Raw genomic sequence first — 43,011 nt, 5'->3', positions numbered from 1 at the left:
ACCCCTCTTTTATGGCTTTTATGGATTTATGGAAACAGAGACCCTGGGAAAAGATTTGTCGGAGCATGCCTCTAACCCCCAAAACCCTGAACTTTGCTGAATTTACTGAGCTTTAGGCGGTTTGGCAAAAGTCATTGAGAGGGATATAGTAGACCAAGTTTCCCCCTGATCCTTGAGTCCACCGCAACGGTTGCCGGGAAGTGAAGGGGGAAAGCGCTCGGGGGGTATTCCTCAGGGCTTTGCGGGATACCGCCTTCCTGCTCAGAGATAGGCAGGATGCGATCGCTTCTTTCCTGAACCATGTTCAGGAGAGTTCAGCGTGAATGTATCAGTACCCCTGACTTCCAACCTCTACAGCTCCCAGAGCCATTGAGGCCTAAGCCTCAGCAAATGCCCTTCTCCAGCCCCCCGACAGCACCTGCAAATCCTCCTCATCCAAGTCCGCAGGAGTGCCGGAGCGGATGAGCTCGGCAAAATCTTCGTTGGGCACCATGAAGCAGAGGGCGTAGAGGCGGCCTGGGCCGGTATTGTGGATTTCATGTACACCGGTCGGCGGTACCAGAATGCTATCCCCGGTTTTGATGGGGGCCGCTTTTCCATCGCAAATGGCCAGGCCTTCCCCCTTGAGAACAAAAAACATTTCCACAGCCATTTGATGGCGATTTGGAGGGGTTTTGCCTCCCTCATCGAAGATCTCCACACAAAAGGTTAGAGAAATCTGAGCATGAGAAGGATCGAACACGATGGCCAGGCGATTGGTATCGTGGGGGCTGATGCGAAAAGCCTGATAATCGGCAGGGGTTTTAACAATTGGGATCACACAGCGGGAAAGCGTTTGCATCCGGATCCTCCGCTCAAGAGATGAGGGGTGAATAGTGGGCAAGTGCTAACAGGGGAGAGCCGCGAGCAAATCTGAGGAGGAGGCGACAAAGCCAAAGCACTGCTTGACGTTGTAGAGGGTAGCTAGCAAACAGTATTCAGGAGAGGTGGTGGCGGCGCAGTCTTCCAGCAAAATGCAGTCGTAGCCGAGGAAATTGGCATCTTGCAGCGTGGTCATGACGCACTGGTCGATGTTCACACCGGCAAAAAAGAGGGTGGTGCGCCCCAGGTTTCTGAGAATGCTATCGAGAGGGGTATCCCAAAAGCCGCTCATGCGGAACTTATCCACCCAGATATCCTCGGGCTTGACCTCCAGTTCCTCCACCACAGCAGCGCCCCAACTGCCCCGCGTGAGGACCAAAGACCCGTTCTTAGGCAAGGGATCCCCCAGCCCTACTCCCTCTCCGGTGGGGTTGTACACATGTCGCAAGCCGGCGCTGATGTTGAGCAAGTCAGGGCGATTGCCCCAGTTCACCCACACAATCGGCACTTGAGCTTGTCGCAGGCGGGGCAGCAGGGCTTTTAGAGGGCCGATGGGAGCCCGTGCAGGTGTAACATCGACGCCAATGCTGGCCAGCCAACCGTCGGGATGACAAAAGTCGTTTTGCATGTCGATCACCAACAACGCCGCCTTGGCCAGATCCAAGCGCAGGGTTTTGCTGGAGGTGGGTAGCAGGATGGGCCGGGGATCCAAGGGCGGACGGGTGAGGTCGGCCATTTCGGCATTCACGGCCCAGGCATTGGGAGGGATCCCAAGGGTCTTCAAGGGGCGATTGGGAGTGCTCATGGATTCTCCGCTCGCGTCGCGCAGCAGTGGGATCAGGTGGGGCGGATGACCCACAACTACGCTCGACCTTAATGCACAGCCAACCTCACTTTGGAATCGTAGGCTACACTTTCTCACCTTATTGACGCATGGGATCCCCCAGGGTCAGTTGATAGGGATTAAGATGGAGACCAGGAGAAGAAAAACCGAGGAGATTTCCGAAAAGCTGCCTAGGGATTCCCCTCTGCACGCTATGCTGTAGAGACCAAGGTTATGTAGAAATTATGAGCATCCTGCGGCAATATATCTTTCCTGCCCTCATCCTGCTGGTGTTTCTGTTTACCCTGGTGGTGGTGAGCATTCGCTCGTTTCTGCCGGAGGATATGGCCCAGCCTGCCCCTCTAGAAGAAGCGACGCCTGTGGCCCTTTCTGCAAATGCCTGAGGATGGCTGAACAAGGGATCCCTCTGCCTGTGGGTTATCGTTGGCGCATCGGTTCAGCCTGGGATCGGCCCTGGGTGCGACGAGGATTGCAGGCCACGTTGCAGGAATCTTTTCCAGAACAAAGCAACTGGGATCACCTAGAAGAGACGCTGGATCGCCTCTTCGACCCCCCCCGCACCCCCTGCTGGTGGATCTTGAAAGAAGAAACTGCAGAGCCGGTGGGCTGTGTTTGGGCCGGCATCTCCACAGATCAAGCCACCCATCGGCGGGTGGCCTACGTCTTTTTGCTCTGGGTGGATCCCGCCCATCGTCGGCAGGGCCTGGGCAGAGCTTTGATGCAACAGGTGGAACGCTGGGGATCCCAGCAGCAGCTGGCGGCCATCACCCTGCAGGTTTATCGCCATAACCAGGCTGCCCTCAATTTCTACAAGCGGGCCCATTTCTCCGTGCAAGGCTACTGGCTGTACAAACCCCTCGGCGCTGCTGGCGTGGCAGAACCAAAAGGTTATGAAGTTTTGTAAATAAGCTGGGATCCGCTCTCAGTTGCTCCTTTGATGAAAGCGTGATGAAAACGATGGCATCGACCGGAGGGAAAGCCCATGTCCAGACCTGTCAAACTCAGTGAAGCTGAGGTCCAAGCCAAGCTGGAAAATCTGCCGGGCTGGTCTTTGCAGGATGGGAAGCTGCATCGTCAATTTCAGTTTCGCTCCTTTGTCGAAGCCTTTGGCTGGATGAGCAGTGTGGCCTTGGTGGCCGAGAGCATGGGGCACCATCCCGAATGGACCAATGTCTACAACCGCGTGCGGGTGCATCTTACCACCCACGATGCCGGGGGCATTACAGAACTGGACTTTACCCTGGCGCAACGCATGAACGAGCTGGCCAGCTAGACGCTTCAGTACCCAACTTTGGGGATCCCTCAAAGCCGGCTTGGCAGAGGATCCCCATTGGTTTGTTGCTGCCTCTAAGGTTGTGTCGGGAGTTGCGCTGGTCTGATAGACTAAGCCTAAGGTTAAGAAATGATAATTTTATGAACGTGCTGGTTGTGGGGGCAACGGGAACGCTGGGCCGTCAGGTGGTGCGGCGGGCCATCGAAGAGGGGCATCAGGTTACCTGTCTGGTGCGGAACCCAGCCAAGGCTGCTTTCTTGAGCGAGTGGGGGGCTCACCTCAAGGTGGGGAACCTACTGCAGCCCAGCACGCTCCGAGCGGCGATGGAAGGCATCGAGGCGGTGATCGACTGTGCCACGGTGCGAGTAACCGACACCCTCAGCGCCCGCCAGGTGGATTGGGATGGCAAAGTTGCTCTGATCAATGCGGCACGGGCTGCCCAAGTGGGGCATTTTATCTTTTTCTCCATCATGGGTGCTCAGCACGAGTACCCTAATGTGCCCCTGATGAATTTCAAGCACCACATCGAGAAATACTTGATCGGATCCCAGATGCCCTACACCATCTTTCGTCCGGCGGGCTTTATGCAGGGATTGATCGGCCAGTACGCCATCCCGATTTTGGAAGAGCAAATTGTTTGGGTAGCCAGCGAGAGCATCCCCACGGCCTACCTCGACACCCTAGATGCAGCTCGATTTGCCGTGCGAGCCCTCAGCGTCGAAGCCGCCAAGCAGCAGGTCTTTCCCTTGGTGGGACCCAAGGCCTGGACTTCCCAAGAGGTCATCGCTCTCTGTGAGCAGCTTTCCGGCAAAAAGGCCAAGGTTCGAACCATACCACTGGGGGTCTTGCGGGGAGCGCGCAGGGTGGCCCAGTTTTTTCAGTGGAGCTGGAACATTGCCGACCGGCTGGCGTTTGTGGAGGTAATTGCCGCCAAAGAGCCGATGTATGCCGACATGACGCCTGTGTGCGAAGCCTTGGGCATTGAACTGGCTTCCCTGACCTCCCTTGAAGACTACCTGGCTGAGTATTTCCAAAAGATGTTGAAACGGATTCGCGAGCTGAAGGTTAAACAACCCAAGGTCAAGAGGCCCTTCTAGGAAACTGCAACCAAACCAGTAGCTGGGACAGGGTAAACTGGATAGCGGCCCAGCATCCCCCAGGGTTCGCCCTGGTTCTTTTCTCAGCCCCGGCTTTCTCTCTATGAGCGAGACGGTTGCCCCCTCCCCTGAAGCGACTGACCTCCATCCCGAACCGGCCATTGCCATCTCCGGCCTGACCAAAACCTATCGCACCGGCTTTTGGCTAAACAAGGTGGTCAGCCCCCTGAAGGATTTTTCTCTAACGGTAGCCCGCGGCGAAACTTTTGGGCTGTTGGGGCCGAATGGGGCCGGCAAAACCACCACGATCAAATGCCTGCTAGGGATTGTGGAGCCCACCAGCGGCAGGGGCACGCTCCTGGGCAAGCCTCTGGGGGATCGCTCCATTAAGCAGCGGGTGGGATATCTGCCGGAGAACCCCTATTTTTACGATTACCTGACGGCATGGGAGTTTCTCTATTTTGCCGGCAAGGTCTTTCGCCTGTCCGATAGCCTCCTCAAGGAGCGGATCCCGCAACTGCTGGAGCTGGTGGGGCTTTCTATCGATACGGCCCGCAAAAAGCAACTGCGCACCTACTCCAAGGGCATGCTGCAGCGCACCGGCATGGCCCAAGCCCTGATCAACGACCCGGAGCTGGTGTTCCTAGACGAGCCGATGTCGGGGCTGGATCCCATGGGCCGCTACCAGATGCGCGAGATCATCTTGTCCCTCAAGCAACAGGGCAAAACGGTGTTCTTCAACAGCCACATCTTGGGAGATGTGGAGGTGATCTGCAACCGCGTCGGCCTCATGGTCGGCGGCAAATTGGTGCAGCAGGGGACGTTGGACGAGCTGCTGGGCCAAAGCAAAAGCTACCACGTGCAAGGGCACGGCGGCGCCATCGACCAGTTCCGCGACCGCCTCGAGCACTTCTCCATCCAGGGATCCCACTGGTCGGGGGAATGGGGCGGATCCCTGCCGGAGCTGCTAACGCTTCTAAGCCAGGCGGGGGCGGTGGTGACCGATTTGCATCTGCAGCGGCAATCTTTGGAAGAATTCTTCGTCGACCAGGTGCGGGCTATTGAAGGGGATCGGCCCGTCTCTGCCTAAGTGGACTCCACCCTAGGTGTCCTGGAACGTCATTTCCGCAGCCTGGATCCCGACTCGGCGATGACGGCGCGGTAGTACTCCTCCAACTGCTGCGTGGCTGCCGACCAACTCCAGCGCTCAGCCTCTTGGCGGGCCTGCTGCCGGAAGAGCTGCCGCTGCCCGGCGCTGTCCAACAGCTGCCGCGTGGCCCGAACAAAGTCGCTGTCGGAGTCCGGCTCGAAGAGAAAGCCGTTGCGGCCGCTGTCCACCACATCGGTAATGCCGCCGCAGCGGGGGGCGATCACCGGACAGCCGGCAGCCATGGCCTCCAACAAGACCAGCCCCAGCGTCTCGGTACGGGAGGGGAACACGAACAGATCCGCGGAAGCAAAGGCCGCTGCCAGGTCTTGCCCCTGCAAGTAGCCCGTAAACACCACATCGTAGCCGGCAAAATGTTGCTCCAGGGATCCCCGCTCCGGCCCGTCGCCCACAATGGCCAGCCGCGCTTGCGGGATCTGCTCCAGCAACACCCGGATCCGCCCCACCTCTTTTTCTGCTGAGAGCCGCCCCACGTAGAGCAACAGGGGTCGCTCCGGCTGCCCTGCCGTGAGGCGGGCCCGCATCTCTGGGCTAGCAGCCTGCGGGTGAAACAGCTCCGTATCCACCCCCCGCTGCCACAGGTGTACCCGCTCGATGCCGTGGGCGCTCAACTCCTGCATCATGGCCGTCGAGGTGCAGAGGTTGAGCCGCGCCAAATTGTGTCCCAGCTTGAGGAGGCTCCACAACACCCCCTCTAGGAAACCCAGCCCGTAGTGCTTGAGGTACTTTGGCAAATGGGTGTGGTAGGAGGCCACCAGCGGGATCCCCATCGTCTGGCTGTAGTAGAGGCCCCCCAACCCCAAAACTGCCGGGTTGACCACGTGGATCACATCCGGTCGAAAACGGTTGAGCAGCTTGCCGATGGCCGGGCCAGGGGCAGCCAGCTTCAACTCCGGGTACAAAGGCAAGGGGAAGCCCGGGATCCCGTAGACCCGTGCCCGCGCAAACCGCCTGGGGGCTCCCTGAGGCGCGACGATAAGCACCGAGTTGCCGCGAGCCGTTAGATGGCGCACTGTGTGGCAAAGCCGCGTGACGATGCCATCCACCTTGGGCAGAAACGTCTCCGTAAACAGGGCTATGCGCATTGGGATCCCAAGCCTAATGAAAAGACTCTAAAGATTCTCTGAGGATGAGTGTTGCACAAAACGGCAACGAGATAACGGCTTGGGACAGCAGCGGCACAACTTTATTCCAGCAGCTTGTCTTGCAGCGGAACAGAATGAGTTGGCTCTTGGTTCTGGCCGAGGGTATCAGCCGCCGTTTTGCTAATCAACAACAGCGTGGCCGCCAGGGCCAGTCCGATAACATCTCGCCACATAATCCGCTCCCACACTCCTCACTCCTCATGCCCCCTACTGTAGCGGCGGTTTTTGCGGCTGGGCAGTGATGGGCGACGGATTTTTAGGTGACAGGAATCACTTCCAAAATTGCGGTTTTGCCCCCTAGTCGCGAAAGGCCAGTTGCAAGCTGGTGATCAGCAAGACCAAAGAGAACACCGCCATCACCCCTCCCCAAAACCAGTAGGGCAAAAACAGGTTTTGGGCAATCTGGCTGGAATCCGAGAGGACCAGCCGCCCGTTAATCACCGCAGACTCCACAAACAGGTAGTCGAGTTGGTGGTAGGTGCTCACACAGGCTTGCACCCCCAAAAACTGCAAGGCAAAGCCCCGCAGCCAAGGAGAAGCCCAGCGAGCTACTGCCAGGATGCCCAAACCCATGGCCGGGAGGAACAACAGGCCAAAGGGAGAGCGCACCCAGAGCAGCGTCGAGAGCAACAACAGGGATCCCAAAAACACCAGCCCCAGCCGAGCTGTGCCGCGGCGGCGGGAGGTGAGGATGAACAGGGCCCCGGCTAGCGGCGGCCCCATCGGCCCGGCAGCGGCTACCAAGGCCCGCCCCACCCGCCCCAAAAATAGCTGGCCACTGTGGATGGCCAGCCCCGAGCCGTCGGGATAGATCTCGAGACGATGAAACTCTCCCCCCAACAGCAGCGCCATCAGGCCATGGCCCATCTCGTGAAACCAGGTGGCTAACAGGGTAAAGGGGTAGAGGAGGTAATTGCCCCAGGGAAACTGCCAGAGCAAGACCGTCAGCCCGGCAGCAGCCACCAGCCAAACCACGCTGTGCCGGCCAGGCCTTGCGGAAGGGGAAGGAGGCAGCTCAAACTGAGTCATACCAGCAGGTGGGTGGGGAAAAGGCCCAAGATGACCTGCTGGTCTAGACGATTGCCAGCAGAAGAAAGTTCCACCTCAGGCAAAAATAGCCAGGCCAACTCCCCTCTCCCTCCGAGAGAGAGGTTGGGGTGAGGGGCAGCAAGGAGACAGGGGAGCCGTCTCACAGGTAGGTTGAAGAAGCCCCCCAGGGATCCCTGCTTATGGCCACCTTCCTGCGCGACTGGAGCTACCGCTTTCCCTGGCTTTACCGCAGCATCAGCCGCGCGGCGGCCCTGGCGGTGGGGGGCCGCGAGCGATTGCGGCGATTGCCCCTACAAGGGATCCAGATTCATCCCCAGGAGCGGGTGTTGGATCTCTGCTGTGGCCCCGCTGAGGTAACCCCGATCTTGGCCGAGCTGAGCCAAAACGTCGTTGGGCTGGATGCTTCCCCCAAGGCCCTGGCGGCAGCCCGCCAGCGCCTCCCCCACGTCGAATTTGTGGAAGCCTTTGCCCAGGATCTGCCCTTCCCCACCGACAGCTTTGATTGGGTACACACCAGCCTGGCCCTGCACGAGCTGCCCCTCCCCGATCTGGAACAGGTGCTGCGCGAAGGGTGGCGGGTGCTCAAACCGGGGGGAGGGCTTTTAATTCTCGATTTGCACGCGCCCCGGCAGCCCCTACTTTGGCCTGGACTGGTTTTGTTTCTAGCCCTGTTTGAGACCGAGACTGCTTGGCACTTCCTCAAGCTGGACTTGCCCCAGTACCTGCAGCAGCAGGGCTGGCAAGCCGTCCGGCAGACCCTGCACGCTGGAGGAGCCCTGCAGGTCGTCCAGGCGCAAAAGCCTGTTGCTTGAGTTATAGGGCAGTTAACCCTGGTGCCAGAAGGGGGTGCCGAGAACTGGCGTGCTGGGCTGAGCTGCTTCTTGAGGCGTCATCGCGCCGGCCAAGTAGGCCCGGCGGCCTGAGCGCACCGCTTCCGCAAAGGCCTCGGCCATCGCCACCGGATCCCGGGCCAGGGCCACCGCTGTATTCAACAGCACCCCATCGAAGCCCCACTCCATCACCTGGCAGGCGTGGGAGGGCAGGCCCAGTCCAGCATCCACAATTAGCGGCGCCTCGATCCGCTCCCGCAGCAGGCGCAAGTTGTAGGGGTTGAGGGGGCCTTTGCCAGTGCCGATGGGGGCGGCCCAGGGCATGACCACCTCACAGCCGGCATCCAAGAGCCGCTGGCACAGCACCAGGTCGTCGGTGCTGTAGGGCAAGACCTTAAACCCCCGCCGAACCAGCTCGGCGGCGGCAGCGGGCAGTTGCACCGGATCCGGTTGCAAGGTGTAGTCATCGCCAATCAGCTCTAGCTTGATCCAGTCGGTGCCGAACACCTCCCGCGCCATCTCCGCCGTCGTGACTACCTCCTGCACGCTGTGGCAGCCGGCGGTGTTGGGCAGAACCGGGATCCCTAGCTTCTGCAGCAAGGCCCAGAACCCCTGGGAAGCTTCCGGCCCCAGCGCCCCCTGGCGCCGCAGGGAAACGGTCAACAAACAGGGCTGGGCCCGCGCCACCGCCTGCTCCAAAATAGCCGGCGAAGGATAGCGGGCTGTCCCCAGCAGCAGGCGGCTGGGCAGCGCTTGGCCGTAGAGCACCAAGGGATCCTCATCGGCCCGAGTTGAAGGGGAGACAGGAAGAAGAGTGGACATCGCTGAGGGGCAACAATGCGGGATTTGAGGGGAGGCAATCGGGCACTAGCCGCCGGCAACCGGCACGACGATCTCCACCCGGTCGCCTTCTTGCAAACGGGTTTGCTCGTAGCGGTCGCGTGGCACAAACTCCAAGTTAACCGCCACCGCAAAAGGGCCGCTGGCCCCCACCTGGGCTATCGCCTCGGCCAACGTGGTGCCCTCCGGCAGATCGTAAGGCTTTTGGTTGATCAAGACACGCATGGCGATAGGGATTCACCGGCAAGAGGGGCAGCCTGCACCTGAAAGGGGATCCCAAGCTGCTGCGCCAAGCGGCAACTGCCGTGGTGGAGGTACTCCAAAACGGCATCGTGAATGGCGGGGGAGATGAGGAAACCATGGCGGTAGAGGCCGTTGATCTGCAACAGCCGCGGGGAGCGCTCCACCACTGCGGGGAGATGATCTGCCAAGGTGGGGCGACATTGGCTGCCTAACTCCAGGATACGCGCTTCGGCAAAGGCAGGATGCACGGCGTAGGCGGCGCTGAGCAGCTCCAGAGCCGAGCGGACACTCACCGGCGAGCGATCTTCAGATTCGATTTCGGTAGCTCCCACCACAAACAAGTGCCCCGGCTTGGGAGCGATGTAGATCGGGTAGCGGGGGTGCAACAGCCGGGTCGGGCGCCGCAAAGATACTTCCGGGGCATACAGACGTACCACTTCGCCCCTAACTCCCCGCAGCGGTGCCTGTCCGCCCCATTCTTTTCGGGATCCCAGGCCGCGGCAGTCCAAAACCCACCCGCCGGTTTGCTCCTGCCAAGCTCGCGCCTGCTCCAGATCCCAGGGGCGGCCCCACTCCACCTCCACCCCGTGCTGGCGCAATTTGGCCAGCAAAGCAGCCAGCAGTTGGCGGTTGTCCAGTTGGCCCTCCTGGGGAAGATACAGGCCCTGCCCAAATCGCCCGGCCAGCGAGGGCTCCAGCTCGGCCAGCGCCTGGGCATCTAGTTGCTGAGGCTTGGGGAGATGGGGAAGGCGTTCCCCTACAGCAGCCAGTAGGGCCGAGAAACGCTTGGCTTCCCCGGCATCTTGGCGGTGCCAAAGGATCACAGTGCCCTCCTGCTGAAAGAAAACCGGCTCTGGCAGGCTGGCCAGAAGGGCGGGCCAGCGGGAGAGGGCATAGTACCCCTGCGCTACTACGCTGGCCTCGGCGACGGCAGACTCCGCCAGAGGAGCCAGCATAGCAGCAGCCAGATGGGCCGCGCTGCTCTCAGGGGCAGTGGGAGAAGCTGCCTCCACAATGCGCACAGAATGCCCGACCTCGACCAGGGTCGCAGCCAACAGGCGCCCCATTAGACCGGCTCCAAGGATGAGGACGGGATCCGGCTGCACTCTCCAAGAAGCGAGCGGGGGGGCGGCCAGAGAAGATGGGTTTGACAGGCTCATGGGGCGTTGGCGTGTCTAGCGCTACCCGCAGCACTATGGTGGCATATTCTATTGGGTCGAGAATGCTGAATGGCTCCTCATTAAAACCATCCCCTCTCCCCAGAGAGGAGAGGGGCGGTTGGCTTCATCCACCGGTTGAGAGTAGCCCAGCCTACAAGCCCTGCAGCACCGTATCTTGGCGCACCGACAGGTTCTGGATGCGGGTATCTTGGGCAGCCGGAGTGTCGGCTTGGGTAAACACGCCGATCTGCCGCAAGTAGCGGGCCAGGGCATCCTGCTCGCTGCCGGGGGTATCGAAGCTGTTGCCGGAGCTGGGAGCCAAGTTCACCCGGTTGGGGTTAGACAGGCGCGGAAAGGGATAGTCATCCCCGCCGTCGGCCAAAAAGCCCAACGTCACCAGGCGGAAGGTACGGCGGGGATCCCCTTGCAACTGGCCGTTGCGCACCACCACATCCCGGCCGGTGGGCGTGTCCACCCGCAAGGAGACCACGCGGGATCCCGGTGGCCGCGAGGGATCAAAGCTGAAGGCAAAGCCGCCGATCTGCGGGAAACGGCCCGGCGTGGCCCCCGGCTGGCTTTGCGCCACCCCATGTTCCATCAGTTGCTTCAGCTCCTCAGCGGTAACCGTCACCAGCGACAGGCCGTTGTTAAAGGCAAGGGAAGTTTCGATATCCAGTTGCGAAACTTGGCCCGCCTGCTTGCCGGCATCGGGGTTGGCCAGCGGAGGGATCCGCCGCACCGGCTCGCCGCCGCCACCGCCGGTGGTAGCCCCAATGGGAGCGCGAATGCCGCCGCCGTTTTTGAGGGAGATGACCGTGGTGGGGTCAACCGTTCTGGCATAGGCCAAATTGGCATCCGCCGTGAGGTTGCCCAGGTTGGTTTCCTCGGTGCGCACCTCGGCCCGCAGGCCGTTGAGGAATTGGGTGGTAGAGCCAAAGGTGCGGCCATCCTTGGTGCGGATGATGTTGCCGATCTCGTTGGCGATCCGCACCACGTCGGGGTTGGGGGTGCCGCGCACGGCTGCTACCCCTTGGTCGTCGGTGGCATAGGCGCCGCTCACCGGATCGATGCGGGCAATCACCCCGTTGGCGTCGAAACCGACCACCAAGCGGCCCACGTAGCGGTAGTTGGCGCCGGTGTTCACCACTGCCACGGGTTGGCCGCTGGCCGAGGAGCGCAGGATGGGGTAGTCACCTGTGCGCACATCTTCAGGGCGCAGGCGGTCGGTGGGCTTGGCGATCACCCGGTGGGAGCCGCCGGCGATGATGATGTCCACATCCCGCAGTTGGCTGGCTAGGGTTACCTCGTTTTGGAGCTGCTGCAGGTGGGCCAGGAGGATGATCTTGTTAATGCCCTGGCCGGTGAGCTGGTTGACGAAGTTCTGGATGAGGGCGGCATTCACCTGGTCGGTGTCGTCCACTTTGCCTTCCACCCTCACCTCAGGGCCAGGGCTAGAGATGGCGGCCAGGCGCGTAGTGGTGGCACCCACCAGGCCGATCCGCTGCCCTCCCACCGTAATCACCGCCGTCTTGACGATCTTGCCGCGGATGGAGCTGGCCTCTTGGCCATCGGCAGCAAAGTCAGAGCTGGTCAATTCGCCAGTGCCGCTGAAGCTGAGGTTGGCGCTCAAGTAGGGAAAGCGGGCGCCCGCGTAGCCGCGGCTGGTGTCGGGTCGGATCAAGTCGCGAATTTGGCGTGTGCCTTGGTCAAATTCATGGTTGCCAAAGGCAGCCGCCTCGAAGCCGATGGCGTTGATGATTTCAATGTCGGCTTTGCCAGGAGTGCGGTCATACCGGCCCCGCAGCGAGGGATCCGTGCTGGCGTTGTAGAAGGGGCTGGGGATGTAGTTGTCGCCGCTGGAGAGCACCACCGTGTTGGGAAATGCGGGCCGCAGCGCGTTGACCACGGCGGAGAAGCGGGGGGCATCCTGAACGGCGGCAATGGAAGCTTCCAAGTCGCTGGCGTGCAAAATCTGCAGCGTAAAAGCGGGCGGCTGAGTGGAGAGGGTGACGTTGGGATCCGAGGCGATAAACCCTGCCCCGCCGCCGGACGGGGGAACTGAGCTGCTGCTGGTACCGCAGGCGCTGGCCAGGCTCAGCACCAGGCAGCACAGCCCAACCCACAGGGACTTGGCCAGAGGGTTCAGCCAAGCCGGAAGCCATCTCTTGGCAGGGGCAGACCCTCGAGCGCGACAAGCTGGTTTCATGACAATTCCTTCACTCCATCCACAAGACAAGACGCATCCGCGTTTACGTTACCAGGGCTGGGAGGGGGATTTCGCTATGGCCTGTTTAAGATTGGGTCAAGCCCAGGTTAAGTTTGCCGCGGATCCCAGCCAAATTGCTGCAAGTCCACCCGGCCCTCGGCGTCGAAGGGGATCCCTTCGGCTTGGAGTAGAACTTTTTGCAGCTCGTCGTAGCCGAGGCGAAAAGGGGAGTAGGAGATGCGCCCTTGGGCGTTGATCACCCGGTGCCAAGGGATGTCGGTGTTTTGGCCTTGCAGGCGAAACAAAGCATAGCCCACCTGGCGAGCATAGCCGGGGTAACCGGCAACCCGCGCCACCTGCCCATAGGTGGCCACTCGGCCCGGCGGGATCCGCCGCACCACTTCGTAAAAGCGCTGGTAGAGGCTAGTAGATGGAGCGCTAGTGGAGCCAGACTGGGTCACAGGGATCCTCGCTCAAACTTGGCAGACAATAAGATGTGGAACGGATTGGATCCCCGGGTCCATGAGCTATTTAATCGCGGTACTGCCGGATCGCATAGCCGCTGAGGCGGCCTACAGCGCCCTGGAACAAGCCGGCTTTTCCCTGGAGCGATTGCATCTGCTGGGGCGGGGCTACAAAACCGCCGACGAGTTTGGGCTGATCGATCCGGCCCGAGCCGCCCGCCGTCAGATGCGGCGCCTGGCCATTTGGTTGGTGCCCTTTGGCTTTTTGGCCGGGGTGGGGTTCAGCGTTTTGAGTGGTTTGGATACCTTTGCCTGGGCGGGACCTATAGGCAACCACCTGATCGGCGGCCTGTTGGGTGCGCTGGGCGGGGCCATGGGCAGCTTTTTTGTGGGGGGCGGGGTGGGCCTGACCAGTGGCTCCGGCGATGCCTTGGCCTACCGCAACCGCCTCGATGCGGGTAAGTACGTACTCATTGTGGAGGAAGAGAATGAAACCCGCCTCCGCGAGGCCACGCGGATTTTGCGCCAGTTTGAGCCGGAGAACCTGCAGGGGTACAGAGAGCGCCCCTAGACTGGGAGATCTGGGCAGCTATTGAGAGAACTCAGGGAGGTCCAAAAGCATGTCTTGGCTGTGGCAGCAAGTCCCATCGCCGCTTAGGCGGTGGCGGAAGGAAGGGATCCCCAGCTTTGCCGCTGCTGGGGGTGCACTGGCAGTTACGGGGTTTTTTTCGCCAGCTTTTGCCCACCACGCCCTGGGGGGGAGACTGCCGGCAACAGCCTGGGAGGGATTTCTCTCCGGGCTGGCTCACCCTGTCATTGGCTTGGATCACCTGGCCTTCGTCGTGGCCATCGGTCTTGTGGCGGCGGGGCAGCCCTGGCGCTACGGGATCCCGCTGGGCTTTGTGCTGGCCAGCCTGCTGGGCACCGGGATCCACCTGGCCGGCTGGGATCCCCTGGGGCTGACGGAGTTGGTCATCGCCAGCTCGGTGGTGCTCTTTGGCCTGCTGCTGGCCCAATCGCGGCAGATCCCAAGTTGGCTTTTGCTCCTGTGGGGATCCCTGGCGGGGCTATTCCATGGCTATGCCTATGCCGAGGCGATCATCGGCGCCGAACCCATGCCTTGGCTGGGCTATTTGCTGGGCTTGAGCTTGGTTCAGTACGGAGTGGCACTTTTTGCCCTCTGGGCGGCTGAAACCTGGGGGTCGCGGATCCCGGGCTTGCTGCGCTGGGCCGGCTGGGCCATCGCGGTGGTGGGGAGTGGCTTCCTGGCCTTGGCCGTGGTGGGATCCTAGACACCCTTGCACTGGGGATCCCCAATCCGGTACAAGGATAACGGTGAAGATTAGTAACAACAAGGGGAGATCCCATGGAGCGCACCTTTATCGCCATTAAGCCAGACGGCGTGCAGCGGGGGCTGGTGGGCAGCATCATCCAGCGCCTGGAAAGCCGAGGCTACCAGTTGGTGGGCCTGAAACTGGTGCAGGTGAGCCAAGAGCTGGCGGAAGCCCACTATGCCGAGCACAGGGAGCGCCCCTTCTTCCCCGGATTGGTGAAGTTCATCACCTCGGGGCCGGTGGTGGCCATGGTCTGGCAGGGCAAAGGGGTGATTGCCGCCGCCCGCAAGCTCATCGGCAAGACCAACCCTTTGGACGCCGAGCCGGGCACCATCCGCGGCGATTTCGGCATCGACATAGGCCGCAACCTCGTCCACGGCTCCGATGGCCCTGAGACCGCCCAACGGGAGATCGCCCTTTGGTTTCAGGAATCTGAGCTGGTAAATTGGACGCCCGCCACCCAAAGCTGGATTTATGAGTAGGGCGGCAGCAAAATGGTTCGTCGCGTCGATCCCTAGCTCTCTTCTCCCTTCGAACAGAAGCTAGAGATGAAAACTGTGCAGCGCTCCGGGGCTCCCCTCTCCCACAGGGGGAGGAGCTGGGGGTGAAGGTAGCGGCGCGGGGTGCTTGGGTGGTGTCTTATGTATTTTGTTTGAAACGGCTATAAATCTTTGGGCTTTCTGAGACAGGCATCGTACCTCTGCCCTACAACACAGCTCTGGAAAAGGCAGAGCCAAGCCGGCCCTAGCCAGAACGGGAATCGAGGCCGACGGGCTCAGAAGCGGCGGAGCTTTCGCTGGGATCCGGGAGATACAGCCGCTCTTCCGAAGCATCGTACTCAAAGAGCTCCGCGTAGCGGCCCCAGTCAACGGCTGTAGCAAACTGCCGTTCAGCTTCCTCGTGGGGAAAATGTTCGTCCCAGAGATCCAAGAAGAAGTCCGCCCGCATGGAGCGGCTGTTTTTTTCTTCCAGAGTCTGCAGGATGCTCTTGAAGACCGGCACCCGTGCCAAAAGCTGCTGTCGGAAGAGATCCTTGCTGCGCAAGATGGTGGTGTTGGCAAAGTCCTGGCCGATCTCGGTCAGTTGTACCACCCTGCCGGTTACCTCGGCAAAGCCCAACAGCACCGCCGCATCCAAAATCGGCAGCAGATCGTCCACTGCCAGTTGCAGCCGCTCGGCCAGCTCGGCAATCTCCACCCGTCCCTGGGGCCATTCCACAATCAGCTCCAGCAAACCGCTGATGCCGCCCACCCGCGCATGAGGCAGGGGCAGCGCGTAGGGAGAGGGTGCCCTGCTGCCCACCCGGCTGGGGACAGCCACCTCGCCGGTGACCGGGATCTCCGGATTGGTCATGATCTCGTAGATGTAGTCCACCAAGGACTTGAAGCGGGGATCCGTACGTTCGTGGGGCCGCGGCAGGTCGATTTTCACCTCTCCCCGGATCCGCCCCGGGTTGGATCCCAGGATCACCACCCGATCCGCCAAAAACACGGCCTCTTCGATGTTGTGGGTAACGATGAGAATGCTCTGGGAAGGGAAAGCCTGGGTGTTCCACAGCTCGTCGATCTCCCCCCGCAGGTTCTCCGCCGTCAGCACGTCCAGGGCGCTGAAGGGCTCATCCATAAACAGCACCTTGGGTTCCAAGACAAAGGCGCGGGCAAAGCCCACCCGCTGCTTCATGCCCCCCGAGAGTTCCTTGGGGTAGGCGTTCTCAAACCCATCCAGGCCCACCAGGTCGATGGCCTTGAGGGCCCTTTGCCGCCGGATCTGGCGCGGGATCCCTTGAGCCTGCAGCCCCAGCTCCACATTTTCTTGCACCGTCAGCCAGGGCAAGAGAGCAAAACTCTGAAACACCATGGCCACATCCGGGTTGGGGCCCCGCAGGGGTCGGCCATTGCTCAACACCCGCCCTTCGCTAGGCGGGATCAGGCCCGCCATGATGCGCAGCAGGGTGCTTTTGCCGCTGCCGCTGCGGCCCAACAAAGCCAAAACTTCCCCCGCCCGCACTTGCAAATCGATCTGGCTTAAAACTGTAAACTCGCCCTTGCCCTCCGGCAAAGGAAAGCGCTTGTAGACCTTCTCAACCTCGATCAGAACCGGAGAAGCCGCAGAGCTCATATCAGATGGCCTCAAAGATTAAAGGTGATATTTTTCTTCCGCCAATTGATACAACCGCCGCCAGAAAAGGCGATTGATGCCCACCACAAACAAGCTCATCATGCCAATGCCCAAAGTGATGCGGGGCCAATCTCCCACCGCCGTTGCTTCCGCAATATAGGTGCCCAATCCTGTAGCCTTAAGAGTGGTGGATCCCCAGGCCACGATCTCCGAGACAATGCTAGCGTTCCAAGCCCCGCCGCTGGCCGTGATCCCCCCGGTAACCCAGGCGGAAAAGATCCCCGGAATAATCAGCTTTTGCCAGCGCTGCCATCCCCGCAAGCCCACATCCACGGCCATTTCGCGCAAATCGGTGGGGATGCTCTGGGCGCCGGCAATGGAATTGAAAAGAATGTACCACTGCGCACCGAGCGACATGAGCAAAATGCTGCCCCACTCAATGCTGATCTGGGTGCGGATAAAAAACAAGGTGGCAAACGGAAAGAGGAAATTGGCCGGAAAAGCTGCCAGAAATTGCACCACCGGCTGCAGCAGCTTCGCCAGGCCTGGATTAAAGCCGATGGCCACCCCAATCGGCGTCCAGATCACGGTGGCGAAAACCAACAGCACGCTGACCCGCAGCAGGGTGAGGATCCCCAGCCCAAAGGTCAGCAGCACCTCCCCAAAGCCCACGGTGGTGGTTACAAAATAAACAATCCAAATCCCGATCCCGGCAATGGCAGCCCAAGAGAGCTGAGTCAACAGCCGCTCGCGGCGTCGCTCCGCCTCTGGATTGGGTGGATCCCCCCAGCGCAGGCGAGTTAAATGGGACAACAGCCGATCCGCCAATTCTCTGGAGGGAGCTAGCCAATTGCCAATCAGCCGTGGGATCCGCGCCGTGGTTAGCAGATCGTACAGCCACGACTCCGGGGCAGCCGCGCCGGCGCTCTGCTCCAGGCGAAACTTATCCGACCAGGCCACCAGAGGCCGCCAAAAGAGCTGATCCACCAGCAGAATCACCACCGCCATGGTCAAAAGCGCCCAACCCAACTTGGGCAGATCTTCCGCCTGGACGGCAGCTTCCACATAGGATCCCAACCCCGGCAGCGTATATTCCTGGTTGAGCACGCTGATGGCCTCGCTGGCGGCCACAAAGAACCACCCCCCGCCAAAACTCATCATGGCGTTCCAGATGAGGCCCACCATCGCCGCAGGCACTTCCAACTGGACGAAGCGCTGCCAGCCGGATAGGCGGTAGAGGGTGACCGCTTCCACCAGCTCCTGCGGCAGGGTGCGCAAGGATTGGTAAAAAGAAAAAGTCATGTTCCAGACCTGGCTGGTGAAGATGGCGAAGATAGAAGCTGCCTCCAGCCCCAGCAGGCTGCCGGGAAAAAGCGCGATAAAGCCGGTAACGGTGATGGAGAGAAACCCCAACACCGGCACCGATTGCAGGATGTCCAGCAAAGGGATCAAAATTCGCTCCGCCCAGCGGCTTTTGGCGGCGATATACCCGTAGATCAGGGTAAAAAGGGTGGAAAAGGCGAGGGCGATGAACATGCGCAAGGTGGAGCGGGCGGCGTAGTAGGGCAGGTTGCGCGGATCCAAGTCGATATGAGGTACCACCGCCGGCGGCTGAAACCGCTCAAAAGTCCCTGCCCCCACCTGCGCCACCAAGCCCAGGAGAACCAACGTACCCAAAATGATGGCCCCATCGGCAGCCCCAGCCGGCAGCCGACGGAGCACCTCCGGAGAAGGAAAAGTCCGCATGTCCCCTGAATGGGCCTGGCATCCGCCCCCAGTGTACACTGTTTGCGGTTAAGCTAGGAGCGCTTCGAACTGGAGGATCCGGCCCGCTACTCTTCCTCCGGTAACTCGGGAGGAGGTTCATTCCACCTGGGATCGTCAAGGATGGCTTTTTTGGTCTGTTTGAGCTGTTTCCACAGCTCTTTAATTTGGCGATAGGCCTCTTCCGGCGTGATCTTGCCCCCCGTTTCTAAGCTACAAATCAGCGACACCTTATTGCTAAATTCTTGGAGATTGGCATCGAAAATTAAGTTCTGCGGCTTTATCTCACCCCAGTAGGGATAGCGAGGGGAAATAAATTCATCTTTGTTGGGAGGGGGGTTTGACTCTGCCATGTCGCAACCACGGTGAAAGGTTTATTACAACGAGGTCAATATCAGAAGTGCAGTAGAGACAACTTCGTATCCAGGAATGGAGGCTACAGACGTTTTTTCTTGATCGGCTTAGCTGGCTTGGGTGCTTTGGCAGGATCCGAGGGCGAATAAGGTTGAGCTGAGCTTAGCTGTTGCCCGCGAGTGGAGGGGGGAGAGTGTTTCTTGAGTTTGGGGCGGGGAGTGGAACGCTTCGGGCGTGGCGGCGCCTTGAGCACAGGACCGATGGGAGTTCCTGCCTCCACGTAGAGCAGGGATCCGCGGCGGCGCACCTGCAGATCCCAGAAGATGCCCACTCCTTTGCCCGGCAAGGATCCGATCAGGCGCAGTTTAAAAGCCTGAGGCTTGGGAGCTGTTGCCGCAGGCGATGCGGCGCCCTTGGCCGTCTGGGCCCGCTGAGGGGAAGAGCCGGCGGAGTTCTTTTTGCCGGATTGACGGATTTTGACGATAATGAACCCTTTTTCCTGCGATTGGAAAACGACCTCGCCGCGAATGGAAAACCAGTCCGGCACCACCGTCGGACGGGATCCCTCTGGCAGAGTTTGCCCCATTTCTTCTGGGGCCCACACCCCCATCAACTGCACGTGCAGATCCTGGCTCTTGTCGCGGGTGCGGGGATAGACCACCCACAAATAGTTGCGTTCCGGCTTCAGGTACTTGCGCACCAGGCTCATCACCCGGCCTAGCAGTACCGCATTGAGATCTAAACCATCCGAGGTGCGCAAAATCCCGCGAGTGAAGTGGTTGGGCGAGGGAATGTAACGCCCCTCGATGAGGCCAATCGCCCGGTACTGCATCTTCTCCCCGGGCGGCGGGATGGGCTCCAGGCAAGGTCGCTCTCTCCCCATCGCTTTCTTCTGCTCTAGCGTAGCGGCGGCGGCGACAACAGGCTGGCCCCCACCAGCAGCTGACCCGACATCTTGAGCTGATCCCCTGGGCTCGCTGGTTGAGGTGGGCCTGGGGGGCCGTACAATTCGAAGGGGAGGTCTCAGATCTGAGGACATCGTAACGGTTCCGCTGCAGTCAATCCAGGATGTTTACCAGAATGCCCAGCGGTGGGCGACGACGCTGGGAGGCAGTGCAAGACATCTGCCGTTGCCAAAACAGGGCTTACCTCTGCCCTTGACCCAAGACCCGCTCAACACACCACCGAGCTTTACCAGCCTTCCTCTTTTCCTCCCGTCAGCTTAGCAGACCCGCCCAAGGCCTGCGCCCAACAAGTCGCGGTTCAGCGGTTGTCAACACTGTAGCTGAAGTCTAGCCGATAGTAGCAACTGCTCCGGCCCAGGTTGCAGAATGTTGAGCTACAGAGCCGCACCTTTTCCTCAGCTCGCGCCCGGCGGCCCGGGACTAACCCAGCCATGCCAAGATCCCTTCCCTATCTGGCCTCTACCCATGTCTGAGGGGTGAAACTGCCGTGGAGGCCGTAGGGAATGTGATGCCGCAAGGGGATCCGCGCCACCGGGCCGGCAGCCAGGTCTGAGGCATCCAGGATCACCACCTGCGAGCGCTGACTGGCGGCATCAAAGACCACTGTTACAATCCAGCCGGCTTCCTCTGCAGCGTCCTCAGGATCGGGGATGAATACCGGCTCTCCCACAAAGCCGCGGGGGGCAAAGCTGTACTGCTCGCTGCGGCCTGTTGTCGTGTCCAACTTGAGAATGGCCTGCAGGGGGGCGTTGGGGCCGGGAGCATGGGTAGCCCCAATGTAGATGTAGCGATGGGATCCCCCCATACGGGCCGGATGGATAGCCGGAAACTCCACCGAGCGATCCAGCAGTAGCTCCCGCTTAACCTTGCCCGCCTTGGGATCCAGCTCAAAGCGCCACAGCTTGCCGGCTGGCACCTGGGCAAAGTCAATTTGCAAGTAGTCAGCCCCTGGCTCCAGGGCAGGGTAGGCTTCGTAGAGAACGGCATCCACCACCACCTGATCCCCAACCTCGTAGCCGTTGACAAAGTGGAAAACAAACCCCGGCTCCGTTTGCAGTTGCAGCGGCTCGCCCTGTTGGGGAAATAGCCAAATGCGGGTGGGCTCTCCTTTTTTTAGGGTCAAGCAGGTGCCCGCCGGCTGCAGGCCCAGCATATAGGGCAAGGGGTTGAAGGCCACCGGATTCTGGAAAAAGATCCAGTAGCGGGGCGTCCAGACAAAGTCGTGCAGAAAGGCAAAACCCGGCAGGCGGTAGTCCCGCTTTTCCACCAGCCTTCCTTGGGCGTCGACGCGGTAAAACAGCAGCGTGGAGGAAGGTCCTGTCTGCACCCCAAAGGCCATGAGATCCCCCGTGGCTGGATCCCGGCGGGGATGCGCCGTAAACGGCTGGTTGGGGGCAAGGGCACCGGCAAAGGTCTCGCTCCCTTCGGTGGCCAAGGTGGCGGGGTTGAGCCGATAGGGAGCGCTGGCCTCCCAAAGCGCCAGGAGCTTGCCGCCTTGGTAGATAACGTTGGTGTTGGCGGGGTTTTTGAAGCGCAGATCGAGGAAATTGGCCCACCAGCCTCCCGGCTTCTGGGTGCCGAATACGCCGCGGTAGAGCACCCGTCCCGCCTTCTCCTCGGCCTCAAACTCGGGAGTGCGCACAAACCGGTTGCGGAAATGCACCCGCCCGTCAATAAAGGTGATGGCACACACCATGCCGTCGCCGTCGAAGGGATGGCCGTAGCGCTGGGATCCCGCCTCCAGCTTGCCAGGCCCGTTGCGAAAGAGGGTTCCCTGCAGCCTTTCGGGGATCCGCCCCTCGATTTCCGTCGCCCAATAGTCATACTCCTGGCGTAAAGAGCGATAGCCCAACTGCCAGTCGGTGGTGCTGTAGGAGCGGGAAGCGACGCTGACCATGGCCAGTCTGCAAGCGACGCCTTCTATTGTTGCTTAAACTTTCGTAAAGTAGCCAGCCTTTCTCGGCCCAGGTAGCGGCTGGGGCCGGGATCCCCAAGATGGAGCTGCCCCAATTGAACTATGGTAGGAAATGCCCTAGCAGCCCTTGACAGGATGAACAGCGCTCATGTTTGATGCCCTCTCCGAGAAGTTGGAACTGGCCTGGAGAAAACTGCGCGGCCAGGACAAGATCACCGAAACCAACATCCAAGAAGCCCTGCGGGAGGTGCGGCGCGCCCTGTTGGACGCCGACGTCAACCTCCAGGTGGTGAAGCAGTTTATCGAGGACGTGCGGCAGGCCGCTCTGGGAGCTGAGGTCATCCTGGGGGTGACGCCAGACCAGCAGTTTATCAAGATCGTCCACGACGAGCTGGTGAAGGTAATGGGGGAGGCGAATGTGCCCATTGCCCAGGCGGAACAGCCCCCCACCATTGTGCTCATGGTCGGCCTGCAGGGATCCGGCAAAACCACCACCTGTGCCAAGCTGGCTTTGTATTTGCGCAAGCAGGGCAAAAGGCCGCTCCTGGTGGCCGGCGACATCTATCGTCCGGCGGCCATCGACCAGCTCAAGACCCTGGGCCAGCAGATTCAGATCCCTGTCTTCGACCTGGGCAAGACGGATCCCGTCGAGATCGCCCGCCAGGGAGTGGCAGCCGCGCGGGAACAGGGCTACGACTACGTTATCTTGGATACCGCCGGTCGCTTGCAGATCGACCTGGAGATGATGGCGGAGCTGGAGCGGATCAAGGCGGCGGTGCAGCCCCACGAGATCCTGCTGGTGGTGGACGCCATGATCGGGCAGGAGGCCGCCAACCTCACCCAGGCCTTCCACGAGCGGCTGGGTCTTACCGGCACCATCCTCACCAAGCTGGATGGGGACACCCGCGGTGGAGCCGCCCTCTCCATTCGCCAGGTGTCCGGCCAGCCCATCAAGTTCGTCGGCGTCGGCGAAAAGGTGGAGGCCTTGGATCCCTTTTACCCGGATCGCATGGCCTCGCGCATTTTGGGCATGGGAGACATCCTCAGCCTGGTGGAAAAAGCCCAGGAGGAAATCGACCTGGGAGATGCCGCCCGGATGGCGGAAAAGATGATGACCGCCCAGTTCGATTTCACCGATTTCCTCAAACAAATGCGCCTGATCAAGCGCATGGGATCCCTGGCGGGGCTGCTGCGGCTGATGCCGGGGATGGGCAAAATCAGCGAGGAACAATTGCAAAAAGGACAAGACCAACTGGCCCGCGCCGAGGCCATGATCAACTCCATGACCCCCGAAGAGCGCCGCAACCCGGATCTCTTGGCCCGCAGCGTCAGCCGCAAGCGGCGGGTGGCCCTGGGCTCTGGCCACAAGCTGGAGGATGTCAGCCGGCTGGTGAGCGATTTTCAGCGCATGCGCGACATGATGCGCAGCATGAGCCTGGGCGGCCTTGCAGGGATGCCGGGTGGACGAGGCCCACTGCCGGTGGGCGGCCCCCAGTGGCGAGGACGTTCTGCAGCGCCGCCGCGACAGCAGCCCAGCCGCAAGCCGGGCAAAGGTGGGGGCAAAAAGGGAGGCGGTAGCCGCGGGTTTGGCAGCCATTGAGAGCGGCTCATGCCCTTCCATGTTGTTTTGGTAGCTCCGGAGATCCCGGCCAACACGGGGAACATCGCCCGCACCTGTGCAGCTACCCGCACGCCCCTCCACCTGGTGGATCCCTTGGGGTTTCGCCTCTCGGATCGCTACCTCAGGCGGGCGGGGCTGGACTACTGGGAGCACGTCCAACTGCATCGCTATCCCTCTTGGTCTGCTCTGGTGCAAGCCCACCCCGAGGCGCGGTTCTGGTGCTTTAGCGTGCGCGGCAAGGCCCTCTACACCGAGGTGGCCTATCAGCCAGGAGACTGGCTGGTGTTCGGCAGCGAAAGCCGTGGCCTGGATCCTATGTTCTTGGAAACCTATCCCAGTGTGCGCATCCCCCTGAGCGGGCCGGTGCGCAGCCTCAATCTCAGCAATGCGGTGGCGATCGCCCTCTTTGAAGCGTTGCGTCAACAGGGATTTTCCACCCAATGAGGCGAAAGCTGGCCGGACAAGGCGATGGGCGGCAAACTAACGGTGGTATCTACACAGGAGTGGCAGTGGAAGACAGGTCTGGAGCCGGTTTGGGCCAGCAACCTTTGCAGACCAGACAGAGAAGCCGGCAACTTGCCCAACGGCAGCGGGGCAGACCTGCTTGGCCCCCTTGGCCGCCCAGCCACCGGCCCCAGGGATCCCGGCTGGCGTGGCTTTTGGGGGAGCGGATCCCGACAGTCCGACAACTAAACTTTCGCATCGCGGCGGTGGGCCTGGTTCTGGCTGTCGCCCTGGTGGGGGTGGGGGCACGTTTGGTCTATTTACAACATCACCAGGGCCCGCTCTTACAAAAGCGGGCCGAGGCCCAGCAGCGGGCCCAGCTCCGGCCCTTCATCCCCCGCCGCTCGATTGTGGACCGCCACTCCTTAGCTCGGCAGCAGGCGGAGCTGTTGGCTGTAGATCGCCCTGCCTATACCCTTTGGGCCCATCCCCGCCTCTTCGGCAAGCGTACCCCCCAGGAGATTGCCACTGCTCTGGCCCCTCTGCTGCGGCGGCCAGTTGAGCAACTGACCCAGCAGTTGTCGGCCACTCACGCGGTACGGCTGGAGCGCTGGCTGTCGCCGGAAGTGGCGACTCAAATTCAGGCCTTGTATCTGGACGGCCTGGAGCTGGTGAGCGAGCGGCAGCGGGTCTATCCCCAGAAGGAAATGGCCGCCGAAGTGGTGGGCTATGTGGATCTGGATCACCGCGGCCAAGCGGGGCTGGAGTACTCTCAACAGGTCTTGCTGGAGCGGACGGTTCAGCACCTTACCCTTCCCCGCGACGGCTACGGCCAGTTGTTGGCGGCCGAAGTGCCGGAAGGACTGTTGCAATCCCACGAGACGGTGCTGCAACTCACCCTGGATATGCGGCTGCAAAGGGCTGCTCGCGCCGCCCTGAAAACGCAACTGGAACGGTTTCAAGCCCTACGGGGCACGGTGATCGTCCTGCAACCTCACACGGGAGAGATCCTGGCCCTGGTGAGCGAGCCCACCTACGATCCCAACCGCTACTTCGAGTATGACCCTGCCCTTTTTCGCAACTGGGCTGTTACGGATTTGTACGAGCCGGGATCCACCTTCAAGCCCATCAACATCGCCATTGGGCTCGATGCCGGCGCCTTCACGGCCAACGAACGGGTCTACGACGCGGGGCAGATCTGGATTGGTCGCTGGCCCATCCAAAACCACGACTACCGCCAGCGGGGTGCCCATGGCTGGCTGAGCGTTACCGAGGTTCTGCGCCTGTCTAGCAACGTAGGCATGGTGCACCTGATGCAAAAGCTGGATCCCCGCCAGTACTACCATGCCCTCCTGCGGCTGGGATTGAACGAGCGCAGCGGTGTCGATCTGCCCTTTGAGCCGCCCAGCCGCCTGAAGCCCCTGCGGCAATTTGTAACTGTACCGGTGGAGCGGGCCACCGTCGCCTTTGGCCAGGGATTGGCCCTCACGCCTTTGCAGTTAGCCACCTTGCACTGCATCATCGCCAACGGCGGGCTGAAAGTGCGGCCCCACGTGGTGCGCGGTCTGGTCGAAAAGGATACAGACACCTTGGTTTGGGGATCCCCGCAACCCCAGCCGGTGCGGGTGCTGTCGGAGCAGGCTACCCTGGCGGTGCGCATCCAAATGCGAGATGCGGTGGATTTTGGCACCGGGCAATCGGCCAAGATCGAGGGATATGAAATCGGCGGCAAGACGGGCACGGCCCAAAAGGCAGGGCCGCGGGGAGGCTATCTGCCTGGCAAGCGCATCACCAGTTTTGTGGCCTATTTCCCCGCCCTTCGCCCCCAGTACGTGATCTTGGCCGTGATCGACGAGCCGCGGGGAGAAGATGCCTTCGGATCGACAACGGCAGCTCCTGTGGTTCGCTCGGTTATCCAGGAGATCATCACCCTAGAGGGGATCCGTCCCAATTCCCCTTGACATGGCCTGATCTCTATCCAATGGCAATGGAACCGATCGAGAAGCCGATCCTTAACTCCTTGGGAGAGGAGTTGAGGATGAGGGCACTGGAGCAGAGCGCTTCAGGAGTGTCTTAATTGGGTCTGAAATAACCAGACGCTCAAGACTTGTCGCCCCCGGGATCCAGCTTAGCCTCTGCACTTTTCCAGCTCAGCTTGGAGTTGAGGTAGAAGTTCCAGAATACAACAATACCGATCGCAATTAAGTTGGCCAACAGATAGTGAATGCCCAAGCGCTCGCTCAGCAAAATCACCAGCGAAGAGTTAAGAAACAGGCCGATCAAACAGATCATATTAAACTTGGCCAGCCGCTTCAGGCGGTTCGAGAGGCCCGGCTGCAATCGGGTAACATGGCGAAACGTCCACAGATCGTTCCACAGGAAGTTATTGAGAATGGCCATTTCCGAAGCGATCAGCTTACTCGTGATGAGATCCCATCCTAAGTTGGCCGGGTCGTGTAACAAATAGAGCAAAACCATGTCCACCACCGTGCCTGACAGGCCGACTGTGCTGAAGCGCAAAAAGGCTCCCACCTGCCCTAGCGAGAAGCGCAGGTGAATGAGATGGTGGAGATACTGAAGACAGGTTTGCAGTTGAATTTTGCTCTCGCCGTTTTGGCGCTCCTGAAAGATGTAGCCGACTTCAGCAATGGTTGTCACCCGGCCCCGTGCCAGCACCTCGATCAGCAGCTTGTAACCCTTGGGGCTGAGCGGGATCCCGGCAATGGCCTGGCGTCTGACCAGAAATAACCCGCTGAGCGGATCCGACACCCGCCTAAAAACCCCTGGCAGCAAAACCAGCCCGATGGCTTGAGCTCCCCGAGAGACGAGGCGCCGGCCCAGGTTCCAGTGGCTCACCCCCCCCGACCCCACGTAGCGGCTGCCCACCACTAGGTCTGCTCCCTCTTGGATGGCAGGCCATAGTTTGAGAATGATCTCCGGCGGATGCTGCAGATCCCCGTCCATCACCCCCAGCACCTCGCCGCGGGCCGCTTGCCATCCGCGCAACACAGCCGTGGCCAGGCCCCGTTCCCGCTGGCGGCAGATAACTTTGAGTTGGGGAAGCTCCTCTTGCAGTTCCTGGGCCAACTTGGCGGTGTAATCCGGGCTGTTGTCGTCCACCACAATCAGCTCGTAGGCTCCCGGTAGAATCGTGTCGAGGTGGGCGCACAACTGCCGGATCAGGCTGCAAATGCTGGAGGCCTCGTTATAGGTGGGAACGACCAGCGAAAGTTGGACAGAGCTGGGTTGAGAGAGCGGCGGGATCTGAATAGGGACTGCCGAAGCTTGCAGATGGGTGGACGAAGCAGGAGCTACATGAGGCATTCAGCAGGCCATCCAAAAACGAGGGTAACGGATCCTAAGCGGAGAGCTTGAGTGCAGGTCAAACTTGGAGCTGTGTCGCTTCGCAACAGCGCCACGCGCCACCGGCGCAAATGATCCCTTATCGTACCGATGGATGAGCTCTGGGACTAGACTTTTCTCGACCTACTCAGCTCGCCGAGGCTAGGGAGATCCCGTTGAAGGAGTCATCAGCACGGGCATCTGGGCCTGGGCAGCGTCGGACTCAGGCGAGGGCAGGGCAGGGGCAGGACTGGGGTAGGGAATGCGCTCGTGGTTGGATTCCCGCCACACCTCCACAAAAGCGTCTGCCACCACCTCCAAATCCCGCAGCGTCAGACCGCTATCGACCAGTTGGCCATCTTGCCAACGGGCCTGGGCGATTTTGCGGACAACGGCCTTAGCCCGCTCAACCACCTCAGGGCCGAAGCCGTCGCTCAGGGTCATGCTGCGCAGGGCCGCCTCACAGGCATCGGCCAGCATCACCACCCCTGTCTCCTTGCTCTGGGGGATGGGGCCATCGTAGCGGAACGGCTCCTCGGGCACCGGTTGATCTCCGGCTTTCATCTGGGCTTGATGGTAAAAGTAAGCAATCAGGATCGTCCCCTGGTGCTCAGGGATAAAAGCTTGGACGGCGGTGGGCAGATTGTATTGCTTGGCCAGGCGCAGCCCATCGCTGACGTGCGCTTTGATGATCTGGGCGCTGCGGTAGGGATCGTCCAGTTGCGTATGGGGGTTGAGGCCGCCCATTTGGTTCTCGATGAAGTAGCGGGCCTGCAACATCTTGCCGATGTCGTGGTAGAGGGTGCCGGTGCGCACCAGCTCCACGTTGAGGTTTAACTTCTGGGCGGCCCGTTCCGCCAAAGTGGCCACAAACAGGGTGTGCTGAAAGGTGCCAGGGGCCTCTGCCGCCAGCCGCCGCAGCAAGGTGCGGTTGGGGTTGCTCAACTCGATGAGGCGAATGGGGGTGGCCAGGTCGAACAGGCGCTCCAGGTAGGGGCTGGCCCCCAGGGCCACAATGCTCCACCCCAGCGTGATCCCTCCCCCCAAGGCCATCGCCAATAGGTCGATGCCGCCCGTTGTGGTCAAGCTAGCAGCCGCATAGGTGAGCATCTGCACTGCCGCCGCCCCTCCTCCCAGCAGGGCCAGCTCTTCGCGGGAACGCGAGCGCCCGGCCAGGGCGCAGGCCACCACACTGCCGGAAAGTAAGGGCACAAAGGTGAGTAGGTTGGCAGCAGAGACCAAGGGCAAAAACAACGCCTGGCCCACCACTACCACCAGGCCCAGCCCAGCCCCGTAAAAACTGCCCAGCAACAGCCCCACCGCCGGCAAAGAGCTGAACTCCAGCTTGAACAAGGCCGCCAACAGGGGAGCAGTCAGGGAAACCATCAGGATCAACACCCGATCCCGGCGGCGCAATCCCGGCTGCAAGCGTTGCTGCAAAGGCACGAAGACAGCCAGGCCCAAGCCCATGACGCCAGCTACCCCCACCAGGCCCCAGATGTTGATCCGGCGCTGGGTAAAACCAAAGTGATCCAAAATCAAAAAGATCTCGGGGGTGATGACCTGATCCACTCGCACAATTACCTGGTTCTCGGCAACCGAGATCAGGACGGGCTCAACTTTTTCCAGCTCGGCGCGAATGCGCTGCTCGGTGCGCTGCGGATCCACCTCCAGATTGGGGATCAGCACCTGCTGCAGCCACTGATAGACCAGCCCCTGCAGCTCCCGCCGCTGGGCGGCACTGCCCGGAAAGGCCAGATCGTCCAGTTGGGCTTGGATCCCTTCGGCGCGCACCTCGCGGGGCAGGCCATCCACAATGCCTATCTTCTGCAGGCGCTCCAAGACCCGCCGGCTCAAGTTTTGCAAATGTTGCCAGTCGGCCTCCGTCAAGTTGAGAACCGTGGCCGGGACAGGGGGGGTGAGCTGTTCCAGAGACGGCAAAGCCCCTTGGTAGCGCTGCTGTGCCGCCTCCACCTGGGCAATTAGCTGGGTATAGGGATCCGTCGCCGCCGTCTGAGTGGCCGCTCCATCCAACCAGGCCCGCTGCCAAACCTGGACCAGCTCTTGCCTGGCCCGCTGGTCGGGGGGAAGCTGCTCCGGACGCCTTTGTGCCGGAAAAGGCGGAGCGGTCGAGGGGGTGCCGATGGCCGTTTCCCGCACTGCCGCCTGTAAGGCCTCCCATTCTTCGGGTGGCAGTTGGCGCAGATAGATCTGAGTAGGCAGGGAGAGCAACTGAACGGAAACGTAGGGCAGAGGGCCGGCCTCTTGCCGAATCGCCTCCACTGCGGCCAGGAGGGCCTCCAGATTTTGCCGCATGCTCTCGTTGGCGGCGCTGTTGATTTTGAGGGCCTGTACCACCCGCCGTCGCGCCTCGGCTTGCCGGGCCTGGGTGGCCTCCACGTCCTCGATCTCTGCCGCTGCAGGGGCGAGAAACGTTTGCGGGGAGCGGCTGCCAACGGTCAGTTGCGGCTCGTTGTAGTAGCGGATCCCGTGGACGGCAGTGAGGGAGAGAAGCGCTAGGGCGTAGCCGACAACCCGCTCGGAAAGGGGGGGCTGGGCTTTTCGAGAAGAGGCTGCCTGAGGTCGCCGGCTCCAGCGCTGCACTGGGGACGTGAGGGGGTTTCTCATAGAAGGATTTGCCTGGCAGCGTTCTTCTCTTTTCTATCCCCTTTTGCTCCCCTAGCCCAGGAGATAGCCTAGTCGCCAATCGTGATCTGCCCGATCATACCCGCTTCGGCATGGCCGGGAATGGTGCAAACCAGAGAGTAAACCCCAGATTTCAAAGGAATAAATTGCCACTCCACCGCCGCGCCTGGCTTCAGCTCCAGTTCTCGGATCTGGCCCTTGATTTCCACACCGGCCACTTCCAACTTGCGAGTCCAAACGGCATCGGCAAAATCTTTGGCACTGAAATAGTGCTTCAACTGGCTGGGGTTGCTCAAGTGCAAACGATAGAGGTTGCCGTTGCGAAAAAAGAGCTCTTTGGGCACAAAGACCAACTGGTTGTCGGCAGTACCTAACTCGACAGCTTTGTCCTGGGGCGTTTGCCGCGACAGATCTCGCGCCCATGCCGGATGCGGGATCCCGACGAACCCAATCCACAGACAGAGGCCCAAAATGAGGAAGTGACGCAGCCCACTCCACATGGCGACACCCTGAAAACTTAGCTTGGAAACCCAAGATAGCAGCTCAAGTGGGGGTCAGGGGAGCGGCACTTTCATAGAGCCGCACAGTCGGAGCTGCCTCGCCGGCTTCCCGCTGTTCCATCGCCACAGCGGCAACATAGCCCTCGGCAACCGGCAGAGGCAGGGTCAGCCAACAGGGATCCCCGGCCCCGATCCTGGCTCCAGCCAGCCCCACGCCCATGGCTTTCAGGAGAGCTTCTTTCTGCGTCCACAGCTCCAAGAAAACCCTCTCCCGCTCTGCTGGTGGACAGATCCATAGGCGGGCCTGGTCGGCGGCGGAAAAATAGCGCTGGGCAATGCGCTGCCAGCGGGGCACGGGCCGGATCCGCTCTAGGTCCACGCCAATTCGACGCTGCAACGTCAAGCCAACCAGGATCCACTCGTGGGAGTGGCTGAGGTTGAACTGCAGCGGTAGGGGTGGATCCGGCCAATAGGGCTTGCCGGCAGTGGTGTAGCCGAGGGGGATCGCGTGGGGAGGGAGGCCGCTGTAGCGGCCAAGCAGGGTTCGCAATAGCAAACGACCACCCAGAAAGCGACGCCGAGCCTCCAGCCGCTGTAAACGCTCCGCGCGCTGCCGTTCCTCCTGAGAAAGAAGATCAAGCTGAGAGAGCAACTCCGCCAGCGGCGGCAAGACTTGGAGCCACAAGTGCACCTCCGACTTCGCCAGCAACAGTTGCAGGGATCCCGCCGGGGAAGCTGCCATCTCGCCGAAGTTGGGTATGGACAGTCCTAGAGAATAAGGATGCGGTAACATGACCTTGAATTGGTGGGGTTGGCAACACCACCTAGACAGTACACCCCTCCCTGCAGGCGCTCGCGAGGCCCGGTTTGACCTGATGTCCTCTTTCCACTATCCACCCCGCCCAGACCGTGTCCGCGCCGCTCGTCAGCAGGCCATTCGCCAGGGGATCCTTTGGCTGTTGTTGGGATTCACGGCTGTGTTGGCGGGCTCCGCCGGCGCCTTCTTGGCTGTGATGTTGCCCCGTCCGGTGATCCCCACTTCCCTCACTCCCGGCGAACAAGAAGCCTTCCGTCCGGATGCTTTGCGGGCGGCAGCTCTGGATCGCTCGTTGCATATTCTCATTCTCGGCACCGACAACCCGGATCCCGCCCTGCCCTTGTCCAGAGAACGGGAGCGTCTCAACACCCGCACCGACACCATTCTCTTGGCCCGCTTCGATCCCCAAGCGCGGCGGATTACCATCCTATCCATCCCCCGCGATACCCGCGTGCGCTTGCCCAGCTTTGGTGTCACCAAGATCAATGCAGCCAACCTGGTGGGTGGACCAGCTCTAACGGCCCAGGTGGTCAGCACCTTGCTGGGCGGGATCCCGATTGACCGCTACGTTCGCCTCAATACCGATGCCCTGGAAGAGCTGATCGATGCGGTGGGCGGTGTGGAAGTCTACGTGCCGGAGCCGATGCACTACGTAGATCACACGCAGCGGCTATTCATCAACCTGGAGCCCGGCTGGCAACGCCTCAACGGCGAACAAGCCCACCACTTTGCCCGCTTTCGCCGCGATCACCTGGGGTTGGGGGATATTGGTCGGGTGCAACGGCAACAGGAACTGCTGCGGGCCCTGAGTCGAGAACTGCTCTCCCCCGCCGTTTGGCCTCGGATCCCGAAGGTTTTGCAGGTCGTCCGCACCCACCTGGATACCAACCTCACCTGGGAAGAGGTTCTGAGCTTGGCCAAGTTTGTCCTCACCTCTGGGGGCGATCGCATCGACCTGGTGCTGTTGCCGGGCCGCTTCAGTCAGCCAGGAGAATTTTCCACCAGCTATTGGCTGCCGGATCCAGCCGCGATCCGACGGGTGGCTGTCTCCCACTTTGGCCTAGAGGCAGAGGTAGCCCGCATTCCGCCGCAACGCCTGCGCATAGCCGTGCAAAATGCTACCGGCAAGCCGGGAATGGCCCGCCGCATGGTGCAAGAACTGGTTAGACAGGGTTATACCCAGGTTTTTGCCGTCGAAGACAGCCCCCAGGTGTTGCCGCAAACAGAGATCCTCGCCCAAAGCGGGGATCGCGAGGGAGCCAAGCAGGTGCGGGCCGCCCTTGGGCTAGGAGAGCTGCGGGTGGAATCCACCGGCGTGCTCAACTCCGACATCACCATTCGCATCGGCCAAGATTGGGCCCAGCAGCTTACCCTCGATATTGACCAGGCGCAGAGTCCGGCCAGAGGGGCTCAGCTCTAGGGCCGGTTCGGTGGCGAGTGCGGATTTCTGGAAACAGTTCGGCTTGTCGGGGCCTCTGTTGCCTCTGTAGATTGGCACTAGCTTGTTTGCGTGCTGAGCCATCTATGACTGTGCTGGAACAGGGATCCATCACCATCCACACCGAGAACATCTTCCCCATCATCAAGCAGTCTCTCTATTCGGATCGGGAGATCTTTTTGCGAGAGCTGATCTCCAACGCCGCCGATGCCATTGCCAAGCTGAAGATGGCCAAACTGGCTGGCGAAGTGGCGGATCCCCCGGAGCCAGAAATCACGATTGCGCTCAACAAAGAGGCCAAGACCCTCTCGGTCAGCGACACTGGCATCGGCATGACTGCCGAAGAGGTGAAAAAATACATCAACCAAGTGGCCTTTTCCAGCGCTGAGGAGTTCCTTCAAAAGTACAAAGGCAAAGACGCAGAACAGGCGATCATCGGCCACTTTGGCCTGGGGTTCTATTCCTCTTTTATGGTGGCGCAGCGGGTGGAGATCGACACCCTTTCCTATCAGCCGGGCAGCACCCCTGTGAAATGGTCTTGCGACGGCAGCCCAACTTTTACCCTTTCCGATTCCCAGCGCTCCGCCATCGGCACCACGGTTACCCTTTACCTCAGCCCGGATAGCGAGGAGTACCTGGAGCCGGGCCGCATCCGCGAATTGGTGCGCAAATACTGCGACTTCATTCCCGTCCCCATTAAACTCAACGGAGAAGTCATTAACCGGCAAAAGCCCCTCTGGAAGATTCCTCCCTCTGAGCTCAAGGATGAGGATTACCTAGAGTTTTACCGCTACCTCTATCCCTTCCAAGAGGATCCCCACTTCTGGGTACACATCAACACAGATTACCCCTTCATCGTGCAAGGGATCCTCTACTTCCCCAAGCTGCGGCCTGATATCGATCCCACTAAGGGTCAGGTCAAGCTGTATTGCAACCAAGTTTTTGTCCAGGATAACTGCGAAGAAGTCATTCCCAAATTCCTCCTGCCTCTGCGCGGCGCCATCGACAGCCCAGACATTCCCCTCAACGTCTCCCGCAGTTTTTTACAAAATGACCGTACCGTCAGGCGCATTGGGGATCACGTGGCCAAAAAGGTGGCGGATCGCCTCAACGAGCTCTACAAAGAAGACTACGAAAAATATGTCAAGGTCTGGCCGGATATCAGCCTCTTCATGAAATTTGGGGCGATGAACAACGACAAGTTCTTCGCCCAGATTAAAGACATTCTCATCTTCCGATTGGCCGGATCCCCTGCCGATAAACCTGAGTACGTGACCCTCAAAGAGTACCTGGAGCGCACGCGGGAGAAACAGAATAAGCGGGTTTACTACGCCACCGACGAGGCAGCCCAGAGCGCCTATATCGACCTGCACCGCTCCCAAGGACTAGAAGTCATTATGCTGGATAGCTGGATCGACAGCCACTTCAGCAGCTTCCTGGAGCGGGAGTATCGGGAAGAAGGGATCCAATTTAAGCGGGTGGATTCCGAGCTGGACGAGACGCTGATCCAAAAAGACAAAGCTGCCGAGCTCGTCGACCCGGTAACACAAAAAACCCGCAGCGAAAAGCTGGTGGATCTCTTTCGTCAGGCTTTGGGCAAAGAGAAGCTGCAGATCAAAGCCGAGGCCCTCAAGTCGGAGTCGGTTCCGGCTATGATCCTGCTGCCGGAGGCGCTGCGGCGCCTGCAGGAGCTTAATGCCATCCTGCAACAGAAGCCAATGGAGTTTTTGGAAGAGCACACGCTGGTGCTCAACACCGCCCACCCCTTGATCCAAAACCTGCAGGCTCTGGCCGAGGAGGGGCGGGATCCGGAGCTGGTCAACCTCATCTGCAACCACATCTACGATCTGGCGCTGATTACCCAGAAAAGCTTTGACCCGGCAGCCGCACGGGCCTTTGTGCAGCGTTCCAACGAGGTGCTCACCCGTTTAACCCGCCGTCAGTAGGCGGCACCCTCCAGAGTTACCCCCGGCTGCAGGGCTTCCGCTCCACCGGGCAGAGAGGGGCGGGAGGCCGCCCCATTGCTGGCAGCCCTGTCGCTCCCTTGCAAGAGGGGAGCTACTTGGCGCATCAGGGTGGCCATCTCCAGAGCGCTCATGGCGTATTCCCAGCCTTTGTTGTTCTTGATCCCAGCCCGCTCCAGCGCCTGCTGTAGGGTATCGGCGGTGAGGATCCCGAAGATGACCGGCACGCCGGTGCGAAAACTGGCTGCCGCGATCCCCTTGGCCACCTCTGCTGCCACATAGTCGAAATGGGGGGTTTGGCCCCGAATGACCGCTCCCAGGCAGATGATGGCATCGTAACGGCGGGACTGCGCCAGTTGGCAGGCCAACATAGGCACCTCAAAGCTGCCGGGCACCCAGTAATAGTCCACCTGCTGGCTCTCCGAGCTGACATCGATGCCATGCCGCTTCAGGGCATCTTGGCACCCCTCCAACAATTTGCCGGCAATCAAATCGTTAAACCGACTGATAACAATGGCCAGACGCAGATCCCCCGTCTGAACAAAATTGCCTTCGTAAACTGCCATCTGCGCTGCTCCGGGAAAAAACCAGGCGCTGCTCCACACCGCACAACCGTGTCTTCCTATCCTAATTTACCCTTCTCCTCCAGATCTGCCCAAAAAGGGGTGGTAGCACCTGGCCTTCGACATTCTCACAGTAGCTAAACGGCTCGCCAGTCCCTCTCCGTCCTCCAGAAGAAGAGCCCGCGGAGACCCGCTCGAGCCGGCGAGCTCTCAGGGAAATCTCGCCAAGGGTCATAGATTGAGTTTTATGATTTAAGAGTAAACCTTTAGTGATCCTTGATTCTCCATGAAGGCCATTACGCTGCACCAGTTGCAAATCTTCGAGGTTGCTGCCCGTCATCTCAGCTTCACCCGTGCCGCTGAGGAGCTTTACCTGACCCAGCCCACGATTTCCATGCAGATCAAGCAATTGAGCAAATCGGTGGGGCTGCCGCTGTTTGAGCAGGTGGGCAAGCGGCTCTATCTCACAGAGGCGGGGCAAGCTTTGTACCAAACTTGTCAAAAAATCTTTGAGCAGTTGAACGAATTTGAGATGACCCTCGCCGACCTGAAGGGGTTAAAACAAGGGCGACTGAGCATTGGTGTGGTCACTACGGCCAAATACTTTATTCCCCGCCTGCTGGGCACGTTTTGTCAGCGGTATCCCGGCATCGATGTATCCCTCAAGGTGCTGAACCGGCAGCAGGTTTTGGAGCGACTCAGCCACAACATGGACGATCTCTATGTGATGGGGATGCCCCCGGAAGATTTGGACGTGGTGGCGCAACCTTTTCTAGAAAATCCCTTGGTGGTGATGGCTCCTATTCACCATCCTTTGGCGGGCCAGAAGCGGATCCCCCTGGCCCGTATTGCTCAAGAGCCCTTCTTGGCCCGCGAGCCCGGCTCCGGCACCCGCATGGCGGTGGAGCGGCTCTTCGACAAACATAACCTCAAGCTCAACATCCGCATGGAGATAGGCAGTGGCGAAGCCATTCGCCAGGGCATTATCGGCGGGCTGGGCATTTCGGTTTTGTCTCAGCATGTGTTGGCTCTGGGAGATTGGCAAAACCATTTGACCATTTTGGATGTGGAAGAGTTTCCCATCCGTGGATTTTGGCATTTGGTCTATTTGCGCTCCAAGCGCCTCTCGGTGGTAGCCAAAGCTTTTGCCGATTTCCTGCTTTCTCAAGTTTCTCAAATAGATCTGGATCTTCCTCCTAAAGAGCCGCGCAGAGCCAACTCAAGTCCCAATCCGGATTGGCTTTCTGGCAAAGGGGATAAATTGCAGCCGCCAGCTCTTGCTGCAACCCCTGGAGGCTCCGAAAATCATGGGTAAAAAAGACCCGTAAAAATGCCAAATAGGCCCGTGCCCAATTGTCTTCGGGATCCAGCTCGACAATCCGCTGAAAATGCCGCTGGGCTGCTTGCGGCCGCAGCAGGGCCACCTCCAGCAACGCCAGCTCGTAGTGGCTTTGGATCTGCCGTTCCCGCCAGCTCTGGGCGGCTGCCCATTGCTCTTCTCCCTCCAGCAGTTGCCGGATCAAAACCCGATCCGGATCGGTGAGGAAAGTTGGATATTGCAACGTCGTCCAGGCGTTGAGGTAGAGGGAGAGCGCCTCCAGATCCCCAATCGCAGCCGCCCTAGCTGCCTGTTGTAGGAGAAAGAGGGGATCTCCAGGGGAGATAAGGGATCCCCCTTTCCCGCTGCGGGATCCCTCCCAGGGCTGACTGAACGACCGACGCCTTCCCTGGGGAGGTTGCCACTCCAGGTGGAGGATTCCTTCTTTGGTTGCCAGCTCTGGCCAGGCCAAGATCTCCTCCACCTGCCAACTGCCGGCGGCGTAGGGCAACAGGCGGTTCTGTCCCACCACCCAGGCCCGCTTGGCCAAGACCTGCCCCTGGGGATCTTCCAGTCGCGCCCAGACGAGGGTTTGCGCCAAGTCCTGGGCTGGCCCCTGCCAGCGCAAGTGCCAGGCTGGGATCCCTTCCTCTGGCAAGACCTGGAGCTCTAGCAGCTCCACCGCCTCTGCCGCAGCGGGCAACTCTTGCAGCACAACCCTGGGCTTGCTGGGGAAGTAGGTGGACAGCCGGCCCACCGCCGGCAGATCAAAATGCTCTTGCTGCCAGTCAGGACTTTTGTCTAGGAGTTGCCGAATTTGCTCCTTAGCTGGACCGTAGGGGCCGACAATTCCTTGCTCCCCTGGCGCATCCACAAACCCATCCAGAAGCGCCAGCTCCACCTCTGGCCAGGGGGTTTGGCCGGCGCCGCGGAAGGTGATGGGCCAGCGCTGTAGGGCCGCCAAGTAGCTGAGAGTTTCCGACGAGATCAGCTCGGTGTTGGGAAGAACGCCTAGGGTGGCGGTCAAACCTGGCTGCACCCGGGATCCAATCCACCGCGTCAGCTCCTGTTGAGGGTGCTGCCCCTGCCAGCGCATCTGGATCCCTTTCCAGAGCGGAGCCACGCCGGGAGCGAGGGGCTGCCCCAGGTTCAAGAGGGCCAGAGCTCCCAGGGCTAGGCTCATGCCCACTCCCCGGCGCAGCGCCCTTTCCCCCCAGCGCTCGCCCAAGTAGCGCCAAAGCTTGGCCAGCCCTCCTGCCGAGAGGATGGCCAGCAGGGGCAACAGCGGCAAAGTAAAGCGCACATCCTTAATGGCTACCAGGGTGTAGAGAAGGTAGCCCCCTCCGTAGAGACCCCAGAGGAGAGCCTCCCGCCGGCTTGGGGATCCCCACAAGCTCAGCAGTGGCAAGGGGCATAGCCAAGGGCCCATCTGCAGGGGCAACCAGCGCAAGTAGGCCGTCCACCAGCACAGGGATCCCGCCGCACAGGTGACGTAGTAGTGGGCGGTGTCGGCATAGGCCCACCCATTGCTGAGCACAAACAGCCAGTTAGCTCCATACCAGGGCCAGCACAAGAGCAGCGTCACCCCCATTCCCAGGGCCAGGTGGGCCAGCCGCAGCGGCCAAGGGATCCTCACCCCCAGCGGAACAGCCAGCAGCGGCGGCAGCAAAAACAGCACCCCCGTCCACTTGGTCAGCAGCACCGCCGCCAGCCCCGCCCCCACCCCCACCGCCCCCCGCCAGGACGGCTCCTCCGCGTAGGCCCACAGCGCCCAAAAAGCCAGCGTCACCGCCACCAGCAGCGGCAGCTCCAGCATGTAGACATGAGCCAAAGCCGTGATCCCCGGATAGAGAAGCACCAACACTGCCGCCAGCCAGCCCACTTCCCAAGAGCGATAGGCCCGCCACCCCAGCCGCTGGGTGGCCAGGGTCAGGATCCCCAGCAACATCAAATTGAGCAACTGCCCATCGGCCCGGCCAAACGGATGCAGCGCTGCCAACGGGATCCCCAACCAATAGGCCAGAGGCGGGTAGCGCTGGTTCAAGTGCAAAAACTGCTGCCACCACAGCCCTTCCCAGCGAAACCGGCTCAGGTGATCCCCAAACGCCTGCGCCTGCAACAGGTGCTGCGCCTCATCCCAGGCCGGCGGCAGGGGATCGCTCCAGTTCCAAACCAGCAGCAGCAGCAGCTCCACCATCCCCAGCCCGGCCCAGACCTGGAGAAAGGGGATCCCTTGCCCCTTTTGGACCTTCCTTCTGGCTACCTCGCCCATAGCCGGCTGGATCCCCTCCCTTTAGCGTTCTGCCCCAGAGCTAAACTCAACCTGGATCCAGCTATCTAAGCTATCCAGAATTCCCCATGACCGTCTCGACCACGGGTTCAGAAGGAGTTTGGATCCTTTCGGATCAACTGCATCCGCAGCAATCTGCCCTGGCCTCCCTCTCAGCCCTCCCCCCCCACCGCGTTCCCGTTCTCCTTGTCGAGTCCCACGCCTGGGCCAGCTCCCGCAACCATCACCAGCAAAAGCTGGTCCTGGTCTGGTCGGCCATGCGCCACTTTGCCCAAGAATTGCAACAGCGCGGCCACCCCGTCACCTATGCGGAAGCCGAAGACTATGCCGAACCCCTGCAAGCCTGGGCTAGGCAACATCGATTGCAACAGATCCGCCTCATGCAGCCCACCGATATTCCCGTCCGGGATGAGGTGGAAAAGCTGAGGTCTGCCCTCCCCTGCCCCCTCCTGGTCTTGGAAAATAACCACTTTCTCTGGACAGCCCGCCAATTTATCGACTGGGCCTCAGGCCGCAAGCGCCTCCTCCTAGAGGACTTCTATCGCCAAGGGCGCAAACGCTTCCGCATCCTCATGGACGGCTCCCAGCCCCTCGGCGGGCGCTGGAACTACGACCGGGAAAACCGGCAGCCTCCCCAACCTGGCCGGCGCTACCCGCCGCCTCTGACGTTTCCCCCCGACGCCATCACGCAGGCGGTGATGGAGAAAGTGCGGCGCCATTACGGCCACCACTTTGGATCCCTGGAAGGCTTTGGCTGGGCCGTCACCCGTGCCCAAGCCCTGCAGGTGCTTGAGGACTTCATCCAGCACCGCCTGCCCCACTTCGGCCCCTGGCAGGACGCTATGCAAGTCGAAGAAGACTTCCTCTACCACTCCCTCCTTTCCCCTTACCTCAACCTAGGGCTCCTCACCCCCCAAGAAGTCATCACCGCTGCCGAGCAGGCCTACCATCGCGGCGGGATCCCTCTCCCCTCTGCCGAAGGCTTCATCCGCCAGATCCTGGGCTGGCGGGAATACATGCGCGGCTTCTACGAATACCAAATGCCCCAGGGCTATGCCCAGACCAACTTTTTTGGCCACTACCGCCCCCTGCCCGACTTTTTTTGGACAGGCGAAACGGACATGGCCTGCCTGCGGCACACCCTGAGGCAAATTCGCCGCCATGGCTATGCCCACCACATCCAGCGCCTAATGGTGCTCAGCAATTTCGCGCTCATCAGCGGTATCCAACCTCAAGCCGTAGAAGCGTGGTTTCACGACGTGTTCATCGACAGCTACGACTGGGTGATGCAGCCCAACGTCATCGGCATGGGCCTCTTTGCCGACGGGGGCATGCTTTCCACCAAACCCTACGCCGCTTCCGCCCAGTACATCCGCAAAATGAGTGACTACTGCCGCCATTGCCGCTACAATCCCAGCGAAAAGGTGGGCGAACGGGCCTGTCCCTTCAATACCTTCTACTGGGATTTCCTGTTGCGCCACCGGCCCCTTTTGCTTCCCTTGGGAAGAATGAAAGGGGTACTGGCCCACCTGGATCGCCTCCAGCCAGAGCAGAGGGCCCAAATCCAAGCGCAAGCCGCTGCTTGGTGGGAGTCCACCCCCAATGCCTAGCTGTCTAGTATTCACTAGAATTGGAGCACCCTCTCTTCACGTGTTACTTGGTTCAAGGAGCCCACGTCATGAAATGTCCCCGCTGCGGCAAGCAAGAAATTCGTGTTTTAGAGTCCCGTTCGGCAGAAGGTGGCCAAAGCGTGCGGCGGCGGCGGGAGTGCATGTCCTGTGGCTATCGCTTCACCACCTATGAGCGCATCGAATTCATGCCCATCATGGTCATTAAACGGGATGGATCCCGAGAGAGTTTTAACCGCAACAAGATCTTGCAGGGGGTGATGCGCGCTTGCCAAAAAACCCAGGTTAGCGTCAAGCAGATGGAGGAGTTGGTCAACGAAATCGAAGAAAAACTGCAACTGGAAGACGTTCAAGAGGTAACTACCCTACGCATTGGCGAGATGGTACTGGAGCGCCTACAGCGCCTGAGCGAAGTTGCCTATGTGCGCTTTGCCTCCGTGTACCGCAAGTTCCAGGGTATAAAAGACTTTGTTACCGAACTGGAACAGTTGGAACGGTTGGAAACCCACCTACGACGAGATCTGGAGCGGCCGTTGCGGAACTCTCCCCCTTCAGAGTCGGAATCCACAGCTTCTCCAGACTGGGTGGGGGGTATTCCCCAACTCCTCGATCAAAACGACACCTCGAGCAATCTCTCGGAGATCCCGAAATAACGCTTGCGGGCGAGAAAAACTGCTAGAAAGGGGCTCCCATCCAAAAAGCTTAGCGGTATGCTTGGGTTAGCAATTGCCGCTTACACTAAGCATAGCGCTAGGCATCCTCGGCCGGTCGGTGTTCAGCGCTACCCCTGGGTGATCCTTGCGGCCTTGTCTGTTCGGGATCCCCGCCTGCCCACCTTCCTCAGCTTTTCATCCTTTCTGACGGATTGATTCAACTTATGCAGTACGACTTTCGCGGTTCTAGCCCCTCTGAAGCTCGCAACGGCAACCCCAATGGCTTGCCCGGCAACAGCAGCTTTCGCGCCCCTGCCTCACTAGAGACCGGGCCGGGGACAGTGCCAATCCAGGTATATCAACAAGTGGCTGAAGAGCTGGAATCTGCCCGTCAGCAGGTGAGCCGCCTCTCCTCCGAAAACCAGCGCCTGCGCGCTCTGCATCAACAATTGTCTGGAGAAATTACTGCCATCGCGCAAGAATTTCAGGGGCAATTGGGCCAGGCCTTGAAGCGCCTACAGCAAATCAGCCTACGGCTTGCTGACACAAGCCAAGCCGCTGCTCTTGAAAGAGAGGCTGCTGCAGCCCCTTTTCGAGGGGATGGCCTGACCTCAGAACATGACCAAGCCTCTCCCTCCTATGATTTTTTGAATCGCCTCAAGCGACGCCAAGCTCGCAGCGAGGTTTCACCCTTCCCTGGCGACGTCTATCCAACTCCCTCTTACTCTGACTTTGCCACCCCCCCCCTTGAGCCCCGATCTCAGCCCTCCACTCTACCCCCCCGTCCCCGTCAAGACACTCCTGCTGAGCCTCCTTACCCCCGTGCCGGCTATCAGATTCCCTCCTTGGAAGAGTTGATGCAGAATATGGGTGGCGAGGTTCATGCCACCAGTGTCTACCAACGGGTGCGCGATCAACATCACGGATCCCAAGGATCCGTTTTGCTTTGGATGGCCGCTGCAGTTCTTTTGGTAGTCGCCTCTTTTGGATTGGGCTTCGTAGCTGTACAACCCTTTTTGCGCAACAACCCATCACCCGCTCCTGTGAAAGCACCCCAATAGTCCCGGAGAAGGAATTCCGTACACCCTCTACACCCATAGAGACTGCAGAGTTACCCCTTGAGATACGCAACAACCCCCCTTGGATTGGGGGGTTGGTGTGGAGAGATGAGCCTGGCACCGAGCTAGGTTACCGGAGGGTCACCCCTCAAGTAGGTTCGCCGCTGATGCGTTTCACGTCCGAGTTCGGGATGGGGTCGGCGTGGTTCCACATCGCCATAGGCACCAGGCAAAGGGAAAAACACCTTGAAAGCTGCACAGCAAGAGAAGGCAGAACACCCCTGCAGTTGGGTCAAGCAGACGGTCTATTAGGACTCCTCGGCTGCATGCATTGCTGCACTTCCACCTAGAGCCTATTACCGGGTCGTCTTCCCGGGACCTTAACAGAGGACTCATCTTGAGGTGGGCTTCCCACTTAGATGCTTTCAGCGGTTATCCACTCCGCACATGGCTACCCAGCGTCTACCGTTGGCACGATAACTGGTACACCAGCGGTGCGTCCCTCCCGGTCCTCTCGTACTAGGGAGAGCTCCTCTCAATCCTCTCGCGCCTGCACCGGATATGGACCGAACTGTCTCACGACGTTCTGAACCCAGCTCACGTACCGCTTTAATGGGCGAACAGCCCAACCCTTGGGACGTACTTCCGCCCCAGGTTGCGATGAGCCGACATCGAGGTGCCAAACCTCCCCGTCGATGTGAACTCTTGGGGGAGATCAGCCTGTTATCCCTAGAGTAACTTTTATCCGTTGAGCGACGGCCCTTCCACTCAGCGCCGTCGGATCACTAAGGCCGACTTTCGTCCCTGCTCGACTTGTAGGTCTTGCAGTCAAGCTCCCTTATGCCTTTGCACTCTACGACTGATTTCCAACCAGTCTGAGGGAACCTTTGCGCGCCTCCGTTACCTTTTAGGAGGCGACCGCCCCAGTCAAACTGCCCACCTGAAACTGTCTTTTCCCCCGCTTCCGGGCGGAAAGTTAGAATTCTAGCCCTGCCAGAGTGGTATCTCACCGGCGACTCCATACCCCCCGCAAGGGGTACTTCCCAGTCTCCCACCTATCCTGCGCAAGCAAGGCCCGAACCCAATTCCAGGCTACAG

Annotated in this window: 39 protein-coding genes and 2 rRNA genes (1 of these 41 running past the window's edge); 18 read left to right on the top strand and 23 right to left on the bottom strand. The window is 60.4% G+C overall.

What is annotated here, in order from left to right:
- Positions 1-376: 376 nt before the first annotated feature.
- Complete coding sequence (locus SYN60AY4M2_RS02970) at positions 377-841, bottom strand: cupin domain-containing protein (protein ID WP_011434408.1); 465 nt, start codon at positions 839-841, stop codon at positions 377-379.
- Positions 842-886: 45 nt separating this feature from the next.
- Entirely contained in the window at positions 887-1,666 is a 780-nt protein-coding gene (locus SYN60AY4M2_RS02965; protein WP_041437718.1) for a cysteine hydrolase family protein, read from the bottom strand.
- A 263-nt stretch (positions 1,667-1,929) separates the two neighbouring features.
- Between SYN60AY4M2_RS02965 and SYN60AY4M2_RS14000 the strand changes: the two genes are divergently transcribed.
- The 5 genes from SYN60AY4M2_RS14000 to SYN60AY4M2_RS02945 all read left to right on the top strand — a co-directional run bounded on the left by SYN60AY4M2_RS14000 (position 1,930) and on the right by SYN60AY4M2_RS02945 (position 5,165).
- Positions 1,930-2,088, top strand: a complete 159-nt coding sequence (locus tag SYN60AY4M2_RS14000) for a hypothetical protein (RefSeq protein WP_011434410.1) — start codon at positions 1,930-1,932, stop codon at positions 2,086-2,088.
- A 2-nt stretch (positions 2,089-2,090) separates the two neighbouring features.
- On the top strand, positions 2,091-2,609 hold the full coding sequence (locus tag SYN60AY4M2_RS02960; RefSeq protein WP_099812244.1) for a GNAT family N-acetyltransferase: 519 nt from the start codon (positions 2,091-2,093) through the stop codon (positions 2,607-2,609).
- A gap of 78 nt (positions 2,610-2,687) precedes the next feature.
- The gene (locus SYN60AY4M2_RS02955) at positions 2,688-2,978 is read left to right on the top strand and encodes a 4a-hydroxytetrahydrobiopterin dehydratase (protein WP_099812243.1); all 291 of its coding nucleotides are present in this window, start codon (positions 2,688-2,690) and stop codon (positions 2,976-2,978) included.
- A gap of 140 nt (positions 2,979-3,118) precedes the next feature.
- Positions 3,119-4,075, top strand: a complete 957-nt coding sequence (locus SYN60AY4M2_RS02950; RefSeq protein WP_099812242.1) for an NAD(P)H-binding protein — start codon at positions 3,119-3,121, stop codon at positions 4,073-4,075.
- A gap of 103 nt (positions 4,076-4,178) precedes the next feature.
- A complete protein-coding gene (locus SYN60AY4M2_RS02945) occupies positions 4,179-5,165 on the top strand; it encodes an ABC transporter ATP-binding protein (protein ID WP_011429928.1) in 987 nt (328 codons plus the stop codon).
- 29 nt (positions 5,166-5,194) lie between these two features.
- Here SYN60AY4M2_RS02945 and SYN60AY4M2_RS02940 read toward each other — a convergent pair whose 3' ends face one another.
- From SYN60AY4M2_RS02940 to SYN60AY4M2_RS02935, 3 genes are all read right to left on the bottom strand, one after another.
- Positions 5,195-6,328, bottom strand: a complete 1,134-nt coding sequence (locus SYN60AY4M2_RS02940) for a glycosyltransferase family 1 protein (RefSeq protein WP_011429929.1) — start codon at positions 6,326-6,328, stop codon at positions 5,195-5,197.
- 101 nt (positions 6,329-6,429) lie between these two features.
- Positions 6,430-6,561 carry a hypothetical protein gene (locus SYN60AY4M2_RS14605; RefSeq protein WP_011429930.1) on the bottom strand — a complete coding sequence of 44 codons (132 nt, stop codon included), beginning with the start codon at positions 6,559-6,561 and terminating at the stop codon, positions 6,430-6,432.
- A 124-nt stretch (positions 6,562-6,685) separates the two neighbouring features.
- The gene (locus SYN60AY4M2_RS02935; protein ID WP_011429931.1) at positions 6,686-7,417 is read right to left on the bottom strand and encodes a M50 family metallopeptidase; all 732 of its coding nucleotides are present in this window, start codon (positions 7,415-7,417) and stop codon (positions 6,686-6,688) included.
- Positions 7,418-7,617: 200 nt separating this feature from the next.
- Between SYN60AY4M2_RS02935 and SYN60AY4M2_RS02930 the strand changes: the two genes are divergently transcribed.
- A complete protein-coding gene (locus tag SYN60AY4M2_RS02930) occupies positions 7,618-8,250 on the top strand; it encodes a class I SAM-dependent methyltransferase (protein ID WP_011429933.1) in 633 nt (210 codons plus the stop codon).
- Positions 8,251-8,262: 12 nt separating this feature from the next.
- On the opposite strand, the gene SYN60AY4M2_RS02925 is transcribed toward SYN60AY4M2_RS02930, so the two are convergent.
- From SYN60AY4M2_RS02925 to SYN60AY4M2_RS02905, 5 genes are all read right to left on the bottom strand, one after another.
- On the bottom strand, positions 8,263-9,090 hold the full coding sequence (locus SYN60AY4M2_RS02925; protein WP_041438213.1) for a thiazole synthase: 828 nt from the start codon (positions 9,088-9,090) through the stop codon (positions 8,263-8,265).
- Positions 9,091-9,135: 45 nt separating this feature from the next.
- Entirely contained in the window at positions 9,136-9,333 is a 198-nt protein-coding gene (gene thiS, locus SYN60AY4M2_RS02920) for a sulfur carrier protein ThiS (protein ID WP_011429935.1), read from the bottom strand.
- The gene (locus SYN60AY4M2_RS02915; RefSeq protein ID WP_071813508.1) at positions 9,321-10,511 is read right to left on the bottom strand and encodes an FAD-dependent oxidoreductase; all 1,191 of its coding nucleotides are present in this window, start codon (positions 10,509-10,511) and stop codon (positions 9,321-9,323) included. Before SYN60AY4M2_RS02915 ends, thiS begins: the two co-directional genes overlap by 13 nt.
- Positions 10,512-10,662: 151 nt before the next feature.
- Entirely contained in the window at positions 10,663-12,717 is a 2,055-nt protein-coding gene (locus SYN60AY4M2_RS02910) for a bifunctional metallophosphatase/5'-nucleotidase (protein WP_099812241.1), read from the bottom strand.
- Between the two features lie 107 nt (positions 12,718-12,824).
- On the bottom strand, positions 12,825-13,178 hold the full coding sequence (locus SYN60AY4M2_RS02905; RefSeq protein WP_099812240.1) for an MGMT family protein: 354 nt from the start codon (positions 13,176-13,178) through the stop codon (positions 12,825-12,827).
- Positions 13,179-13,239: 61 nt separating this feature from the next.
- Between SYN60AY4M2_RS02905 and SYN60AY4M2_RS02900 the strand changes: the two genes are divergently transcribed.
- The 3 genes from SYN60AY4M2_RS02900 to ndk all read left to right on the top strand — a co-directional run bounded on the left by SYN60AY4M2_RS02900 (position 13,240) and on the right by ndk (position 14,997).
- Positions 13,240-13,752: a hypothetical protein gene (locus SYN60AY4M2_RS02900; RefSeq protein WP_099812239.1), complete on the top strand. Its 513-nt coding sequence runs from the start codon at positions 13,240-13,242 to the stop codon at positions 13,750-13,752.
- A 49-nt stretch (positions 13,753-13,801) separates the two neighbouring features.
- Entirely contained in the window at positions 13,802-14,473 is a 672-nt protein-coding gene (locus SYN60AY4M2_RS02895; protein WP_099812238.1) for a HupE/UreJ family protein, read from the top strand.
- 74 nt (positions 14,474-14,547) lie between these two features.
- Positions 14,548-14,997, top strand: a complete 450-nt coding sequence (ndk, locus tag SYN60AY4M2_RS02890) for a nucleoside-diphosphate kinase (RefSeq protein WP_011429941.1) — start codon at positions 14,548-14,550, stop codon at positions 14,995-14,997.
- 262 nt (positions 14,998-15,259) lie between these two features.
- Here ndk and SYN60AY4M2_RS02885 read toward each other — a convergent pair whose 3' ends face one another.
- From SYN60AY4M2_RS02885 to SYN60AY4M2_RS02865, 5 genes are all read right to left on the bottom strand, one after another.
- Positions 15,260-16,633, bottom strand: a complete 1,374-nt coding sequence (locus tag SYN60AY4M2_RS02885) for a nitrate/sulfonate/bicarbonate ABC transporter ATP-binding protein (RefSeq protein ID WP_099812237.1) — start codon at positions 16,631-16,633, stop codon at positions 15,260-15,262.
- An 18-nt stretch (positions 16,634-16,651) separates the two neighbouring features.
- Positions 16,652-18,379 carry an ABC transporter permease subunit gene (locus tag SYN60AY4M2_RS02880; protein ID WP_011429943.1) on the bottom strand — a complete coding sequence of 576 codons (1,728 nt, stop codon included), beginning with the start codon at positions 18,377-18,379 and terminating at the stop codon, positions 16,652-16,654.
- Between the two features lie 86 nt (positions 18,380-18,465).
- Complete coding sequence (locus SYN60AY4M2_RS02875; protein ID WP_011429944.1) at positions 18,466-18,750, bottom strand: hypothetical protein; 285 nt, start codon at positions 18,748-18,750, stop codon at positions 18,466-18,468.
- Between the two features lie 83 nt (positions 18,751-18,833).
- Positions 18,834-19,634, bottom strand: coding sequence for a hypothetical protein (locus tag SYN60AY4M2_RS02870; protein ID WP_228375455.1), 801 nt, complete (start codon positions 19,632-19,634; stop codon positions 18,834-18,836).
- A gap of 530 nt (positions 19,635-20,164) precedes the next feature.
- Positions 20,165-21,613, bottom strand: a complete 1,449-nt coding sequence (locus SYN60AY4M2_RS02865) for a carotenoid oxygenase family protein (protein ID WP_011429946.1) — start codon at positions 21,611-21,613, stop codon at positions 20,165-20,167.
- A 166-nt stretch (positions 21,614-21,779) separates the two neighbouring features.
- Here SYN60AY4M2_RS02865 and ffh point away from each other — a divergent pair, with 166 nt between their 5' ends.
- The 3 genes from ffh (at position 21,780) to SYN60AY4M2_RS02850 (ending at position 25,657) form a co-directional block, all read left to right on the top strand.
- Positions 21,780-23,231, top strand: a complete 1,452-nt coding sequence (gene ffh / locus SYN60AY4M2_RS02860) for a signal recognition particle protein (protein ID WP_099812235.1) — start codon at positions 21,780-21,782, stop codon at positions 23,229-23,231.
- 9 nt (positions 23,232-23,240) lie between these two features.
- Positions 23,241-23,696, top strand: a complete 456-nt coding sequence (locus SYN60AY4M2_RS02855) for a tRNA (cytidine(34)-2'-O)-methyltransferase (RefSeq protein WP_011429948.1) — start codon at positions 23,241-23,243, stop codon at positions 23,694-23,696.
- A gap of 89 nt (positions 23,697-23,785) precedes the next feature.
- A complete protein-coding gene (locus SYN60AY4M2_RS02850) occupies positions 23,786-25,657 on the top strand; it encodes a penicillin-binding protein 2 (protein WP_228375456.1) in 1,872 nt (623 codons plus the stop codon).
- Between the two features lie 139 nt (positions 25,658-25,796).
- On the opposite strand, the gene SYN60AY4M2_RS02845 is transcribed toward SYN60AY4M2_RS02850, so the two are convergent.
- From SYN60AY4M2_RS02845 to SYN60AY4M2_RS02830, 4 genes are all read right to left on the bottom strand, one after another.
- Positions 25,797-27,020 (bottom strand): glycosyltransferase family 2 protein, encoded by a 1,224-nt coding sequence (locus tag SYN60AY4M2_RS02845; protein WP_011429951.1) that lies wholly within the window; start codon positions 27,018-27,020, stop codon positions 25,797-25,799.
- A gap of 180 nt (positions 27,021-27,200) precedes the next feature.
- Positions 27,201-29,666, bottom strand: coding sequence for an HDIG domain-containing metalloprotein (locus SYN60AY4M2_RS02840; protein ID WP_011429952.1), 2,466 nt, complete (start codon positions 29,664-29,666; stop codon positions 27,201-27,203).
- Positions 29,667-29,734: 68 nt separating this feature from the next.
- Positions 29,735-30,184 carry a plastocyanin/azurin family copper-binding protein gene (locus SYN60AY4M2_RS02835; RefSeq protein WP_011429953.1) on the bottom strand — a complete coding sequence of 150 codons (450 nt, stop codon included), beginning with the start codon at positions 30,182-30,184 and terminating at the stop codon, positions 29,735-29,737.
- A gap of 43 nt (positions 30,185-30,227) precedes the next feature.
- Positions 30,228-30,926 carry a 4'-phosphopantetheinyl transferase superfamily protein gene (locus SYN60AY4M2_RS02830; protein ID WP_240527694.1) on the bottom strand — a complete coding sequence of 233 codons (699 nt, stop codon included), beginning with the start codon at positions 30,924-30,926 and terminating at the stop codon, positions 30,228-30,230.
- A gap of 49 nt (positions 30,927-30,975) precedes the next feature.
- On the opposite strand from SYN60AY4M2_RS02830, the gene SYN60AY4M2_RS02825 reads away from it, so the two are divergent.
- Together SYN60AY4M2_RS02825 and htpG are read left to right on the top strand one after the other, a co-directional pair.
- Positions 30,976-32,421 (top strand): LCP family protein, encoded by a 1,446-nt coding sequence (locus tag SYN60AY4M2_RS02825; RefSeq protein WP_240527693.1) that lies wholly within the window; start codon positions 30,976-30,978, stop codon positions 32,419-32,421.
- 104 nt (positions 32,422-32,525) lie between these two features.
- The gene (gene htpG, locus SYN60AY4M2_RS02820; RefSeq protein ID WP_099812233.1) at positions 32,526-34,385 is read left to right on the top strand and encodes a molecular chaperone HtpG; all 1,860 of its coding nucleotides are present in this window, start codon (positions 32,526-32,528) and stop codon (positions 34,383-34,385) included.
- Here the strand turns inward: htpG and ribH are convergent.
- Positions 34,379-34,969, bottom strand: coding sequence for a 6,7-dimethyl-8-ribityllumazine synthase (gene ribH, locus SYN60AY4M2_RS02815; RefSeq protein WP_011429957.1), 591 nt, complete (start codon positions 34,967-34,969; stop codon positions 34,379-34,381). The two genes, htpG and ribH, sit on opposite strands and share 7 nt — an antisense overlap.
- Positions 34,970-35,252: 283 nt before the next feature.
- On the opposite strand from ribH, the gene SYN60AY4M2_RS02810 reads away from it, so the two are divergent.
- Entirely contained in the window at positions 35,253-36,281 is a 1,029-nt protein-coding gene (locus SYN60AY4M2_RS02810) for a LysR family transcriptional regulator (RefSeq protein ID WP_011429958.1), read from the top strand.
- Here the strand turns inward: SYN60AY4M2_RS02810 and SYN60AY4M2_RS13875 are convergent.
- On the bottom strand, positions 36,163-38,556 hold the full coding sequence (locus SYN60AY4M2_RS13875) for a hypothetical protein (protein WP_240527692.1): 2,394 nt from the start codon (positions 38,554-38,556) through the stop codon (positions 36,163-36,165). The genes SYN60AY4M2_RS02810 and SYN60AY4M2_RS13875 overlap by 119 nt on opposite strands.
- Positions 38,557-38,642: 86 nt before the next feature.
- Between SYN60AY4M2_RS13875 and SYN60AY4M2_RS02805 the strand changes: the two genes are divergently transcribed.
- From SYN60AY4M2_RS02805 to SYN60AY4M2_RS02795, 3 genes are all read left to right on the top strand, one after another.
- Complete coding sequence (locus SYN60AY4M2_RS02805) at positions 38,643-40,184, top strand: cryptochrome/photolyase family protein (RefSeq protein WP_011429960.1); 1,542 nt, start codon at positions 38,643-38,645, stop codon at positions 40,182-40,184.
- A gap of 68 nt (positions 40,185-40,252) precedes the next feature.
- On the top strand, positions 40,253-40,855 hold the full coding sequence (nrdR, locus tag SYN60AY4M2_RS02800; protein WP_011429961.1) for a transcriptional regulator NrdR: 603 nt from the start codon (positions 40,253-40,255) through the stop codon (positions 40,853-40,855).
- Between the two features lie 224 nt (positions 40,856-41,079).
- Positions 41,080-41,916, top strand: a complete 837-nt coding sequence (locus tag SYN60AY4M2_RS02795) for a hypothetical protein (RefSeq protein WP_240527691.1) — start codon at positions 41,080-41,082, stop codon at positions 41,914-41,916.
- Between the two features lie 109 nt (positions 41,917-42,025).
- Here SYN60AY4M2_RS02795 and rrf read toward each other — a convergent pair.
- Both rrf and SYN60AY4M2_RS02785 read right to left on the bottom strand, forming a co-directional pair.
- Positions 42,026-42,143, bottom strand: a 5S ribosomal RNA gene (gene rrf, locus SYN60AY4M2_RS02790).
- 58 nt (positions 42,144-42,201) lie between these two features.
- Positions 42,202-43,011 (bottom strand): 23S ribosomal RNA (locus SYN60AY4M2_RS02785) (it continues 1,999 nt past the right edge of the window).

The organism is Synechococcus sp. 60AY4M2 (assembly GCF_002760375.1).
In the GTDB taxonomy this organism is placed as follows: domain Bacteria; phylum Cyanobacteriota; class Cyanobacteriia; order Thermostichales; family Thermostichaceae; genus Thermostichus.
Note: the sequence above shows the minus strand (reverse complement) of the source record. Positions and strands in the feature narration are given on the sequence as shown.

What these genes read in the sequence shown, in the direction of transcription:
- SYN60AY4M2_RS02970 (WP_011434408.1), bottom strand. Translation starts at nt 841, where the DNA reads ATGCAAACGCTTTCCCGCTGTGTGATCCCAATTGTTAAAACCCCTGCC.
- SYN60AY4M2_RS02965 (WP_041437718.1), bottom strand. Translation starts at nt 1,666, where the DNA reads ATGAGCACTCCCAATCGCCCCTTGAAGACCCTTGGGATCCCTCCCAAT.
- SYN60AY4M2_RS14000 (WP_011434410.1), top strand. Translation starts at nt 1,930, where the DNA reads ATGAGCATCCTGCGGCAATATATCTTTCCTGCCCTCATCCTGCTGGTG.
- SYN60AY4M2_RS02960 (WP_099812244.1), top strand. Translation starts at nt 2,091, where the DNA reads ATGGCTGAACAAGGGATCCCTCTGCCTGTGGGTTATCGTTGGCGCATC.
- SYN60AY4M2_RS02955 (WP_099812243.1), top strand. Translation starts at nt 2,688, where the DNA reads ATGTCCAGACCTGTCAAACTCAGTGAAGCTGAGGTCCAAGCCAAGCTG.
- SYN60AY4M2_RS02950 (WP_099812242.1), top strand. Translation starts at nt 3,119, where the DNA reads ATGAACGTGCTGGTTGTGGGGGCAACGGGAACGCTGGGCCGTCAGGTG.
- SYN60AY4M2_RS02945 (WP_011429928.1), top strand. Translation starts at nt 4,179, where the DNA reads ATGAGCGAGACGGTTGCCCCCTCCCCTGAAGCGACTGACCTCCATCCC.
- SYN60AY4M2_RS02940 (WP_011429929.1), bottom strand. Translation starts at nt 6,328, where the DNA reads ATGCGCATAGCCCTGTTTACGGAGACGTTTCTGCCCAAGGTGGATGGC.
- SYN60AY4M2_RS14605 (WP_011429930.1), bottom strand. Translation starts at nt 6,561, where the DNA reads ATGTGGCGAGATGTTATCGGACTGGCCCTGGCGGCCACGCTGTTGTTG.
- SYN60AY4M2_RS02935 (WP_011429931.1), bottom strand. Translation starts at nt 7,417, where the DNA reads ATGACTCAGTTTGAGCTGCCTCCTTCCCCTTCCGCAAGGCCTGGCCGG.
- SYN60AY4M2_RS02930 (WP_011429933.1), top strand. Translation starts at nt 7,618, where the DNA reads ATGGCCACCTTCCTGCGCGACTGGAGCTACCGCTTTCCCTGGCTTTAC.
- SYN60AY4M2_RS02925 (WP_041438213.1), bottom strand. Translation starts at nt 9,090, where the DNA reads ATGTCCACTCTTCTTCCTGTCTCCCCTTCAACTCGGGCCGATGAGGAT.
- thiS (WP_011429935.1), bottom strand. Translation starts at nt 9,333, where the DNA reads ATGCGTGTCTTGATCAACCAAAAGCCTTACGATCTGCCGGAGGGCACC.
- SYN60AY4M2_RS02915 (WP_071813508.1), bottom strand. Translation starts at nt 10,511, where the DNA reads ATGAGCCTGTCAAACCCATCTTCTCTGGCCGCCCCCCCGCTCGCTTCT.
- SYN60AY4M2_RS02910 (WP_099812241.1), bottom strand. Translation starts at nt 12,717, where the DNA reads ATGAAACCAGCTTGTCGCGCTCGAGGGTCTGCCCCTGCCAAGAGATGG.
- SYN60AY4M2_RS02900 (WP_099812239.1), top strand. Translation starts at nt 13,240, where the DNA reads ATGAGCTATTTAATCGCGGTACTGCCGGATCGCATAGCCGCTGAGGCG.
- SYN60AY4M2_RS02895 (WP_099812238.1), top strand. Translation starts at nt 13,802, where the DNA reads ATGTCTTGGCTGTGGCAGCAAGTCCCATCGCCGCTTAGGCGGTGGCGG.
- ndk (WP_011429941.1), top strand. Translation starts at nt 14,548, where the DNA reads ATGGAGCGCACCTTTATCGCCATTAAGCCAGACGGCGTGCAGCGGGGG.
- SYN60AY4M2_RS02885 (WP_099812237.1), bottom strand. Translation starts at nt 16,633, where the DNA reads ATGAGCTCTGCGGCTTCTCCGGTTCTGATCGAGGTTGAGAAGGTCTAC.
- SYN60AY4M2_RS02880 (WP_011429943.1), bottom strand. Translation starts at nt 18,379, where the DNA reads ATGCGGACTTTTCCTTCTCCGGAGGTGCTCCGTCGGCTGCCGGCTGGG.
- SYN60AY4M2_RS02875 (WP_011429944.1), bottom strand. Translation starts at nt 18,750, where the DNA reads ATGGCAGAGTCAAACCCCCCTCCCAACAAAGATGAATTTATTTCCCCT.
- SYN60AY4M2_RS02870 (WP_228375455.1), bottom strand. Translation starts at nt 19,634, where the DNA reads ATGGGGAGAGAGCGACCTTGCCTGGAGCCCATCCCGCCGCCCGGGGAG.
- SYN60AY4M2_RS02865 (WP_011429946.1), bottom strand. Translation starts at nt 21,613, where the DNA reads ATGGTCAGCGTCGCTTCCCGCTCCTACAGCACCACCGACTGGCAGTTG.
- ffh (WP_099812235.1), top strand. Translation starts at nt 21,780, where the DNA reads ATGTTTGATGCCCTCTCCGAGAAGTTGGAACTGGCCTGGAGAAAACTG.
- SYN60AY4M2_RS02855 (WP_011429948.1), top strand. Translation starts at nt 23,241, where the DNA reads ATGCCCTTCCATGTTGTTTTGGTAGCTCCGGAGATCCCGGCCAACACG.
- SYN60AY4M2_RS02845 (WP_011429951.1), bottom strand. Translation starts at nt 27,020, where the DNA reads ATGCCTCATGTAGCTCCTGCTTCGTCCACCCATCTGCAAGCTTCGGCA.
- SYN60AY4M2_RS02840 (WP_011429952.1), bottom strand. Translation starts at nt 29,666, where the DNA reads ATGAGAAACCCCCTCACGTCCCCAGTGCAGCGCTGGAGCCGGCGACCT.
- SYN60AY4M2_RS02835 (WP_011429953.1), bottom strand. Translation starts at nt 30,184, where the DNA reads ATGTGGAGTGGGCTGCGTCACTTCCTCATTTTGGGCCTCTGTCTGTGG.
- SYN60AY4M2_RS02830 (WP_240527694.1), bottom strand. Translation starts at nt 30,926, where the DNA reads ATGGCAGCTTCCCCGGCGGGATCCCTGCAACTGTTGCTGGCGAAGTCG.
- SYN60AY4M2_RS02825 (WP_240527693.1), top strand. Translation starts at nt 30,976, where the DNA reads ATGACCTTGAATTGGTGGGGTTGGCAACACCACCTAGACAGTACACCC.
- htpG (WP_099812233.1), top strand. Translation starts at nt 32,526, where the DNA reads ATGACTGTGCTGGAACAGGGATCCATCACCATCCACACCGAGAACATC.
- ribH (WP_011429957.1), bottom strand. Translation starts at nt 34,969, where the DNA reads ATGGCAGTTTACGAAGGCAATTTTGTTCAGACGGGGGATCTGCGTCTG.
- SYN60AY4M2_RS02810 (WP_011429958.1), top strand. Translation starts at nt 35,253, where the DNA reads ATGAAGGCCATTACGCTGCACCAGTTGCAAATCTTCGAGGTTGCTGCC.
- SYN60AY4M2_RS13875 (WP_240527692.1), bottom strand. Translation starts at nt 38,556, where the DNA reads ATGGGCGAGGTAGCCAGAAGGAAGGTCCAAAAGGGGCAAGGGATCCCC.
- SYN60AY4M2_RS02805 (WP_011429960.1), top strand. Translation starts at nt 38,643, where the DNA reads ATGACCGTCTCGACCACGGGTTCAGAAGGAGTTTGGATCCTTTCGGAT.
- nrdR (WP_011429961.1), top strand. Translation starts at nt 40,253, where the DNA reads ATGAAATGTCCCCGCTGCGGCAAGCAAGAAATTCGTGTTTTAGAGTCC.
- SYN60AY4M2_RS02795 (WP_240527691.1), top strand. Translation starts at nt 41,080, where the DNA reads ATGCAGTACGACTTTCGCGGTTCTAGCCCCTCTGAAGCTCGCAACGGC.